The organism is Caballeronia eucalypticola, assembly GCF_047608185.1.
GTDB lineage: Bacteria > Pseudomonadota > Gammaproteobacteria > Burkholderiales > Burkholderiaceae > Caballeronia.
In genome coordinates, this window is sequence record NZ_JBLKRU010000005.1 from 56,010 (window position 1) to 113,680 (window position 57,671).

At 60.2% G+C, this 57,671-nt stretch carries 48 protein-coding genes (2 of these 48 cut by a window edge); 22 read left to right on the forward strand and 26 right to left on the reverse strand.

What is annotated here, in order from left to right:
• Positions 1-31 carry the 5' portion of an MFS transporter gene (locus tag ACMX25_RS08150; RefSeq protein ID WP_414949150.1) on the reverse strand. It extends 1,358 nt beyond the left edge of the window, so only the first 31 of its 1,389 coding nucleotides appear in the window; it begins with the start codon at positions 29-31; its stop codon lies off the left edge, out of view.
• Between the two features lie 127 nt (positions 32-158).
• On the opposite strand from ACMX25_RS08150, the gene ACMX25_RS08155 reads away from it, so the two are divergent.
• A complete protein-coding gene (locus ACMX25_RS08155; protein WP_414949151.1) occupies positions 159-878 on the forward strand; it encodes an ArsR/SmtB family transcription factor in 720 nt (239 codons plus the stop codon).
• A 14-nt stretch (positions 879-892) separates the two neighbouring features.
• On the opposite strand, the gene ACMX25_RS08160 is transcribed toward ACMX25_RS08155, so the two are convergent.
• A complete protein-coding gene (locus ACMX25_RS08160; RefSeq protein ID WP_414949152.1) occupies positions 893-1,156 on the reverse strand; it encodes a PepSY domain-containing protein in 264 nt (87 codons plus the stop codon).
• A gap of 190 nt (positions 1,157-1,346) precedes the next feature.
• Between ACMX25_RS08160 and ACMX25_RS08165 the strand changes: the two genes are divergently transcribed.
• The gene (locus tag ACMX25_RS08165) at positions 1,347-1,841 is read left to right on the forward strand and encodes a DUF6496 domain-containing protein (RefSeq protein ID WP_414949153.1); all 495 of its coding nucleotides are present in this window, start codon (positions 1,347-1,349) and stop codon (positions 1,839-1,841) included.
• A 113-nt stretch (positions 1,842-1,954) separates the two neighbouring features.
• Here the strand turns inward: ACMX25_RS08165 and aptA are convergent, their stop codons facing one another.
• Entirely contained in the window at positions 1,955-3,283 is a 1,329-nt protein-coding gene (gene aptA, locus ACMX25_RS08170; RefSeq protein WP_414949155.1) for an omega-aminotransferase AptA, read from the reverse strand.
• A 160-nt stretch (positions 3,284-3,443) separates the two neighbouring features.
• Here aptA and ACMX25_RS08175 point away from each other — a divergent pair, with 160 nt between their 5' ends.
• Positions 3,444-4,853: an aminotransferase-like domain-containing protein gene (locus ACMX25_RS08175; RefSeq protein ID WP_414949156.1), complete on the forward strand. Its 1,410-nt coding sequence runs from the start codon at positions 3,444-3,446 to the stop codon at positions 4,851-4,853.
• 612 nt (positions 4,854-5,465) lie between these two features.
• On the opposite strand, the gene ACMX25_RS08180 is transcribed toward ACMX25_RS08175, so the two are convergent.
• From ACMX25_RS08180 to ACMX25_RS08195, 4 genes are all read right to left on the reverse strand, one after another.
• Positions 5,466-5,918 carry a hypothetical protein gene (locus ACMX25_RS08180; protein WP_414949157.1) on the reverse strand — a complete coding sequence of 151 codons (453 nt, stop codon included), beginning with the start codon at positions 5,916-5,918 and terminating at the stop codon, positions 5,466-5,468.
• Positions 5,919-5,956: 38 nt separating this feature from the next.
• Complete coding sequence (locus tag ACMX25_RS08185) at positions 5,957-6,118, reverse strand: DUF1328 family protein (protein WP_031363615.1); 162 nt, start codon at positions 6,116-6,118, stop codon at positions 5,957-5,959.
• A 269-nt stretch (positions 6,119-6,387) separates the two neighbouring features.
• Positions 6,388-6,552, reverse strand: a complete 165-nt coding sequence (locus ACMX25_RS08190; protein WP_414949158.1) for a hypothetical protein — start codon at positions 6,550-6,552, stop codon at positions 6,388-6,390.
• A 326-nt stretch (positions 6,553-6,878) separates the two neighbouring features.
• Entirely contained in the window at positions 6,879-7,502 is a 624-nt protein-coding gene (locus ACMX25_RS08195; RefSeq protein WP_414949160.1) for a LysE family translocator, read from the reverse strand.
• Between the two features lie 391 nt (positions 7,503-7,893).
• On the opposite strand from ACMX25_RS08195, the gene ACMX25_RS08200 reads away from it, so the two are divergent.
• Together ACMX25_RS08200 and ACMX25_RS08205 are read left to right on the forward strand one after the other, a co-directional pair.
• Entirely contained in the window at positions 7,894-8,232 is a 339-nt protein-coding gene (locus ACMX25_RS08200; protein WP_414949162.1) for a hypothetical protein, read from the forward strand.
• A gap of 374 nt (positions 8,233-8,606) precedes the next feature.
• Complete coding sequence (locus ACMX25_RS08205) at positions 8,607-9,089, forward strand: HU family DNA-binding protein (protein ID WP_414949164.1); 483 nt, start codon at positions 8,607-8,609, stop codon at positions 9,087-9,089.
• A gap of 196 nt (positions 9,090-9,285) precedes the next feature.
• Here ACMX25_RS08205 and ACMX25_RS08210 read toward each other — a convergent pair whose 3' ends face one another.
• A complete protein-coding gene (locus tag ACMX25_RS08210) occupies positions 9,286-9,684 on the reverse strand; it encodes a hypothetical protein (RefSeq protein WP_414949165.1) in 399 nt (132 codons plus the stop codon).
• A gap of 474 nt (positions 9,685-10,158) precedes the next feature.
• Here ACMX25_RS08210 and ACMX25_RS08215 point away from each other — a divergent pair, with 474 nt between their 5' ends.
• The 7 genes from ACMX25_RS08215 to ACMX25_RS08245 all read left to right on the forward strand — a co-directional run bounded on the left by ACMX25_RS08215 (position 10,159) and on the right by ACMX25_RS08245 (position 19,188).
• Positions 10,159-11,343 (forward strand): HlyD family secretion protein, encoded by a 1,185-nt coding sequence (locus ACMX25_RS08215; protein WP_414949166.1) that lies wholly within the window; start codon positions 10,159-10,161, stop codon positions 11,341-11,343.
• Positions 11,340-12,908 carry a DHA2 family efflux MFS transporter permease subunit gene (locus tag ACMX25_RS08220; protein ID WP_414949167.1) on the forward strand — a complete coding sequence of 523 codons (1,569 nt, stop codon included), beginning with the start codon at positions 11,340-11,342 and terminating at the stop codon, positions 12,906-12,908. The genes ACMX25_RS08215 and ACMX25_RS08220 overlap by 4 nt, the downstream gene beginning before the upstream one ends.
• Before the next feature lies 1 nt (position 12,909).
• Positions 12,910-14,454, forward strand: a complete 1,545-nt coding sequence (locus tag ACMX25_RS08225) for an efflux transporter outer membrane subunit (RefSeq protein WP_414949168.1) — start codon at positions 12,910-12,912, stop codon at positions 14,452-14,454.
• A 337-nt stretch (positions 14,455-14,791) separates the two neighbouring features.
• The gene (locus ACMX25_RS08230; protein WP_299718879.1) at positions 14,792-16,198 is read left to right on the forward strand and encodes a circularly permuted type 2 ATP-grasp protein; all 1,407 of its coding nucleotides are present in this window, start codon (positions 14,792-14,794) and stop codon (positions 16,196-16,198) included.
• 81 nt (positions 16,199-16,279) lie between these two features.
• Complete coding sequence (locus ACMX25_RS08235) at positions 16,280-17,233, forward strand: alpha-E domain-containing protein (protein WP_299718893.1); 954 nt, start codon at positions 16,280-16,282, stop codon at positions 17,231-17,233.
• A gap of 64 nt (positions 17,234-17,297) precedes the next feature.
• Positions 17,298-18,095, forward strand: coding sequence for a transglutaminase family protein (locus ACMX25_RS08240; RefSeq protein ID WP_414949169.1), 798 nt, complete (start codon positions 17,298-17,300; stop codon positions 18,093-18,095).
• Positions 18,096-18,318: 223 nt separating this feature from the next.
• The gene (locus ACMX25_RS08245) at positions 18,319-19,188 is read left to right on the forward strand and encodes a peptidase (protein WP_414949170.1); all 870 of its coding nucleotides are present in this window, start codon (positions 18,319-18,321) and stop codon (positions 19,186-19,188) included.
• Between the two features lie 251 nt (positions 19,189-19,439).
• Here ACMX25_RS08245 and ACMX25_RS08250 read toward each other — a convergent pair whose 3' ends face one another.
• From ACMX25_RS08250 to cobA, 5 genes are all read right to left on the reverse strand, one after another.
• Complete coding sequence (locus ACMX25_RS08250) at positions 19,440-20,612, reverse strand: porin (protein ID WP_414949171.1); 1,173 nt, start codon at positions 20,610-20,612, stop codon at positions 19,440-19,442.
• A gap of 642 nt (positions 20,613-21,254) precedes the next feature.
• On the reverse strand, positions 21,255-22,589 hold the full coding sequence (locus ACMX25_RS08255) for a YihY/virulence factor BrkB family protein (protein ID WP_414949172.1): 1,335 nt from the start codon (positions 22,587-22,589) through the stop codon (positions 21,255-21,257).
• Between the two features lie 340 nt (positions 22,590-22,929).
• Positions 22,930-24,099 (reverse strand): CmpA/NrtA family ABC transporter substrate-binding protein, encoded by a 1,170-nt coding sequence (locus ACMX25_RS08260; protein ID WP_414949174.1) that lies wholly within the window; start codon positions 24,097-24,099, stop codon positions 22,930-22,932.
• A 10-nt stretch (positions 24,100-24,109) separates the two neighbouring features.
• Complete coding sequence (locus tag ACMX25_RS08265; protein WP_414949176.1) at positions 24,110-24,685, reverse strand: ANTAR domain-containing response regulator; 576 nt, start codon at positions 24,683-24,685, stop codon at positions 24,110-24,112.
• A gap of 100 nt (positions 24,686-24,785) precedes the next feature.
• Positions 24,786-25,562: a uroporphyrinogen-III C-methyltransferase gene (cobA, locus tag ACMX25_RS08270; RefSeq protein ID WP_414949178.1), complete on the reverse strand. Its 777-nt coding sequence runs from the start codon at positions 25,560-25,562 to the stop codon at positions 24,786-24,788.
• A 464-nt stretch (positions 25,563-26,026) separates the two neighbouring features.
• Here cobA and ACMX25_RS08275 point away from each other — a divergent pair, with 464 nt between their 5' ends.
• From ACMX25_RS08275 to ACMX25_RS08290, 4 genes are read left to right on the forward strand one after another with little or no spacing between them, the layout of a single operon-like run.
• Positions 26,027-26,242, forward strand: coding sequence for a hypothetical protein (locus ACMX25_RS08275; protein ID WP_414949179.1), 216 nt, complete (start codon positions 26,027-26,029; stop codon positions 26,240-26,242).
• Between the two features lie 13 nt (positions 26,243-26,255).
• A complete protein-coding gene (gene nirB / locus ACMX25_RS08280; protein ID WP_414949180.1) occupies positions 26,256-28,796 on the forward strand; it encodes a nitrite reductase large subunit NirB in 2,541 nt (846 codons plus the stop codon).
• Positions 28,797-28,835: 39 nt separating this feature from the next.
• Entirely contained in the window at positions 28,836-29,183 is a 348-nt protein-coding gene (nirD, locus tag ACMX25_RS08285) for a nitrite reductase small subunit NirD (protein ID WP_414949181.1), read from the forward strand.
• 28 nt (positions 29,184-29,211) lie between these two features.
• Positions 29,212-33,408, forward strand: coding sequence for a sulfite reductase subunit alpha (locus ACMX25_RS08290; protein ID WP_414949182.1), 4,197 nt, complete (start codon positions 29,212-29,214; stop codon positions 33,406-33,408).
• A gap of 25 nt (positions 33,409-33,433) precedes the next feature.
• Here ACMX25_RS08290 and ACMX25_RS08295 read toward each other — a convergent pair whose 3' ends face one another.
• Both ACMX25_RS08295 and ACMX25_RS08300 read right to left on the reverse strand, forming a co-directional pair.
• A complete protein-coding gene (locus ACMX25_RS08295; protein ID WP_414949183.1) occupies positions 33,434-34,813 on the reverse strand; it encodes an MFS transporter in 1,380 nt (459 codons plus the stop codon).
• A gap of 58 nt (positions 34,814-34,871) precedes the next feature.
• Entirely contained in the window at positions 34,872-36,122 is a 1,251-nt protein-coding gene (locus ACMX25_RS08300; protein ID WP_414949185.1) for a metal-dependent hydrolase family protein, read from the reverse strand.
• Positions 36,123-36,669: 547 nt separating this feature from the next.
• Here ACMX25_RS08300 and ACMX25_RS08305 point away from each other — a divergent pair.
• The gene (locus ACMX25_RS08305; protein ID WP_414949384.1) at positions 36,670-37,881 is read left to right on the forward strand and encodes an acyl-CoA dehydrogenase family protein; all 1,212 of its coding nucleotides are present in this window, start codon (positions 36,670-36,672) and stop codon (positions 37,879-37,881) included.
• 11 nt (positions 37,882-37,892) lie between these two features.
• Here the strand turns inward: ACMX25_RS08305 and ACMX25_RS08310 are convergent, their stop codons facing one another.
• The 5 genes from ACMX25_RS08310 to ACMX25_RS08330 all read right to left on the reverse strand — a co-directional run bounded on the left by ACMX25_RS08310 (position 37,893) and on the right by ACMX25_RS08330 (position 45,358).
• Positions 37,893-40,802 (reverse strand): patatin-like phospholipase family protein, encoded by a 2,910-nt coding sequence (locus tag ACMX25_RS08310; RefSeq protein ID WP_414949187.1) that lies wholly within the window; start codon positions 40,800-40,802, stop codon positions 37,893-37,895.
• A 298-nt stretch (positions 40,803-41,100) separates the two neighbouring features.
• Complete coding sequence (locus ACMX25_RS08315; protein ID WP_414949188.1) at positions 41,101-42,066, reverse strand: glycosyltransferase family 2 protein; 966 nt, start codon at positions 42,064-42,066, stop codon at positions 41,101-41,103.
• Between the two features lie 285 nt (positions 42,067-42,351).
• Positions 42,352-43,182: an IclR family transcriptional regulator gene (locus tag ACMX25_RS08320; RefSeq protein WP_414949189.1), complete on the reverse strand. Its 831-nt coding sequence runs from the start codon at positions 43,180-43,182 to the stop codon at positions 42,352-42,354.
• 31 nt (positions 43,183-43,213) lie between these two features.
• Positions 43,214-44,536: an MFS transporter gene (locus ACMX25_RS08325; protein ID WP_414949190.1), complete on the reverse strand. Its 1,323-nt coding sequence runs from the start codon at positions 44,534-44,536 to the stop codon at positions 43,214-43,216.
• A 51-nt stretch (positions 44,537-44,587) separates the two neighbouring features.
• On the reverse strand, positions 44,588-45,358 hold the full coding sequence (locus tag ACMX25_RS08330; RefSeq protein ID WP_414949191.1) for an SDR family oxidoreductase: 771 nt from the start codon (positions 45,356-45,358) through the stop codon (positions 44,588-44,590).
• A gap of 249 nt (positions 45,359-45,607) precedes the next feature.
• On the opposite strand from ACMX25_RS08330, the gene ACMX25_RS08335 reads away from it, so the two are divergent.
• Positions 45,608-45,811, forward strand: a complete 204-nt coding sequence (locus tag ACMX25_RS08335) for a cold-shock protein (RefSeq protein ID WP_299703114.1) — start codon at positions 45,608-45,610, stop codon at positions 45,809-45,811.
• Between the two features lie 108 nt (positions 45,812-45,919).
• Here ACMX25_RS08335 and ACMX25_RS08340 read toward each other — a convergent pair whose 3' ends face one another.
• Positions 45,920-47,383 (reverse strand): amino acid permease, encoded by a 1,464-nt coding sequence (locus ACMX25_RS08340; RefSeq protein ID WP_414949193.1) that lies wholly within the window; start codon positions 47,381-47,383, stop codon positions 45,920-45,922.
• A 328-nt stretch (positions 47,384-47,711) separates the two neighbouring features.
• On the reverse strand, positions 47,712-48,830 hold the full coding sequence (locus ACMX25_RS08345) for a 3-deoxy-7-phosphoheptulonate synthase (protein ID WP_414949194.1): 1,119 nt from the start codon (positions 48,828-48,830) through the stop codon (positions 47,712-47,714).
• Positions 48,831-49,103: 273 nt separating this feature from the next.
• On the opposite strand from ACMX25_RS08345, the gene ACMX25_RS08350 reads away from it, so the two are divergent.
• Positions 49,104-49,832, forward strand: coding sequence for a FadR/GntR family transcriptional regulator (locus ACMX25_RS08350; protein WP_414949195.1), 729 nt, complete (start codon positions 49,104-49,106; stop codon positions 49,830-49,832).
• Between the two features lie 167 nt (positions 49,833-49,999).
• Positions 50,000-51,310 carry an MFS transporter gene (locus ACMX25_RS08355; RefSeq protein ID WP_414949196.1) on the forward strand — a complete coding sequence of 437 codons (1,311 nt, stop codon included), beginning with the start codon at positions 50,000-50,002 and terminating at the stop codon, positions 51,308-51,310.
• 105 nt (positions 51,311-51,415) lie between these two features.
• On the opposite strand, the gene ACMX25_RS08360 is transcribed toward ACMX25_RS08355, so the two are convergent.
• Complete coding sequence (locus ACMX25_RS08360) at positions 51,416-52,297, reverse strand: manganese catalase family protein (RefSeq protein WP_414949197.1); 882 nt, start codon at positions 52,295-52,297, stop codon at positions 51,416-51,418.
• A 377-nt stretch (positions 52,298-52,674) separates the two neighbouring features.
• Here ACMX25_RS08360 and ACMX25_RS08365 point away from each other — a divergent pair, with 377 nt between their 5' ends.
• Both ACMX25_RS08365 and ACMX25_RS08370 read left to right on the forward strand, forming a co-directional pair.
• On the forward strand, positions 52,675-53,094 hold the full coding sequence (locus tag ACMX25_RS08365) for a CopG family transcriptional regulator (protein ID WP_414949199.1): 420 nt from the start codon (positions 52,675-52,677) through the stop codon (positions 53,092-53,094).
• A gap of 56 nt (positions 53,095-53,150) precedes the next feature.
• Positions 53,151-54,152, forward strand: coding sequence for an extracellular catalytic domain type 1 short-chain-length polyhydroxyalkanoate depolymerase (locus tag ACMX25_RS08370; RefSeq protein ID WP_414949200.1), 1,002 nt, complete (start codon positions 53,151-53,153; stop codon positions 54,150-54,152).
• 96 nt (positions 54,153-54,248) lie between these two features.
• Here ACMX25_RS08370 and ACMX25_RS08375 read toward each other — a convergent pair whose 3' ends face one another.
• The 3 genes from ACMX25_RS08375 to ACMX25_RS08385 form a co-directional block, all read right to left on the reverse strand.
• Positions 54,249-55,793, reverse strand: a complete 1,545-nt coding sequence (locus ACMX25_RS08375; RefSeq protein WP_414949385.1) for a methyl-accepting chemotaxis protein — start codon at positions 55,791-55,793, stop codon at positions 54,249-54,251.
• 248 nt (positions 55,794-56,041) lie between these two features.
• Complete coding sequence (locus ACMX25_RS08380; protein WP_414949201.1) at positions 56,042-57,148, reverse strand: porin; 1,107 nt, start codon at positions 57,146-57,148, stop codon at positions 56,042-56,044.
• 309 nt (positions 57,149-57,457) lie between these two features.
• Positions 57,458-57,671 carry the end of an NAD(P)/FAD-dependent oxidoreductase gene (locus ACMX25_RS08385; protein WP_414949203.1) on the reverse strand. 1,025 nt of this gene lie beyond the right edge of the window, so only the last 214 of its 1,239 coding nucleotides appear in the window; the start codon falls outside the window, past its right edge — the gene reads right to left on this strand; the stop codon is at positions 57,458-57,460.

A 57,671-nucleotide genomic window follows, 5' to 3' on the forward strand; every position in this document is an offset into this window, starting at 1 on the left:
CGCGGCGCTGGTGCGTTCGGATGTCGGGCACGTGGATATTTCTCTACGAGACGGGAAATCCAGTGTAAGGACACTGCCATGTCGCATGCTTCGACGCGTATCGAAGCATGCGGACAGGTGAGCGGATTATCATGACGATGTCAAAGCGGAGAGCCTTCATGTTTTCTCATCCTGCGGTCTCGTCGGCCGCTTTCCTGATTGCCGATCCCACGCGCGCCACCATGCTCATGACCCTCGCCGACGGCCGCGCGCGACCCGCGGGCGAGCTGGCCTATGCGGCGGGCGTCACCGCCCAGACGGCAAGCTCACATCTCGCGAAGCTGCTGACGGGCGGGTTGTTGTCGGTGGAAACACAGGGGCGGCATCGGTACTATCGGTTAGCCGGTTCGCACGTTGCGCTGGCGCTTGAAAACCTTGCATCGATCACATCGACCCCGGCGAATGACGTGGTGCGTCGAATGCCGCGCAGCAGGGAAGCCCGGGAATTGCAGTTCGCGCGATGCTGTTACGACCATCTCGCCGGCAGTCTCGGCGTAGCGGTGACGCAGGCGTTGCAGGACCGCGCGCTCGTCGTCGCAACCGATGACAAGCAATTCGATGTAACGCCGGTGGGCGTTGAATGGTTCCGCGCGATGGGCCTTGACGTAGCGGCATTGAAACCGACCCGGCGCGGACTCGCGCGGCAATGCCTGGATTGGACCGAGCGGCGGCATCATCTGGCCGGACCGCTGGGCGTTGAATTGATGAGCCGGCTTTGCGCGATGGGATGGGTCCGGCGTTCGAAGTCCTCGCGCGCCGTTCAGGTCACGCCGAAGGGATGGGCCGGGTTGAAAGAACAACTTGGCGTGGACGAGAGAGCGGTTCAGGCCGGCGCGTGAGCGGCAATTCAGGCTTAATGCTTCAATTCATGCCTTGTCAACGCGCCGGAGCGCGGATCGACGTGGATGTCATAAAACAAGCCCTGTTTGGTGGCTTCGCCTTCCCAGCGTCCATCGTCGGCTTTGAGGCGTACCGCGTCATAGCCCTGCGCCTTGACCTTCGCGATTGCAGCGTCTTTCGATATCCAGTCCGCGCCCGGCTGGTCATGCGCGAATGCCACGCTGCCTGTTGCAAGTGCGAGGACGGTTCCTGCTGCGATACAAGTCTTCTTCAACATTGGCTCTCCTTAACGATTCGAATGGACCAGCGTACCGACAACGGCTGGGTAGATCGGTCGTCAATCTAACATCACGCTTACAAGCAGATCCGCGACGAATCCGCACAGTGGCGCTTGCCCGCCACATTGGCACGGCCATTGCTGCCATGCCATTGCCGGACCAAGCAACCTTCTCTCAAAGGAGAGCACCATGCCTGAGAAGAAAACCATCGAACGCGCCCATGCTGACAAACGTGCGGGGAAGTCGCCCGGCACGCAGGCTGGCGAGTTTGTGAAGGAGCAGATCGATCACGTTCGTGAAGGCAAGCACGGCGCGAAGTCCGCGAAGCAGGCGATCGCGATCGGGTTATCGGAGGCACGCAGATCGGGTGTCGGTATGAAGGCGCCGAAGAAGGGCGCGGCGTCCGCCGCCACTCGCAAGAAAGCGGCGAAGGATACGCAGGCGGGTCAGCACAAGACTCAACGCAGCGCGAGCACGGAATCGAAGTCGAAACGATCCGCGACGTCCACGCGCGTGCTCAAACGTGAGGGCAGCAAGGCCGCTTCGCACAAGTCGCTCTCGAGGCAGGCGCATGCCAGTGCAAGCCGGCGGTCTGCTGCCGATCGATCGGCCGCGGCGAAGAAAGGCTGGCAGACGCGCCGTAAGGCGGCCGCGAAGGCGAGTACGGCTCGGCACGCACGCTAGAACGCCAGAGCGTGCTGGTCTCAGTGCACGTGCAACGCCGCAACGAAGAAAGGCCGTCCCGGATCAACCGGAACGGCCTTGGCGCTTACAGTGTTCGGCTATCGAAACCCGCGTTATTTCACCGTTTCGAGGACCTTGCGAACCGTGCTGAAAATCTGCTCGATCTGGTCGTCTTCAATGATCAGCGGCGGCGAGAACGCGAGGATATCGCCTGTATAGCGCATCAGAACGCCTGCCTCGAAGCATTTCACGAACGCTTCGTAAGCCCGCGCACCCGGCGCGCCATCGCGCGATTCCAGTTCGATGCCCGCCACCATGCCGAGATTGCGCACGTCCTTCACATAAGGCGCGTCGCGCAACGCATGCGCAGCGGCTTCGAACTTCGGCGCCTTCGATGCAGCCCGTTCAAACAGTTGATCGCGTGCATACAGGTCCAGCGTCGCGATTGCGGCTGCGGCTGCCATCGGGTGCGCGGAATACGTATAGCCGTGGAACAGCTCGATACCGTTCACTGCACCCGCATTGACGATCGTGTCGTGCACGTTGCGATGCGCAGCCACTGCGCCCATCGGAATGGCGGCGTTGTTGATGGCCTTGGCCAGCGTCATCAGGTCCGGCGTCACGCCGAAATATTCCGCGGCCGTCGCTTTGCCGAGCCGGCCGAAGCCCGTGATGACTTCATCGAAAATCAGCAGGATGCCGTGCTTCGTGCAGATTTCGCGGAGCTTTTGCAGATACCCCTGCGGCGGCACGAGCACGCCTGTTGAACCCGCCAGCGGTTCCACGATCACGGCCGCGATCGTCGATGCATCGTGCAGCGCGACGATGCGTTCGAGCTCTTCGGCGAGATGTGCGCCCCAGACCGGCTGGCCCTTCGAAAACGCGTTGTGTTCAGGTGCGTGCGTGTGCGGCAGATGATCGACGTTCGGCAGCAGCCCGCCTGAAAACGTCTTCCGGTTCGGTCCAATGCCGCCGACCGAGATGCCGCCGAAACCCACGCCGTGATAACCGCGCTCGCGGCCAATCAGCTTCGTGCGCTGGCCTTCGCCGCGTGCCCGGTGATAGGCGAGGGCGATTTTCAGCGCGGTATCAACGGATTCAGAACCCGAATTTGTGAAGAAGATGCGGTCGAGGCCTTCCGGCATGATCGCGGCGACCTTCGTGGCCGCTTCGAATGCAAGCGGATGGCCCATCTGGAAGGTCGGCGCGAAGTCGAGCGTGGCGGCCTGCTGCTGGATCGCGGCGACGATTTCATCGCGGCAGTGGCCCGCGTTCACGCACCACAAGCCGGCGCAGCCGTCCAGAATCTCGCGGCCGTCGGACGCACGGTAGTACATGCCCTTGGCGCCCTCGATCAGGCGCGGTGCAGCTTTGAACTGCCGGTTGGCGGTGAATGGCATCCAGAACGACGAGAGGTCGTCGATGACGGGGCGCGAAGTCATGGGAAATCTCCTGTTAGAACACGCAATGTAGTCCTCGATAAAAACCTGCGGCATAGACAGTTATCCTGTCGCCACGAGAACTGTGCTGGCAAAATGGTGCAAACTGTATTGGTCGTCTATCCTGGATGACTTGCTCTCACCATCCTCTGCCTGTCACTTCATGATCGAACTTCAACTGGACCGCGACCGCGCGCAAGCCACGCTCGTCGAACAATTGGTGCGGGCGTTTTCCGGCGCCATCGAGCAACAGGCCTTGCGCGCCGGCGCGTTGCTGCCTTCGGTGCGCCAGCTTGCGCAATCGGAAAGGCTGAGCACCTTCACGGTAACGGAGGCGTATGGACGCCTTGTGTCGATGGGCCTCGTGGTCGCGCGGCGCGGCTCGGGGTACCGGGTGGCGGCACGAGCGCCGACGGCCCACAGGCGCGCCGTGGCGTGGCAGCCGCCTAGTCTTACCGCGACCTGGCTCCTGTCCGATGTCTTCGCCGACCATTCCGTGCCGATCAAAGCCGGCTGCGGCTGGCTGCCCAACGAATGGGTCAACGAAAGCGGTTTGCATCACGCGCTGCGCTCGATCAGTCGCGTGCCGGCGGCGCGTATGGCCGACTACGGGCACCCATACGGTTTTGCGCCGCTGCGCGAGCGGATTGCCGAGCAACTGGACCGCTACGGTTTGCCCGCCGACCCGGCCGCGAACGTGTTGCTGACGGCCGGGGCAACGCAGGCGCTCGACCTGATCGTGCGCACGCTGCTGCGTCCCGGCGATACGGTCATCGTCGAAGATCCGGGTTACTGCAATCTGCTGCAGATCCTGCAACTGGGCGGCCTGATCGTGCGGGGCGTGCCGCGCACGCCGGCAGGAATTGATAACGACGTGCTCGAGCAACTGGTGATCGAGCATAGTCCCAAGGCGATCTTTCTCAACACGACGCTGCAGAATCCGACCGGCGCAACCTTCGGCATGGCGGCGGCGTTTCGCTCGCTGCAGATCGCGGAACGCTATGGCTTGTGGGTCGTGGAAGACGACGTCAACCGCGAGCTCGCGCCGCCCGGCGCGCCGCTTCTTGCCGCCATGGAGGGCTTGAACCGCGTGCTGTACGTCGGCGGATTTTCGAAGACGATCACGCCGGGATTGCGCTGCGGTTATGTGGTCGCCGAACGCGACGTGCTGCGTGAACTGGCGCGTACGAAGATGGCGGTGGGGCTGACGTCATCGGCGGCGACGGAACGGATTGTCGAAAAAGTGCTGACCGAAGGGCGTTACGCGCGGCACGTGGAATCGGTGACCGAAAAACTGAAGGACGCGCACGTGCAGGTCGAAGACCGGATGGACGCGCTCGGCGTCGAGTTGTTTCATCGGCCGCGTGCGGGATTGTTCGTGTGGGCGCGCTTACCGGTTGAGCCCGAGCAAGCGAGCGAACTCGCGACGCAGGCGCTGGAAGACGGCATCTGGCTTGCACCCGGTTCGTATTTCCGTCCCAACGATGCTGCGAGCAGCTGGTTTCGCTTCAACGTGCCGTATTCCACCGATGACGCGTTGTGGGGGTTTATCGATAAATGGAAGCGGCGCTAGGAAAGGTTGCGCTCGCACATTGAATCCTCCGGTTTGTTTGCTAATTAGGAACAATCGTGCGGATAGCCTTAGATCATAAGCACAGACTCGCGCTCGCGAACTGAACCGGCGGCACGCAGCCGCCGTCAATTCGCATCACTGCTCGACCGCTGGATTCCAGGCGGAGCCGCGTATGTTGATTCCTTCAAAAAGAGGGCCGATATGGCGAATTTATCCAGCTATCCATCTAAAGCAGTCATCACATCCATTGGATCTCAAGCGCCAGCGGCACGACAGGCGAAGCGTTGCCGGTCATCACGGGAACGGCTGATGCCGGAACCGCGGTGAACGTGTATGACGGCGTCGATGGCTAGACACCACCATCGACTTGCCGGCAGTGATCTCACCGTTTATTACGGACATCCTGGGACGCAACGGTTTAGCGATTGTTCCGGGCAGCACGACTTCTGAGTCTAATCCCAGCACGACGGGAACCGGTAAGCCAGGCGACATGGTCACGCTGTTCGACGGCCAGCAGGTTATCGGCTCCGCCGGGGTGGACGCGCCGGTAAATGGTGGATCACCGCGGACGCGGGCCTGGCCAACGGTTCGCACGACCTGTATGCGATTGCATCAAATGCAGAAGGTTCGCCGCGCTCGCCGTCGAATCATGCGGCTTTCACTGTCGAAAACGTTGCGCATGCAATAAGTATTGAGGACATCAATACAAATGGCTCGCGCGCCGCGTTCAAACTCTCGACTACCGATGTCCTGACTCCCGGGGAACATGACTTGTTTCCCGACAATAAACTCCGGGCGAAACCTGCCGGCCAAACGGACCATGCGACCGTTGCGCCGGAGTCTTGCGTTGCGGGTCTCGTGGAAGGCGAGTGGCGGCAAAAAGTACGTTGAAAACCGGCGGCGCCGTGTACATTCCGATCGAGCACTCAGGCGCGCTCCTTGAACCTTTGCTTCATCAAAGCGTTGATTTTGCGGTACATGAAGGGTGAACTGAACTGCTTGCTCCGCCTGCTTGCGGAGTGACGTAAAACAAAAAAGCGCGAGCATGCTCGCGCTTTTTTGCATTACTTCAGTGGCGTCCTTTGGATATGGACACCGCTGTTTCATCGCCGGAATACGCCCAGCAACAATGTCGCCAGGAATATCACAATAAAGATGAAGAACAGGATCTTCGCGATTTCGGTCGCGCCACTCGCGATTCCGCCGAAGCCAAAAAACGCCGCGATGATCGCGATGATGAAAAAGATGACAGCGTATCGAAGCATGAAGCCCTCCAAAGGGGTCGATTATCGGATTGGTTGCGTGCTGGCTTGACGCCTTCGCCGCCTTGACTGGTTTATATGACCATGTGCCGCTGAATGCAGCTATATCCCGCGACGCCCGAACCTGAAGCAACCCTCGTGCCCAGAAGTCACTGTGTCAGAAAATAGGGCGCAAAAAGATTCGCACGCAAAAAAGCCGCACTGCGTTGCGCGAGTGCGGCTTTGTAAGACGCGCCAGAAGGCGCGGAACAGAGGAGAAATGTTATCGGCGGTTATCGGCGGGTTTTGCCGTTGTCAGGTTCGTCGTCGAGGTCGTCATCGTCGGCGTGGTTTAGCGCATCCGGCAGTTGGTTCTCGAGTTCATCGCGTTCAATTTGATCGGCGAGATCGAGGGACTTGCGTGTTGCGGGACCGGACGGGCGGTTTGCTCCAGACATGGCGTAACTCCTTGGGATTTTCAAAGCCGCGCCAACAAGGGCGCGAGTTGATCGGACAGCAAGCTCGGCCAGCAAGCTTCGTACACGCCTGTCGATTTCTCCAAAACGGAGTGCGCATTTCTTGCCGCTTCCCACGGCCAAAGTTGCAATCAGGCTGCATATTTTGCGCGACGGCAGGCATGGATCAGTATGCGCCGCCTACGAAAAAATAGGCTGGATCTGAACGCCGGACTTCCGAATCAACTTGCCATGAATGTAACGCTCACCCCACTGGTTACATCGCCGCTTCGAACTATCCGTTATGACGTCACCCGAGTCGCCAGTCGTTACGCCAGCGCACGCTCGACAATTGGATACAACGAAAGCACGAGCAGCGTGGCCATGGTCCAGTTGAAAGCACGGAGCCAGCGCGGTTGCGTGAGAATCCGCCGCATGGACGTGCCGAATGCGGCCCACATTGTGATGCAGGGTAATCCGACGACGATGAAAACCATTGCCATCAACACAGCATTCAGCGAAAAGCTCGAATGCAAATGAATCGTGGTCGCGGCGGTCAGCACCATCATCCATGCTTTCGGATTGATCCACTGAAACGCGGCTGCTTCGATAAACCGCATGGGCCGGCCCTCGCCGTCGCGAACCTGCATGGTCGATGAAGTCGCAATTTTCCACGCGAGATACAGCAGGTACGCCACGCTTAAAGTTTCAAGCAGCGTGTAAGCCCAGGCGAAGCGCGCAAATGCCTGCCCCACGCCGAGACCCACCAGCACCATCAGAATGGCGACGCCTACGCTGATGCCGAGCACGTGCGGCACGGTGCGGCGCAATCCGAAGTTCACCCCCGACGCAAGCAGCATGGTGTTGTTCGGACCGGGTGTGATGGTGGTGACGAGCGCGAACAGCACCGCGGCCGGAAGGGCTGTCATAAGGGCGGCTGTGTCGAGATGCATGGTGTTTCCTAGTGTGTCGCGAATGCAGGAATTGAGTCGGATCGAGCGACCGTGAGCGTCAGTGTATGAGATGTGATCTGTACAGTACCGGTACAGATAGTCAGGTCATTTCCTGTACGGTGCGGTTGGCGTTGTTGGCGCGATCTGGCGTAGCGTTTGCAAAAAGCGTCGTGTGAACTGTTCCTTCATTGGTACGGTTTATTACACGTTTCGCGATTTTTGCTCGTGGTGAACCTGTTCAAGCATCCACTTGAATCCGTCACCGTGTGAGCATCGAAGCGTTTTCCGACAGCGCCGTTGTTCCGACAGCGTTCGGCATGCTGATCGTTTTAGTTTGCCGATCGATGAGTCGGATTATTTTCGCGATCCCCAAGATCGGATCGCAAGGGCGGTGCTTGGAAATGAGGATGGACTTCCGCATGCACCGCTGCACGAATTGCTCGATGGCGCCGAACGTGCGCAACAAAATATCGACGGCATGTTGCTGCCTGGATCGATGGGTCTCAACATCGCATCGATGATGCTCGACACCGATGCAATCGTGCTGTCGATGCGGACGGCTACCCGCGCATTTGATGCCGCATGCCGACGTCTTCTATCTGAAACTAACGTATCGACGTCTTTGCTGATTTTGGGTTGGCATCGCGTGAAAGACGGGTACAGGTCGAGCAAGTGTTGCAAAGTTTCAATACCCGGCTATGCCGTCGATTCCGCCCGGCAACCTCAGTGAGCGGTTCGTTGACGGCCCTACCGCGGCGTCAACCAACCTCGCATTTCCATCAAGCACGCTCTCCCGAACCTCTCCAACTCGCCGTCCATCGTCCGCTCGCACCGCATCCGGATGCATTCGCGCGAGCGTGATGTACGAGTCAACGCGCATCGAAGTTCACTAGGCGAAGGCGGCATCGGATCACGATCCATTGATCGCGCGGCTATCCTTGTCGCCTTAAAAAAGACGCTTGTAACGAAAACCCCTTAAAAAAAGGCTCAGAAGCGCAAAAAGACTCGCACGAAGTTCAATGGCGCTTGTAGAATCCGGCGTTGATACGGATGCATTCACGCGGCCGTATTCTAAAAACACTGACCTCAACAGGTAGGAGAAACATGCCGACTTCCGCAAAAACCGCTGCCAAGAAAGCTGCAACCAAAGCTGCTCCCAAGGCTGCAACGAAGACTGCCGCAGCGCCCGTCAAGAAGGTCGCTGCCAAGAAGGCCGCATCGACGCCGGCTACTGTGGCGAAGAAAGCAGCTGTGAAGACGACGGCAACGCTGTCGCCGGTCAAGGACACGTTCACGAAGGCATCGCTCGCCGCGCATCTGTCGGATCGTGCGACTGTTGACCTGAAAGCAGTGAAGGCCGTTCTGTCGGCACTCGAGGACACCATCCTCGGTGCGGTTCACAAGAAGGGCGCAGGCGAGTTCACGCTGTCGGGCCTCTTGAAGATTTCGGCGCAAGTCGTGCCGGCGAAGAAAAGGCGCTTCGGCAAGGACCCGTTCTCGGGTGAAGACCGTTGGTTCGATGCAAAGCCGGCAAGCGTGCGTATCAAGGCACGTGCGTTGAAGAAGTTGAAGGACGCTGCAGCCTAAGCTGACGCAAAAGCATTGAAGGACTATGGCAGCGCAGGAGTAGAGGCGAACCGTAGTCGAAAAAAAATGGCCGGTTTTCGCGAGGGAATCGGCCATTTTTTTGCCTGTTTCTTCAGAGGCGGGATTGAAAGGCTGTGACGTTCGAGCGTGATGGGTGACGCGCAAACAGCGATGCCGTTCGCAATTCGGTACCTGCTCAGACCGAGTCTTCGAGGATCACTGTCGACGTACCGGGTTCGCTTTGGCAGCCCGCTTCGTAGTCGATTTTATGCGCATCGAAGTGATGGATCGCGCGCAGCAAACGAGGCGAGAAGGTCGCGCCGAACTGCGCGACGAGCCTGTCGCGTTGAGCGGAATTGGCGTGAGCAAGCGCGCGCAACTCGCCGATTGGAATACCGACGAACAGGTTCAGGGGAAACGGCGGAGTGGACTCGATGGAAGATTCCGGCGCGCGTATGCGAAGCCCGGGTTGAAGATGCGTCTCGAGTTCCATGGTGAAGATGAAATCGGCGTTATCGGGCGAAGCCGTTTTCGCTTCGGCGAGAAGTCGTGGCACCACGTCTTGAAGCAATGCAATTTCCTGGACGGTCAGCATGATGAGATCCTTCGAAGGAGAAGTGTCGATTCGGTGTCGATCCGGCAAAGGCAAGCAACACCGATGCCGGATAAAAGCGCGAGTAGGAACGCGCTGTCGATGTCACTTTTACGCGGGCATTTACCTGAAACGCGAACCGTGGCAAGGCAGCGAAAGCCAAGCATAAAAGGTGTTGAGGCCGTACGGCTTTTTACGCCACAACAAGAACAGCGCGATCACGACGCTTATGCTGCCCGGCAAGGCGGACGCGCTCGGGCGTCGGCATAACCCTCTGAAAACAAACTGAAAGCAGCTCATCCCTCATGCCGTAATGAAGGCACGTGGTTTGCTGAGGCTGTGCCCTTACGCATGACCCGACGCACGCGTAGAAGCAAGAAGTCCTAGAGCAAGAGATTCCCATTCAGTCGACCTGCGACCTGGAAAGTGGCCCAACGTCTGTGCCATTCCGCGTTTCAATGAGTGAGAGAGGGCCTGATGCCAGATCAAGACGAACGACCTGATCATGACGCAGACAAAGCCGGGGATGATTCATCCCGAGGCGAGCAAAAAAACGCTAGCGATAAAAACGGCAGCGAGGGCAAGACAAACGACAAGTCCGACGATAAGTCCAACGGCCAAAAGAAAGGTCCGGGCAAAACGCCGCTGATCATTTTGGGCGTCGTCGTATTGCTGCTGATCCTGGGCGGATTGATCTGGTGGTTCGCGACCCGGAATCAGGTCAGCACCGACGATGCATACACCGATGGCGATGCGGTCACGATCGCACCGAAGGTCTCGGGTTACGTCGTGGTCATGAACCTGGGCGATAACAAGTTCGTCCACAAGGGCGACCTGCTGATCAAGATCGATCCTCGCGACTATCAGGCTCAACTGGATCAGGCCAACGCCCAACTTGGCCAGGCGCAGGCGCAACTCAATGCGGCTCAGGTGCAACTGGGCATTGCCCGCGTGCAATTTCCCGCGCAGCTGACGCAGGCGAAGGCACAGGAGCAAAGCGCGCAAGCGAACCTGGCGCAGACCCGCGCGGCTTACGAACGGCAGCGCTCGGTCGATGTCCGCGCGACATCGCAGCAGAACATTGACACCGCGACCGCCCAGCAAAAGAGCGCGCTTGCCAGCGTCGCGCAGGCACAGGCGCAAGTGAAGACCGCGAGCCTCGTGCCGCAGCAAATCAGCCAGGCGCAGGCCACGGTGGAGGAACGCCGGCAAGATGTTCGCCAAGCCGAGGCGCAGGTGGAAGCGGCTGCATTGAACCTGTCCTACACGGAACTGCGAGCGCCTGCGGACGGCTGGGTCACCAAGCGCAACGTGCAATACGGCACGTTCCTGCAAGCGGGCACGTCGATATTTTCACTGGTGACCACCACCGTCTGGGTCACGGCCAACTTCAAGGAGTCGCAGCTTGAACGCATGCGTCCCGGTGATTCGGTGGATGTATCTGTCGATGCATATCCGAACCTGAAGCTGCGCGGCCACGTGGACAGTATCCAGCTTGGCAGCGGCTCGCGCTTCTCCGCTTTCCCCGCTGAGAACGCTACCGGCAACTTCGTGAAGATCGTGCAGCGCGTGCCGGTGAAGATTCTTATCGATAGCGGATTGCAGCCCGATCTGCCGCTGCCGCTCGGACTCTCCGTGGTGCCGAAGGTGATGTTCAAATGAGCGATCATGCCGGCTGGAAACCAAAGTCCAATCCCTGGCTGATTGCCGTGGTAGTCACGCTCGCGGCGTTCATGGAAGTGCTCGACACGACGATTGTGAACGTCGCGCTGCCGCACATTTCGGGCGCGATGTCCGCGAGCTACGACGAAGCCACCTGGACGCTGACCGCGTATCTTGTCTCGAACGGCATTGTGCTTCCCATCTCCGCATTTTTTTCGAAACTGCTGGGACGTAAGCGATATTTCCTGATTTGCATCGGCGCGTTCACGGTCTGTTCGCTGTTGTGCGGACTGGCGACCGACCTGTGGCAACTGATCGTGTTCCGGATCTTGCAAGGCTTCTTCGGCGGTGGCTTGCAACCGAACCAGCAGTCCATCATCCTCGATACCTTTCCGCCCGAGCAGCGCGGCCGCGCGTTCTCGATTTCGGCCGTTGCAATCGTGGTGGCGCCGGTGGTCGGCCCGACGCTCGGCGGCTGGATCACCGACAACCTCACGTGGCGCTGGGTGTTCCTGATCAACGTGCCGATCGGCGTGATTACGACCATCGCCGTGATGCAGTTTGTTGAAGACCCGCCGTGGGAGAAGAAAAAGGATCGCAAGGAACTGGGCCTTGATTTTGTCGGCATCGGCTTGATTGCGCTGGGTCTGGGTTGCCTGCAAGTGTTCCTCGATCGCGGCGAGGACGATGACTGGTTCAAGTCCGGCTTCATCACGACCTTCGCGATTCTTTCGTTGATCGGTATCGTGGGCGCGATCTTCTGGCTGCTTTACGCGAAGAAACCGGTGGTCGACCTGCGCGTATTGAAGGACAAGAATTTTGCGCTGGGCTCGGTATGCATGGTGGGCTTTGCCGCCATTCTCTATGGCAGCGCGGTGCTCGTGCCTCAACTTGCCCAGCAGCAACTGGGATATACCGCGACGCTCGCGGGCCTCGTGTTGTCGCCCGGCGCGATGATGATCGTCGCCATCATTCCCGTGGTCAGCAAATTGATGCCGATCATACAAACCCGTTTCCTGGTCGGCTTCGGTTTTTTTCTGATGGCGTGTGCGCTGTTTTATACGCATCACCTGGTGCCGAACATCGACTTCAAGACGCTGACGATCATGCGAAGTTCGCAATCCATCGCCATTGCATTCCTGTTCGTCCCGATCACGACGCTGGCGTATTTGACGCTGAAGGCATCGGAGAACGCGGACGCTTCCGCGCTATTCACGATGTTCCGAAACGTGGCGGGATCGATAGGAATTTCCCTTGCGACCGCCGCGATCGTGGAGCGCACGCAGGCGAACATGGCGCACATGGTTGTGCACATGACGCCGTTGAATCCGAACTACAACGACTCCATACAGCGACTCACGCACACGCTCATGGACATGGGCCAGACCATGCAGCAGGCCATGACTACCGCGACCGGCCTGATGTACAAGCAGTTCATTTCGCAGTCCACGATCCTGGCTTACCTTGACGTATTCGGCGCGGTGGCGATCTTCGCGTTGTGCTTCGTGCCGGTCACGTTTTTCTTTTCTCCGGTGAAAGCATCGGGTGGCGGGGGAGGGCATTGAGATGCGCAAACGCTTGATTCCCTTGCTGCTTTCGATGCTCGCAGGCGCGTGTTCAGTCGGTCCGAACTTCACGCCGCCCGATGCAAAAGCCCCTGACAATTGGCGCGATGTGCAACGCGCGCAAAACCCGCAGACCCCGCCTGATGACATTCGATATCCGCATGCGGGCGCGCCGTCGCTGGCCGACACCAACGCCGATCCCGATCCTCACTGGTGGAGGCAGTTCAACGACGCCACGCTGGACTCGCTGATCGACCGCGCGGCGGCGGGCAACCTGGACTTGCAGAGCGCGGTGCTGCGTATCGAGGCGGCGCGCGAACAGGCGGTCGCATCGGGCGCGCAGGGGTTGCCGCAACTTAGCGCGAACGCGAGCTATAAGCGCGAGCAACTGGGCCTGAAGGGCTTGCTGCAGTCGCAGGGCGTGTATGACAGGGTCAACGCGCTTGGGCCCAACAGTGCGGGCGTGACGAGCGCCCTGAATTCCCTGACGGCGCCGGTGAACCTCTTCCAGGATGGTTTCGATGCCTCATGGGAGCTCGATTTGTTCGGCCGTGTGCGGCGCTCGGTGGAGTCGGCAAACGCGCAGACGGAGTCGGCAATCGAGAATCGCAACGACGCCCTCGTCTCGCTCGAAGCTGAGGTCGCGCAGACTTATTCGCAACTGCGCGGGGCGCAGTTGCTGAAGCAGATCACGTTGGCTGAGATCGGCTCGGAGCAGCGGATACTCGATCTGACGCGTGAGCAGGCGCGTGTCGGGCTGACGAGTCAGAGCGACGTGGAAAGCGCGACTGCGCAAATGGGATCGCTGCAGGCCCAGCTTCCTCAATTCGATGCACAGATTGCGCAGGCAATGAACGGCCTTGCCGTATTGACCGGGAATGCGCCGGGGACGCTGGACGCGGAGTTAGAGACGCAAGGGGCGATACCGCCGGTTCCGCCAAGCGTGCCGATTGGTTTGCCGTCCACGTTGGCGCGGCGGCGTCCGGACATTCGTCGTGCGGAGAGTGACTTGCACGCGGCCACTGCTGAGATTGGCGTGGCGGTGGCGCAGATGTACCCGGATGTATCGTTGACGGGCAATGTGGGCATGCGAGCCAGCGAAGCGAAATATCTTGCACGCTGGTCGAGTCTTTTCTGGACGATTGGCCCCAGTATTTCCCTGCCGATATTCGAAGGCGGCGCGTTGCGGGCGAACGTGCGGATAGCGAAGGCGCAGGCGGGGCAGGCGGCGCTGCAGTATCGATCGACGGTGCTCAAGGCGCTGCAGGACGTCGATAACGCGCTGGTGTCGTACCGGACGGACCAGGACCGCCGCGAGGCGCTGACGCGCACGGTGGAGGCGAACCGGATCAGTTTGGAGCTGGCGACCGATAGTTATCGCAAGGGCCTGGTGACGTTCATTAACGTTCTGGATGCGGAGCGGCAGTTGGCCGAGACGCGGCAGCAACTGGCGCAATCCACAATTAGCGTGACAACGGATCTGATCGCTGTTTATAAGGCGCTAGGCGGCGGATGGCAGGCAGACGCGCAAGCGGCTAGCAGTTAAATAGAAGATCGCCGACGCCCGCAGACCGCAAGCTCACGCATATTCTGAGCGTTGATGGGCTTCGTCCATCAGCGCGAATGCCTCCCTTCGCACCAAATCCGGGCATCGCCCCAACTTCATCTACCACCCCGGCTCACCGCTGCGCACTCATTTGAAGCAAACTTCCACCTAACCCGCCAAAACAATGAGTAAAAACAAGTAGTAGAAAAAATGGCACGCCTGTTGCTTAATTGTAGATACTGAAACTACCGATGCGTCGGACAGGCGTGGCCCGGCTTGAAGAGCCGGCACTTCCACGCACAGGCGGCTAGAAGCCGCGATCAAAAAAGGACGCAAGATGCAGATCTACGACGAAATGCGTCACGAGGAAACCGTGCGGGCGCATTACGCACGCTTCTCCCGGTGGCTTTCCACTCAGAGCCCCGAAACCATCGCTCGCAAGCGCGCGGAAGCCGATCTGCTGTTCAGGCGTGTCGGCATCACGTTCGCCGTGAACGGTGATCTGTCGGGCACCGAGCGCCTGATTCCCTTCGACATGATTCCGCGGATCATCCCCGGCGACGAATGGCGCAAGCTGGAAGCCGGCCTTCGACAGCGTGTCCGTGCGCTGAACATGTTCATCCGCGACGTCTATCACGATCACGACATCGTCCGGGCAGGGAAGATTCCCGCCGAACAGGTGTACACGAACGCGCAATATCGCCCGGAGATGCAAGGCGTGTCCGTGCCGCTCGACGTCTACGCGCACGTGGCTGGCGTGGACGTGGTGCGCGCGGGTGACGCGGGCGAGTTCTACGTGCTCGAAGACAATCTGCGGGTGCCGTCGGGCGTGTCGTACATGCTCGAAAATCGCAAGATGATGATGCGGCTCTTCCCTGAACTGTTCGTGCAGAACCGCATCGCGCCGGTTGCGCACTATCCGGATCTGCTGCTCGAAACCTTGCGCTCGATCGCGCCAGCCGGTGTCGATGACCCCAACGTGGTCGTGCTCACGCCCGGCATGTACAACTCGGCGTACTTCGAGCACTCGTTCCTCGCGCAGCAAATGGGCGTGGAACTGGTGGAGGGCAAGGACCTTTTTGTCGATGAAAACTACGTGTTCATGCGCACGACGCAGGGACCGAAACGTGTCGATGTGATCTACCGGCGCCTCGACGATGACTTCATGGACCCGCTCGCCTTCCGCACGGACTCGGCGCTCGGCGTGCCGGGGCTTTTGACGTCGTATCGCGCGGGCCGCGTGGCCTTGGCCAACGCGATGGGCACCGGCATAGCCGACGATAAATCCATCTATCCGTTCGTCCCGGACATGATCGAGTTCTATCTGGGCGAAACGCCGATCCTGAACAACGTGCCCACGTTCCAGTGCCGCAAGCCCGACGATCTCGCCTACACGCTCGCGCATCTGCCCGAGCTGGTCGTGAAGGAAGTCCACGGCGCGGGCGGTTACGGCATGCTGGTCGGACCGGCATCGACGAAAGCGGAAATCGAGGCGTTCCGCGAACGACTGATTGCGCGGCCGGATGGGTATATCGCCCAGCCAACACTGGCGCTCTCCGCATGCCCGACCTTCGTGGAGTCGGGTATTGCGCCGCGCCATATCGACTTGCGGCCGTTCGTGCTGTCGGGTAAAGAAGTGACGATGGCCGCCGGCGGCCTGACTCGCGTGGCGTTGAAGGAGGGTTCTCTCGTCGTGAATTCGTCGCAGGGCGGCGGCACGAAAGACACCTGGATGGTGGACTAAGCACCCACCAGGATTGTTCGCAAGGGCGCGCTTGCAAGCGCTGCGCCCGCGCGAGCCACACAACAACGGAACGCCATCATGATGCTAAGCCGCACAGCCGATCACCTTTTCTGGATGGCTCGCTACATGGAGCGTGCGGAAAATACTGCCCGCATGCTCGATATCAACCTGAAGGGCATGCTCCTGCCGCAGACGCCGGATCAGGCCGCTCGCGCGCAACGTTCCGTACTGCGCATTTCGGAGCTCGAATCAAAATTCGAGGAGCGTTTCCCGGGTTCGGATTCCCGCGAGGACATGCTGCACTTCATGGTCGCCGATACCGGCAATCCGTCGAGCATCAATTCCTGCCTGCACGCGGCGCGCGAAAACGCGCGTGCCGTGCGCGGGACCCTGACCACGGAAGCGTGGGAGACCATCAATTTCACGTGGCTCGAATTCGGCGAGAAACTCGCCGCTGGCGAGCTGGAAAAAAGCCCGGACATGCTGTTCGAATGGGTCAAGTACCGCTCGAATTTGTGTCGCGGCGTGATGGTCGGCACAGCGCTTCAGGACGACGCTTTCTGGTTCATCCAGCTCGGCATGTACCTGGAACGCGCGGACAACACGGCGCGGATCCTGGACGTGCGTTTCGCCGATGCCGAACCGAACTCGCGCGAAGCCGCGCGTCAGCTGGAGGACTTCTATTACTGGACCTCCATTTTGAGTTCGGTGTCCGCGCTGGAGATTTATCGGAAGGTGTATCGCGACGTTGTGACGCCGTCGCGGGTCGTGGAGTTGCTGATCCTTAACTCGCAGATGCCGCGCTCGCTGCTGGCGTCTCTTGATGGGGTCTGCGCGACGCTCGACAAGCTGCGTACCGACGGCTCGAACGAGTGCGAACGTTTCGCCGGCAAGCTGCGCGCGGACGTGCTGTACATGGATATCCGCCAGATCCTCGAAACCGGCGTGCACGCCTACCTGACGCAATTCCTGAAACGGGTCGACGAGCTCGGTGTTCGCGTGATGCGCACCTTCCTCATGTTGCCTCTCGCCTGAACCGGTTCGTCTTGCTTCGTATTGTTTTGCATTGCTTTGTATTGCATCCGCCCTGGGAACCATCATGCTTCTGACCATTCGTCATCACACAAGCTACCGATACGCGGTGCCGGTGCAGTACTCCATCCAGCAACTGCGCATGACGCCCGCCAATGGGTCGGCGCAAATGGTGCGGCGCTGGAACATCGATACTGTCGGCAAGCTCGACGTCACCCGCGACGCCTACGCCAACACGTTGCACACCCTGGTGCTGACGAAACCGCATATGGAGATCCATCTTTCCGTGACCGGACAGGTGGAAACCACGTTGCTCGACGGCGGCCGTCTCAACGACGGTCCCGGCCGGATTCCTCTGCAACACTACACATGTGCAACCGCGCTGACCGAACCGGATGCTGCGATCCGCGAACTCGCGAACTCGGTGCCGAAACTCGATTCACCGTCGGCGCTGATTGCGCTGGCGGAGAATATCGAAGCAAAAGTGCAGTTCAAGGCGGGTGTCACCGAGGTGACGAGCACCGCGGCCCAGGCGCTGCAACTCGGCAACGGCGTGTGCCAGGATCACGCTCACCTCATGCTGGCGTCCTGCCGCGCGCGGGGCTTGCCGGCGCGCTATGTGAGCGGTTATATCGATCCGGGCGATGTCCCGCACGCCGCGAGCCACGCGTGGGTAGATGTGTGGATCGACGACGGCTGGGTGTCGGTGGACGTCACGCACGCGGCGTTCGCCAGTGGCCGGTACTGCCGCCTCGCGGTCGCACGCGACTATGAAGCGGCCGCGCCCGTGCGCGGTTCGCGCGTGGGCGGCAAGGAAGAGCGCATGAGCGTGGACGTCTCGGTGCAGGCAACGGCCGACCAGTGAGCTGAACAGATCGCAGCAATGCGATGCGCATGACACGTCGCGGCGCGCATTTCTCCTGCGCCGCGGCATTCAAGCCGCGCCCCCCTGTGCCGATATTAACTATCAGAAGGTCAGGCGCCGCGTTGCCGGGCGATGCTGCCTAGTCCAAGAGTCTCCGCAATCGGTCCGGTCCGGACGAATACCCGACTACAATACGAATTTGCTTCTTTCAGGAATTGGACGCATGACTTATTGCGTGGCAATGCGCGTCGACGAGGGACTGGTGTTCCTGTCCGATACCCGCACGAATGCCGGAGTCGATCATGTGAGCGCAGCTCGCAAGATGGCGGTCTTCGAGCAGCCCGGTGACCGCGTCCTCGTGCTCTTGGCCGCGGGCAACCTCGCGCTGACGCAGGCCGTCATGCAACTGCTGTCGGAACCGGCGCCCGAAGACAAAACCACGCTGTACAACGTCCCCACCATGGCGGAAGCGGCGCGGCTGGTGGGCGATGCGGTGCGCGAGATACATCGGCGAGATGCAGCCACGCTCGCGGAATTCAGCGTCGACTTCAATTGCAGCTTTATTCTCGGCGGCCAGATTCGCGGCGCAAATACGCGCCTGTTCATGATCTATTCGGCGGGTAATTTCGTGGAGTCATCGCCGGTCAGCCCGTATTTCCAGATCGGCGAATCGAAGTATGGCAAACCGATCATCGATCGCGTTGTCACGCCATCCACGCCGTTGGACGAAGTGGCGAAATGCGCGCTGGTGTCGATGGATTCCACGCTGCGCTCGAATTTGTCGGTGGGATTGCCGCTTGACCTGCTCGTGTATGAAAAGGACGCGTTGCAGGTCACGCGGTTCTCCACGATCGATAACGACAATCAGTATTTCCAGATGATTCATCGTACGTGGGGTGACCGGTTGCGGCAGATTTTCGGGGAAATTCCGAATCCGACCTGGGCCGATCCCGCCAATGTGCCACTGCGGGCGCGCGAAACGGTATCTAACGTGCCGCGCGTGACGGGCAGCGACCTGCGCGCGGAACCCGATACGTCAGCGCCGCCATTTCAGACGCTGATGCAGCCCGGGAGCGAGCGTTCGCAGCATTGAGTACGTTGTGGAGTGCCTACAGACTTTCAATGCCTCGGCAAGCTAGGTAAGTTGAACAAGCGAACGGCCCAATCGGCATAAGTCGATTGGGCCGTTCGCTTGTTCAGCGTGTGTATGGCGATCACGGCAGCCTGGACGTGCTGTATTCAACGCACATAAAAAAACAGCCACCGGCGAAGCCGATGGCTGTTTTTGAACCGCAGTCTGAATCGGCGCGCTATGCAGTGAAACGCTGCACGCCGTATCGGACTTTAGAACTTGTGACGAATACCAACCAGCACCAGTTCCTGCGTGCTCGTGCCGTTGTAGCCGAACGAACCGATCGATGCTTGCGCTTGTTGATTTACGCGAGTTGTTACGCCGCCATTTGTGGTGAACGTAGCTTGCGAGCCGCTTGCTTTCTGGTAAGCGCCGAGTGCGTAGAAATCCGTGCGCTTGGACAGCGTGTAGTCCGCACCGATGCCGACCTGATTGTAATGAGCACCCGTGTCGCCACTCGCTTTCTCATACGTGTAGCCCAAGCCGATCAGGAAAGCCGGCGTCAGCTGGTAGTTCGCGAACGCGCTGCCAATGTTGTACGTCTCTGTCGATGTGAATGCCGAGAAACCGTCCGGACGGTACTTCACATTGCTGTACGAAGCGCCGAGCGTTACCGGGCCGATAGCGTACTGACCTGCTGCACGGGCGATGGCGATCGAGTGAGCCGAGGCGTAGCCAGCGTTGATTGCGCTGTCGATAATCGAATCTGACGACGGGCTGTTCCAGTTTGTAGCCGAACGGCCTGCGCTCGGGTTGCTCGTGTAGTAGTAACCAGCAGCCAAGCCCAACGGACCGTTGTTATACGCAACTGCACCGCTCCACGTCTGGCCTTGACCCGTCGTGCCAGCGGTGTTGCTGAAACCATACATGCCTTCGAATTGCAGGCCGGCATAGTTCGGCGACACGTACTTCACAGCGTTGTTCACACGCGAGCTGTTGTCGTAGTTGTCGACGTCGCCCGGCGTACCGACGATGGACGCCCAGTAGTTGTCACCCGTGATGCCCTGCACCATGTCAACCAGCGGATCGTATTGACGACCGAGCGTGACCGTGCCGAGCTTGTCCGACGTCAAACCGACAAATGCCTGACGACCGAATTCGCGACCGCCTTGGCCCAGTGCACCCGTGTTCACGTTAAAGCCGTTTTCCAATTGGAAAATTGCCTTCAAACCGCCGCCCAAATCTTCCGAACCCTTCAGGCCCCAACGGTCACCAGACAAGTTACCTGCAGAGAGACCAACCAGATGGTTGTTGCCGCTTGCGTGGTTAACATAGGCGACAGCCTCGTCGATCACGCCATAAAGGGTCACGCTGCTTTGCGCGTGAGCCGCGCCAGCTGTGCCGAGCAGTGCCAGCGAAAGGGAAGTCAGTGCGAAACGTTTCATCAGGTTCTCCACGCTAGGATTAAATTCGTTGTTGCCGGCGCAGAGAATAACGCAGCGTTACAAAACTTAAGAACTGAAAAATTAAAACATGTCTCGAAAAAAAGACACTTTGCGGTCGACCGTGTGATCTCTCGTAAGGCAAGCCTGTCAAGGCTTCAGCCGTTCAATCATCTTGTGAAAGGCCGAACCACAGACGCCGTCAGAAAGTTCCCTTTAATGCAATTGGTTCAGCGCGAAACAGTCGGTTTTTATTAGTTTTCTACTAATTAGTTGTTATAAGCGAGACATGCCGACGGTGCTCGCTAAAGCGATCGCTTACGGCAAGAGGAGCGCTGTATATGGCTCGGCAAGGGTTTGCACGGGGCAGGGGTTTGAAGCGCCTGAGGAGTGTCCGGCTCTGAAAGCCAAGTGCGCGCGTTGTGGATTACCAACACTCTTACCCAATGGCAGGCTCTGAAAGCGTGATGCTTGCGTAGATCGCAACAGAAACGCGGCTCTTCACACGTCGCGAATGGTCCATGCGATTTGACGAAGTTTGAGGCGATCGAGCTTTTGACACGGAAAACTGACGTGTCCTGGATCACGCCGATTTCGTGAATGACGCGGGATCGCTATTGGATCCCGCGATTGACCTTGCCGGCGTTATTCGTCGGTCGCCCTGGGCAGGCTGCGGCTCGTGTCGCGGCCCGTTAGCAGCGCGAGCGCCAAGCCAGCGCCGCCAGCCAGCAGCACGGCATGCCATGGATACTGTTTTACCAAGCCATTGGCCTGCACCGCCTTGCGCCCGCAATCCAGCATGGCCTGCGCCGTCACGCGCGTGGCGGTGGTTTCCGCACGTGCCAGCTTGCGGCTAAGGCTGAGCGCGGTGCTCAGTGCCGACACGCGTTTGCGCGCCTGCTGCGTCAAATGCTGCGAGCGTTCAGCCCGCTGTCCAATAGATGCCCGCGTACGTCCCGGCACGACCGCAAAGGCTTTTGCAGTTCCGGCGCTGCCCGCATCCGCATTTGGATCTGCCAACCCGGCTCCCGGATGCGTCGAGCCTGCCAGCATCGAACCGATCTTTGCACGGCTGCCCGGCGGGACCCGCGAGCTCTGCTGGCCCCACGCGCCACGGGGATCATGCAAACGTGCCCGCGCAGCTGAAAACTCGGCGCCAAGCAGCAGGACGGCCGCCGAGAAGTACAGCCACATCAGCAACACGGCAAGCGAGCCCGCCGCGCCGAACGAATTCGCCGTGCCGGCGTGAGTCAGGTAGAACGCAAACAGCTTTTTGCCGACGGAAAAGAGGATGGCGGCGACCAACCCGCCAACTATTGCGTCGCGCCATTGCACCCGGCCATCGGGAAGGAACTTCAGGAGTGCCCCGAACGCCAGCGAGAGAATCACCAGTCCGACCACCAGTTGCACAATGTCGCCGATGATCACGAAGGGCGAATTACCCCAAAGCCATGTGCCGACGGCCTGGATGGCGGTATCGAGGACCAGGGAGACGATCAGCAAGAACGCCACCCCCAGCACCAGTCCAAACGAGATCAGCCGCACCCGCACCAAAGCGAATACGCTGGATTTCTGCTCGCCGGTCATTGGCCACACGAGATTTAACGCAGTGTTGAGCGACGAAAACGTTGCTGATGCGCCCACCGCCAGCAACACGAACGAGATCACGGCAGCGATACCCGTGCCGCCGCTGCGGTGGGCATTTTCAACAATGCTTTGCACGCTCGCGGCGGCCTGATCGCCCAGCAGTCCATTGACCTGATGGAACAATTGCCCCCGCGCGGCGTCTGCGCCGAACACCCAGCCGGCCACTGCGATAACCATGACCAGCGTTGGCGCCAACGAAAACGCGGAGTAGAACGCGATGCTCGCGGCCATGGCGGCACAGCGATCCTCGCCGAATTTCTTGAGCGCGCCCATCACCCAGGAGGCGTCCTTTTTCACCACAGCCTGAATTTTCTCGGTGGACAACGTGCTCATGGCAACCTCTGCTTCGATGACGGTGACGACGACTTGACGGTTTGTAATCCGTCGAAGCAGGATGCGTTCCACGGCCGGCAAGCTTCTGGTCACATAAAAGCGCGCCGGGGTTATGAAGCATCCGTCATACGGTCCCGGACTGGCAACCTAAACCGGGCTCATAGGCCGTCAGGATGCTTCCGGCATGCACTTTCGCCACGCAGGTGGAAGTTGTTCTAGTAGCTATATGTTCGACGGCAGGGGGTCTTTTGATAAGCGCCGGAATGAAGGTCAAGCTGTCATGAGGTATGCATCGCCGAGCCGTTGAAACCGGCGATAGACAACAAACGCCACCACCGCGTCAGGCACGCATCGCAAAACCGTCGAGATAGGCGGCGGGATCTTGTCCATCCCAGACGCGCCCGTCGAACAGCACGTCCGCGCGAATCTCGTCCGGTACGCGCACGTCCGCCAGTTCCGCCGCCTCGCGATACAACGCCGTCTGGCTGATCGCCGCTGCAATTGCGGCGTCATCGTCCTGATTGCCGTTCAGCAGACCCCATCGGCGATATTGCGTCAGGAACCACAGGCCATCCGACGGACGCGGATAGTTGACGGCGCCTTTATCGAAGAAACTAGCGGGGCGCGGAAGTGGCTGCCCGGGGAATTGCGCTGCATCGTAGTTGCCGTAATCACCGAGCAGGCGTGGCGCGATCAATTCCTGCGGCACGCCTAACAATTCCGGCGCGGCGAGCCACGTCGAGATGTCGGTGCGATGTGCGGGGTCGTCAAGCCATCGGCACGCCTCGAGCATGGTCTGGATCAGCGCGCGTGTCGTGTTCGGATAACGCGCGACAAAATCGCGCCGGCTGGCAAGCACCTTTTCCGGGTGGTCCGGCCAGATCTGGCTCGTGATCGCGACGGTCCTGCCCGCGTGGCGCGACTCGGCAACCGCGTTCCACGGCTCACCCACACAGAATCCGTCGAGCTGGCCCTCGGCCAATGCATCGACCATTTGCGGCGGCGGGATCACGATACTGCGAATGTCGCGCAGCGGATGCACGCCAAGTGCTGCGAGCCAGTAGTACAACCACATCGCGTGCGTGCCGGTCGGAAAGGTCTGTGCGAAGACCGGAGGACGGCCGAGCGACGCGAGCGCCTCCTTCAAATTGCCGCTCTTGCTCAACGCATCGGCAAGTGGATTCGACAGCGTGATGGCCTGACCATTCCGGCTCAGCACCATGAGCACGGCCATGTCGCCCTGCGGTCCTCCAATACCCAGCTGGACGCCGTACACGAGCCCATAAAGCGCGTGCGCCGCATCGATTTCGCCGGACAACAGCTTGTCGCGCACGGCCGCCCATGAAGGCTGACGGCATAGTTCGAGCGTCAGGCCGTGGCTGTGGCCAAACTCGAGGATCTTGGCAACGGCGAGCGGGGCGACATCGCTCAGCGCCACGAACCCGAGGCGGATATGCGTCTTCTCGGGTCGCTCGGACACGTGCTTCAAAGCGGCATTGGGCGTGTTCATGTTGTACGGGCTACCCTAATAAATCGGCCATCGACACCAACTGGCGCGCGACTTCGGCAAGCTTCATTCCCTCGTCCATGGCGCGCTTGCGCAGCATGGCGTATGCCTCCGGCTCGGACATCCTGCGCCGGTCCATCAACAGGCGCTTGGCCCGGTCGATCAGCTTGCGGTCCGCGAGTTCGTTTTCGGCTTCGGCGAGCCGCTTGCGCAATTGTTCCTCGCGGGCGAACCGTGCGAGTGCGACTTCAAGGATGGGTGCAAGCCGCGATGCTTCCAGCCCTTCAACAAGATAAGCGCTCACGCCCGCGCTGACCGCCGCGTGAATCAGTTTCTGGTCACCGTCGTTGCTGAACATGAGGACCGGGCGCGGCGCGGTTTCGTTCATCACGGCGAGTTGCTCGAGCGTATCGCGCGAAGGCGACTCAGTGTCGATGATAACCACATCCGGGCGCTGTTCTTCCACCACCTTGGGCAAGGCCGCCGGGGTTGCCACCTCGGCCAGCATGTCGTAGCCCAGGCGTGCGAGCGCCTGGCGAAGATCGCCGATGGGTTTGTCGGTGTCGGTGACGAGCAGCACGCGAAGCATGGGTCAGGCGCCGGGGTAGCGCGTGCGAGACCGGCCGGCCGCAACGCTGGCCGGCGGCGGGTTGGCCAGCACCATGAAGACCGCGCGCGATGTGTGCGTCTCAGGCCGCATGCTGGACCGCTTCGGTGTGGTTTTCCCATGCGTTGAAGGCCGCGTGCACGTCTGCTGCTGCTTCGCTGATCGCGTTGCCAACAAGGATCACGGCGGGGCTTTGCAGGCCTGCTTTTACGGCGTCAGTCGCCATGCAATCCAGCCGCCCAAGCCAGCGCCGCTCGGATGGTGTTCCTGCCCATTGAACCACTGCGGCAGGGGTGGACGCCGGCATCGCCGAGAGCAGTGCAAGGCACAGGCTGTCGATACGCGTCATGCCCATGTAGATCGCGAGCGTCGTGCCGGTTGCCGCAAGCGCGGCCCAGTTGGGTTCGCCGTGATCCTGCTTGTGCGCCGTCACGAAGGTCACGCCCTGGCAATGCTCCCGATGCGTCAGCGATATCCCGAGACACGCAGCCGCTGCGAAACCGGACGAAATGCCGTTGATGATCTCGACCGGAATCTGCGCGTGCCGCAGTGCTGTGAGCTCTTCGCCTGCGCGTCCGAACAGCAGGGCGTCGCCGCCTTTCACGCGAACCACGTGCAGTCCCTTGAGGGCATAACGTTGCATCAGCCGCTGGATGAACGCTTGCGGTGTCGATTTACAGCCGCCGCGTTTGCCGACCCGGATCACGCGGGCTTGCGGCGCAAGCGACACGATCTCGGGATTGGCGAGATCGTCCAGCAACACGATATCCGCCAGCGCCAGTGCTCTGGCAGCTGCGATCGTGAGCAGGTCCAGATCGCCTGGGCCTGCGCTGAGCAAGGTGACCTTGCCTGTTGTCATCGTGATGTCCTTTGGTGGCTAAACAACCATGCATTCAACGCCGCGCGCCAACGAAAAACGGCATCCGCTCGTGCTCTTGCACGAAGGGACGCCGTTGTCCTGAGTCGCCGATGTCTACCGGCATTCACATCGATAAGACTGTGATATCCAAGCGCCCGACATCGTTGCCGGGCACAGCTAGTCATAGGCAATATCCAGGCCAGAAGAGAATGGTTTTAATGCATGCGTCGAGTGAGCCTTTGATCGGTAAGCTGGCCGCCGCGTGGAGCCACGCTCCCATGCGTATGTTTTGAACGAGACTCCCTTTAGTCCCATGAAGCCGATCAGGAATGCCTTCTTGCCCGCACGCGGACAGTGCTCTATCGCACCGCGAGTGTGCGGCGCTGCATCAAAATGCACCGCATCTATCCGGCTCAAAATGCGTGATCGCTCGCAAACGCCCGCCACATAAAGAAACGTTGAGCATGGCATGGCGCTTGCATTTAGAGCGTCTATGGATCAACGGCGGTCCAGTTTCATTGCAAGGCTTCACAGCGGCCCTTGAAGGGCTTTTTGGACAAAGGCGTCCCCTGGACTCAGTCATCGGCTGGGTTTGCGGGACGCCTTTTTGTTTTGTGGAAAAACAATGGCAGACAAAACAACCCGCATCGATCTCGGGCGTGTGGCGCATTGCAAATTGAGAGAGTCGTGATCATGAAAATTGTCGTCATCGGCCATGGCATGGTCGGCCATAAGCTCCTCGAATGTCTCGCTGAGAATGCAGCGCACGGACTCGATATCACCGTGCTGTGCGAAGAACCGAGGCCGGCTTACGACCGCGTGCATCTGTCGGAATTCTTCGCCGGCAGATCGGCGCAGGACCTGTCGCTGGTCGAGCCGGGATTCTTCGAGCGCGCGAACGTCCGGCTTGAACTGAATGCGAAGGCTGCGTCGATCGATCGCGCGGCGCGGACCGTGACGGTGTCGACCGGCGAGGTACTGGCCTACGACAAGCTCGTGCTCGCTACCGGTTCTTATCCGTTCGTGCCGGCGGTTGCGGGCAACGAGCGCCATGACTGCTTCGTGTACCGAACTATTGAGGATCTCGAAGCAATGAAGGAATGCGGCGCGCGCTCGAAGACGGGTACGGTCGTGGGCGGTGGCCTGTTGGGGCTCGAATGCGCGAAGGCATTGCGCGACATGGGCTTGCAGACGCATGTGGTCGAGTTCGCGCCGCGCCTGATGGCCGTGCAGGTCGACGACAGCGGCGCGCGCGTCTTGCGCAGCAAGATTGAAGAGCTGGGCGTGACGGTTCATACGCAGAAGAATACCGTTGCCATAGTCGATGGCGAGAACGGCACGCATCGCATGGAGTTCGCCGATGCGACCCATCTCGACACCGACATGATCGTGTTCTCCGCCGGCATCCGTCCGCGCGACGAGATTGCGCGGATCAGCGGCCTCGATGTCGGCGCCCGTGGCGGCATCGTGATCGACGATAACTGCCGCACGAGCGACGCCGATATCTTCGCAATCGGTGAATGCGCGCTCTGGAACGGACAGATCTTCGGGCTGGTCGCACCGGGTTATGACATGGCGCGTATTGTCGCCAAGCAGTTGCGAGGCGAGGTGGCCGGTTTCACAGGCGCCGACATGAGCACGAAGTTGAAGCTGATGGGCGTGGACGTGGCGAGCATTGGCGACGCGCACGGCAAGACGCCGGGCAGCCGCGCGTATCAGTTCAGCGATGAACGCAAGCAGGTCTACAAGAAGTTGGTGGTGTCCGAGTGCGGCAAGTATTTGCTCGGCGGCGTGATGGTTGGCGACGCGGCCGAATACGGCACGCTCTTGCAGATGATGCTGAACCGAATTGAGTTGCCGGAGGCGCCGGAGTTCCTGATTCTCCCTTCCTCCGACGGCAAACAAAAGCCCGGTCTTGGCGTTGACGCGCTGCCTGACGCCGCGCAAATCTGCTCGTGCAACAACGTGTCCAAAGGCCAGATATGCGAAGCGGTCTGTGCGGGTGCAACCAGCATTGGCGCGTTGAAGTCATCGACCAAGGCCGGCATCTCGTGCGGCGGCTGCGTCGCGCTCGTCACCCAGGTGATGAAGGCCGAGATGAAAAAGCAGGGGCTCGCGGTCAACAACCACCTGTGCGAGCACTTCCCGTATTCGCGCCAGGAGCTTTATCACATGGTGCGCGTCGAGCGCATCGAGACATTTGGCGCGTTGCTCGCGAAGCATGGCCACGGCCTTGGCTGTGACATCTGCAAGCCGGCTACGGCTGCGATTCTTGCATCGTGCTGGAACGAGTTCGTCCTGAAGAAAGAGCACGCAAGCTTGCAGGATACCAACGACTACTACCTCGCCAACATCCAGCGCGACGGCACGTATTCCGTCGTCCCCCGGATGCCGGGTGGCGAGGTCACGCCCGATGGATTGATCGCGGTCGGCCAGGTCGCCAAGAAGTACGGTTTGTACACCAAGGTCACGGGCGGCGCGCGTGTTGATTTGTTCGGCGCGCGGGTTGAGCAACTGCCGCTGATCTGGGAAGAACTGATCGCGGCGGGTTTCGAATCCGGCCACGCGTACGGCAAGTCGGTGCGCACCGTGAAGTCATGCGTGGGGTCTACGTGGTGCCGCTATGGCGTGGGCGATTCAGTCGGTCTCGCGATCGATATAGAGAATCGCTACAAGGGCTTGCGCACACCGCACAAGATCAAGTTCGGCGTCTCCGGTTGCACACGCGAATGTGCCGAGGCGCAAGGCAAGGACATTGGCGTGATTGCCACGGAGAACGGCTGGAACCTCTACGCATGCGGCAACGGCGGCATGAAACCGCGTCACGCCGAGCTGCTTGCATCGGATCTTGACCGTGCCACGCTGGTCAGTTACATCGACCGTTTCCTGATGTTCTATATCCGGACCGCGGACCGGTTGCAGCGCACGAGCGTGTGGCGCGACAACCTGGAAGGCGGGCTTCAGTACCTGATCGATGTCGTGGTGCACGACAAGCTTCAGCTTGCCGCGGAACTCGAAGCGGAGATGCAGCACGTGGTCGACACCTACGAATGCGAGTGGAAAAAGGCCGTCAACGATCCGGACACGCGCAAGCGCTTCCGTCATTTCGTGAACAGCGACGCGGCCGATGCAAACGTGAGTTTTGTCGAAGAGCGTGGCCAGATTCGACCCGCGACGCTGGCTGAACGGCAACTGAAACGAATCGATATTCCGGTGGTTGTCGAAACGGTTTGAAGCACGCGGGATCTACCGATCCACATCAAGGACATCATCATGAACATCGACCGAATCCCAAGCGCGTGGGTGCCTGTGTGCCCGCTCGATGACATCGTGCCGAACACGGGCGTCTGTGCACTCATCAACGGTGAGCAGATTGCTGTGTTCCATCTTGCCGACGAAACCACGAGCGTGTTTGCCATCGATAACTTCGATCCGGGTTCGCAGGCGTCGGTGCTGTCGCGCGGTTTGATCGGCAATCTGGGCGAGCGCATTGTGGTGGCATCGCCGATCTTCAAGCACCACTACGACCTTCGCACGGGCGAATGCCTCGAGATCCCGGAGAACTCGGTGAACGCCTTCGCCGCGCGCGTGGAAGATGGCCACGTATGGGTCGCGATATGAGCAAGGTACGCGAGTTCGAGAGTCGATCATGATTTCCGGCAGCGTCAAAACTGTATGCCCGTACTGCGGCGTTGGCTGTGGGATGGTCCTGCAAGTCGAGAAGGGAGAAGTGGTCAAGGTGTCCGGCGACAAGGAGCATCCGGCGAACTTTGGACGCCTCTGCACCAAGGGGTCATCGGCGCATGTGGTCTTGCGCAAGTCGGGTCGTCTTGAGTGCGCCTTCATTCGCCACGAACGGGATCAGGACCCGATTCCGTTGCCCATGGCACAAGCCATCACGGACACAGCACAGCGCCTGCGCGGGTTACTCGATGCACACGGTCCGGACGCACTTTCGTTCTATGTGTCGGGGCAGATGTCGATCGAGGCGCAGTACCTCGTCAACAAGCTCGCGAAAGGGTTTGTCGGTACCAACAACATAGAGTCCAATTCGCGGCTCTGCATGGCGAGCGCGGGGAGCGGCTACAAACTGTCGCTGGGCGCTGACGGTCCGCCGGGCTCGTATGAGGACATCGACAAGGCCAGCCTGTTTTTTGTGATCGGCGCGAACATGGCCGACTGTCATCCGATCCTGTTCCTGCGCATGATGGATCGCGTGAAGGCGGGTGCGAAGCTGATCGTGGTGGATCCACGCCGCAATGCCACCGCGGACAAAGCCAACCTCTTCATGCAGATCAAACCGGGTACCGATCTCGCGTTGCTGAATGGCCTGCTGTATCTGCTGCATCGGAACGGGCATACGGATGCCGGTTTCATCGCCGAGTCGACTGAAGGGTGGGACGCGATGCCTGCCTTTCTCGAGGACTATCCGCCAGATAGAGTGGCTGAGATCACCGGCATTCCCGAAGCGGATATTCGCCGGGCTGCGCAATGGACGGGCGAGGCGCCCGAGTGGATGAGCTGCTGGACCATGGGCCTCAACCAGAGCACGCATGGCACCTGGAACACGAACGCGATCTGCAACCTGCATCTCGCCACGGGCAAGATATGCCGGCCGGGCAGCGGGCCATTTTCGCTCACCGGGCAGCCTAATGCGATGGGCGGACGTGAGATGGGATACATGGGCCCCGGGCTGCCCGGCCAGCGTTCGGTGCTGGTGGAAGAGGACCGGGATTTTATCGAAGGCCTGTGGAATATCCCGAAGGGCACGCTGAAGACTTCGCTTGGCCAAGGCACCGTGGACATGTTCTCGCGCATGGCGACGGGCGAGATCAAGGCTTGCTGGATCATCTGCACGAATCCTGTTGCCAGCGTACCGAACCGGCAGACCGTGATGGCGGGCTTGCAGGCCGCGGAGCTGGTGATTGCGCAAGATGCCTTCCTCGATACCGAAACGAATCGCTACGCCGATGTCCTTTTGCCGGGTGCGTTGTGGGCCGAGGCCGAAGGCGTGATGATCAACTCGGAGCGCAACATGACGCTCGCGCAGAAGGCCATCGAGCCACCGGGCACCGCGTTGCCGGACTGGCAGATCATCGCGCGCGTGGCATGTGAAATGGGTTTCGCCGATGCGTTCAGCTATGTGTCGGCGGAAGAGGTCTTCGCTGAAATCACGCGGACATCGAATCGGAAGACTGGCTACGATTTGCGCGGCGCGAGCCATGAACGCCTGCGCCAGACGCCGTTGCAATGGCCCTGCCCGCCAGACGTCGCGGCCGATCGCAATCCGGTGCGCTATATCAACGACGGCGTGAGCCAGACACTCAGGGAATTGCCGGACGGCAGCCGCCCGCACCTGGTCTTTCCCACTTCATCCGGCAAGGCCGTCTTCTTTGCGCGCCCGCATGTGCCGCCGGCTGAAATGCCTGACAGCGAACGGCCTATTGTGCTGAATACGGGCCGCTTGCAGCATCAATGGCACACCATGACCAAGACCGGCAAGGTGCCCATGCTGAACAAGCTGAACCCCGCCCCGTTCGTGGAAATTCATCCCGAAGATGCGGCGGCGCTGGGTATCAGGGCGAAGGACGCGGTTGAGGTTCGATCGCGTCGCGGCCGGGCCGTGCTGCCGGCGGTCGTCACTGATCGCGTTCGTGCCGGTAATTGTTTTGCGCCCATGCATTGGAACGATGTCTTCGGCGAAGATCTCTGCATCAACGCGGTGACGAATGACGCGATCGACCCCATATCGCAGCAGCCTGAATTCAAGTTCTGCGCCGTTGCGCTCAGCCGCGTAGCACTTAAAGCTCACATGGCGAATCCCGCAATGCGCGACGATGCGGGCCGCCCGGAACGCGTCGAGTCCGCTGCCGCCGATCAAGCCCGTCCGAACCAGGAACTGGACATGTCCCGTATTGACGCCCTTGCCACGCTGCTCGGAATTCCGAATACGCCCGCGCCCGAACTGAGCGACTCTGAACGCATCTACGTCGCCGGTTTCATGAGTGGCCTGCGATCGACGGAAGGGCGTTCGAAGGATGGCGTGCCGACGTTGCCGCTTAGCGCGCCCATCGCCCCTGCCACGCGGCTTTGGCTCGACGGTGTCCTTGCGGGGCTGTTCAGCCGTGCGGAATCGGCCGTTCCAACGTTAGCCGCGCCGCTTGCAGAATCGACCGCCGAGTCCTCTGTCCGGATTGCGCGGGCACGGCCAAAGGTCGTGTTGCTGTGGGCTTCCCAGACCGGCAATATCGAATCATTGGTCGAGCGGTATGCGACCCAGTTGATGGAGTCAGGCTTCGAGATACGGACCGCATGCATGGCCGACTATACGGTGTCCGACCTGGAGAAAGCGCAGTACGTTCTGCTGATGACGAGCACCTTCGGCGATGGCGATGCCCCCGATAACGGCGAGAGTTTCTGGGCCGCGATCAGTGCAAATAACGCGCCGCGCCTCGATGGCGTGCGCTACGCCGTGCTGGCTTTTGGCGACCGCAACTACGACGCGTTCTGCGGTCATGGCCGCAAGCTCGATACGCGTTTGCTTGAACGCGGAGCGGAACGTTTGCTTGAGCGGGTCGACTGCGATGCAGAGTTTCAGCCCGCAGCCGATGCGTGGCTCGAGCGGATCGTCGCGCGGATCAAGGAAGAGGATGCGGCGCTCCATGCCATCCCGGCTGACGGCATGATTCCGGCCGTGCTGCCCGGCACCATGCCCTCGAAGACGCATCCCGCGGCGTCGCGGCTGGTGAAGAACCTGCGTCTCAACAAGCAGGGCGCGACGAAGGACACGCGTTATTTCTCGCTGGATACCGCTGGCTCGGGCCTTGACTACGAGGTCGGCGATGCGCTTGGCGTGTGGCCGCGAAACTGTCCTGAACTGGTCGATGAACTTATCGGCCTGAGTGGTCTTAGCGCCGATGCCCCCGTCAATGTGGCGGGCGCGGGTGAGATGCGCCTGGCCGACGCGCTCGGCAAGCATTATGAAATAGCACGCCCCAATCACGACGCATTGGCGTTCATCGCAGCAAGGACGCGCAACGGTGCAGCGGATCAAAATAATGCATTAAGCAGACTGCTTCGCGAGGGCAACAAAGCGGACTTGAAGAAGTGGCTGTGGGGTCAGCAACTGGCTGACGTGCTGCATGAATTTCCGGTTGAGCTGTCAGCTACGGAACTGGTCGGCATGCTCAAACGCATGCAGCCGCGGCTTTATTCGATTGCATCGAGTCCGAAGGCACATCCTGACGAGATCCACCTGACTGTGTCGGCGGTCCGGTATAACAACGGCCGGCGTCAGCGCAAGGGTGTGTCATCGACCTTCCTGGCTGACCGCGCAGGTGACGCCAGCGTGCCGGTGTTCGTCCAGAAATCGGCGCATTTCCGTCTTCCCCATAGTGGCGATGCACCCATGATCATGGTCGGCCCCGGCACCGGCGTGGCCCCGTTCAGAGGCTTCCTGCACGAACGCCTCGCACGAGGCGACACGGGCCGTAACTGGTTGTTCTTTGGCGAGCAGCATGCCGCCACGGATTATTACTACGGCGATGAACTCGACGAGATGCGCAGCAAGGGTTTGTTGAACCGTCTCGACCTCGCTTTCTCGCGGGATCAAGCCGAGAAAATCTATGTGCAGGATCGCATGCGTGAGCACGGCGCGGAACTGTGGTCGTGGCTTGAGGCTGGCGCGCATTTCTATGTTTGCGGCGACGCGGGCCGCATGGCCCGTGACGTTGATGCAGCGCTCAAGTCTGTCGTCGCTCAGCACGCCGGCATGAGTGACGACAAAGCCCGCGAGTATGTCAGCGACATGGTCAGGGACAAGCGTTATGTGCGGGACGTGTACTGATTTCTGCACGCGTCCCGCAATTTCGCTACCCCCTCAATTGCTGCGCCGCAATGTCTTCAAGCGACCGCCCACGCGTCGGCACGCCCATCAGCACTACTGCCGCCGCACCGATCAGCAGCACGCACGTGGTCGCGCCAAACACGCCTGGAAAGCCCAGCAACGGATACACATACCCGACCAGGATCGGAGCAGCGATGGCGCCCAGCCGACCGATTGATGAGGCCATTCCCGCACCGGTCGCGCGGACATCGGTTGGAAAAACTTCGGGCGTGTACGCATAGACACCCGCGTATGTGCCGTTCATGAAGAACGACAACAGCACACCGGACAGCATGATGCCCGCGTCGCTGCGCGTGAGTGCGAGGCCCAATGCCGACACGCCTCCCAGCACCATGTACGACGCGATGGTCGCTTGCCGGCCGATCTTTTCGTTCAACCACGCGCCTGAGAAATAGCCTGGTATCTGAGCGATATAGATCACGAGGGAGTAGGAAAAACTGCGGGTGATCGTCATGCCGTTCTGCACCAGCAGACTCGGAATCCACGTGAAGAAGGCGTAGTAGCTGAAGGTTATCGACAGCCACATGAGCCACGTCATGGTCGTGATGCGCGCAAGCTTGCGAGACCAGAGCGCCTTCACGTTGGCGAGCGCCGATGCGCGCTCAGCCGCGACAGGAACCTCCGCTGCGGCCGCTGCATCGGTCTCGGGCAAAGGTTCCAGTTTCACGCCGGCTGCCGTCAACTCCGCCTCCGCGCGGGCGACGATTGCCTCGGCTTCCGCATGCCGTCCGCGTGCGACCAGCCAGCGCGGCGATTCGGGCAATGCGCGCCGCCACCACAGCAACATCACGATCGGCAGGGCGGTGATCACCATGACCACGCGCCACGCGTTCGGCGCAATCGGAATCACAAAATAGCCGAGCAGGGCGGCCGCCACGAAGCCGAAGGAGAAGAAGCCGGCGAGACTCCCAGTGAACGCGCCGCGATAGCGTCGCGCCACGAACTCCGACAAGAACGGCGCAACGATCGCGCTTTCGGCGCCCGTGCCGAGTCCGGCAACAATGCGCGTCGCGAGAAAGAATGGCCAGTCATGCGCCGTTGCGCTGGCCAGCGATGCAATGCAGTAGATCACGAGCGCGTACATCATCACGCGCTTGCGCCCGATCAGGTCGCCGAGAATGCCTGCAAGCATGGCCCCAAGGAAATAGCCGATAAACGTGCCGCTGCCGAGCACGCCCGTTTGCACGCTCGTCAGGCCCCACTGCGTGCGCAGCACTGGCAGCAGGAACGCGAGCACGGCGGCGTCCATGGCGTCGAAGGTGTAGCCGAGACCGCCCATCAGCAGTAGCCGTCGATGAAAGGATGAAAACGGCATGCGTTCGATACGGGCGGAAATCGTCGACATGGGTAACGCGCCTCGGTGTCAGGAATGAGCGGATTTGGCTTGGGGTTCGGCTTTGGAATTAAGCGTGCTCGAGTTCGTCGAAGTGGATGTGGCCGCCTTTCATCACGAACGGAATATGCTCACCCTGACCTAGCAGGCAGTCGATGGAGCGCAGCGGATTGCCGTCCACCACGAGCACATCGGCGAACGCGCCCGCCACGAGGCGGCCGAGTTTGCCGGTCATGCCGAGCACGTCGGCGCCTACTACCGTGGCGCTTGCTATGGCTTCAGCCGGCGATAAAACTTCGGCACGCAGCCGGAATTCATCGCTTTGCAGACGCTGCGCTTCTCCCAGCAGATCCGTGCCGAAGCCCATGCGTACGCCCGCGCGTTTCATGATCTCGAGAGACTTGAGGCCGGCCTCATGCACGTCGGCCACCTTTGCAAGGCTCGCTTCGGGCAGGCCGTATTTCGCGCCCTCGCTCGCGAGCGCTTCGTAGGTCACCAGCGTGGGAACCACGAAGGCATCGTGTTCCGCAACCACGCGCGCAGTGGCGTCGTCGATGAGATTGCCGTGCTCGATCGTGCGCACGCCGCAGCGCACCGCGCGGGCGACGGCTCCCGGCGTATAGGCGTGAGCCAGCACGTAGGTCTGGCGGCCGCGCGCCTCGGCAACGATCGCGCGGATCTCGTCCTCGGAGTATCCCCATGCACCGACGGGGTCGGTCGGTGAGGCAACACCGCCGGATGCCATGATCTTGATCTGGTCCGCGCCCATCTGGAGTTCTTCGCGAACGGCACGTCGCACTTCGTCCACGCCGTCCGCCACCCGTGTGAGCGCACCGACGCGTACGCAACATCCGCACGGCGCGTCCGGCGGCATGTAGTCGGTACGCGCGCGCATGTCGCCGTGACCGCCGGTCTGGCTCAGCGCGCGTCCCGAGACGAACATGCGCGGGCCCTCGGCCAGTCCGGATTCCACGGCTTGCTTGAACGGGTAACCGGCACCCCCTGCGTCCCGGATGGTGGTGAACCCTCGCCGCAGCATCGCGCGCATCAAGGGCACGGCGCGCAACGTGACGAGCACGTTGGGCAGGGTCATGACGCGCGGCAGGTTGAATTCGACCGCGATGACATGCACGTGGAGGTCGATCAGGCCAGGCATCAACGTCTTGCCTTTCAAATCGATCACGCGGGCACTGGCGGCTTTGATCGGACGATCTGACACTTCCTTGATTCGCCCGTCTTCGACCAGGACCTCGTGGCCGGGAATTAATTCTGGTTGCAACGGGTCCAGCAGCGCGCCATTACGAAACAACACCGACGTCATCGCGACTCTCCTGAGAAGGTGGAATCCGGGGCGCGGACTGCAGAGTCAACGCGCCATCTTGCATGACTACACGAGCAGCAAACTATACGCCGCGCGCGGGCGAGCGCGCTAGCGTGTCATTAATCGCATAAGGAAAAGCGGTGAGGTAAGCGGTATGGCGCGGTACGCGTCATGCCAGGCGAAGCATGGAGACGGCAGCGTTGAATATCTGTTTCGTGAGACGGAGTAGACCTAGTTATGAGTAATGCGAAATAACTCGTCAGCGTGGTTCATATGCGCGTGCAATGTGCGGTCCCGTTTTTGCGCCCTTTCAGTGCTTCGGCTGGCGCCGCACGGTTGGCGGACCGCAGCATTATTTTGGCGGCATTGAACGCCATCGCCGTGGCTGGCGAACGAGCATGCGAACAGGGCTATGATTGTTCCCAAACTGCCGGTTCGGCGCCTCGCTATCATCACGGCGCCAAGTAACGCCTTGGTAGGAATGATCAACCTGAAGACGGCGCCCGCGCATTGCGCGGCGAAAAAAAGGAGACCCTGCATGAGCAGCATGGAAGTTGTACAGACAGAGCGCGCGAGCGAAATTGCCAAACGGGTGGAAGAGTTTGTGCGCACGGTAGTGGTTCCATACGAACGCGATCCGCGTTGCGGCAGTCACGGGCCGAGCGAGGAACTGGTGCGTGAACTTCGCGGCAAGGCGCGCGCCGCGGGCGTTCTCACGCCACATATCCTGGCGGGTGGCGACCATCTCACGCAGCTTGAAACTGCGACCATCCTGAAGCGTTCAGGCTTGTCGCCTCTTGGCCCGGTCGCCGTCAATACCGCCGCGCCGGACGAAGGCAACATGTACCTGATTGGCAAGATCGGCACTGACGCGCAGAAGGAGCGATTCCTCGCGCCGCTCGTAGCGGGCGATGCGCGCTCAGCTTTCTTCATGACCGAACCTGCATCCGATGGCGGCGCGGGCTCCGATCCTTCCATGCTCCAGACCACGGCGAGGCGTGATGGCGATCACTGGGTCATCGACGGTACGAAGGCCTTTATTACCGGCGCTGAAGGGGCATCGGTCGGCATTGTGATGGCGCGCAGCAACACGGGTGAAGAAGGAGACCCGACGGACCACAGCAACGCCAAGGTCAGGGCGACCATGTTTCTTGTCGACTTGCCGCATCCCGCCATTCATCTTGAGCGCATTCTCGACACCATCGACAGTTCAATGCCCGGCGGCCATGCAGTCGTACGTATTAGCGGATTGCGCGTGCCCGAGAGTCAGGTGCTGGGCGAGGCGCACGAAGGCTTCAAATATGCCCAGATCCGGTTGTCGCCCGCGCGGCTGTCGCATTGCATGAGGTGGCACGGCGCGACCACGCGAGCGCACGAGATCGCGACACGGTACGCCTGCACCCGCCGGGCATTCGGGAAGTTGCTCGTCGATCACGAAGGTGTCGGGTTCATGCTCGCGGAAAACGTGATTGATTTGCAGCAGGCGGAACTCATGATCGATTGGTGCGCGGCCGTACTCGATAGCGGCTCGCTGGGCACATCGGAAAGTTCGATGACAAAAGTTGCCGTGGCCGACGCGCTGTTCCGCGTGGCCGACCGCTGTGTGCAGGTCATGGGCGGCACGGGGGTATCGCGCGATACGGTGGTCGAGCAAGTGTTCCGTGAGATCCGCGCGTTTCGTATCTACGATGGCCCCACGGAAGTCCACAAGTGGTCGATCGCCAAGAAGATCAAACGCGACACGCTTGCAGGGCTCTGAAGCCCGCCAGGTCAGCCGAACAACGCGCGCGCTTGCGAATACCCGAGCGCGCGATGCGACTCCCACTGGACGTCGTCGAAGAACTGGTTGGCAGTTGTTTCATTCGGGAAATCAGCACTGGTGTTTTTGTACTGACGTACGTCGTGAGGCGCCGCCGTGGTCAAGCGGGGTTTGATCGCGAGAATCTGGCCGCTGCGTCCGTCCGGAAACGCAACCATCAGGCGGATCGCGAGGTACTCGGGACCTTTCGCAAAAGCATCGAAGGATTTGGCAATCACGCTTGGGTTCAACCGCAAGCCATCGGGCGACGTGATCTTGCACGGCGACTCGAAAATTTCGATGCCGAAGTCCACGCGAACGCGCCGCATCAGGTTGGCGAGGTCATCGAACGTATAGAGCGGATCACAACCGTTGTCGAAGATGACAATGAACGCCAACTGGCGACGCAGTAATTCGTACGCGCCGGTGTTTTCGAAGTGTCCGCCGTCTGTCAGATACCAGCGCCGCCCTCGCGGCCCGTCGAACTGCCCGAGTAGTTCACTCGTCAGGCAGAACTGCGTGCCGAACACCTTCTCACGAAAAATGCGCTTGGGGTCTTTGTCGTCCGGAAGCGGGACGCGTGTACGCCGGCTGTTCTTTGCGCCATGGCGAAACGGCGCGGAATACGTGTCCCACCAGTAACCAAGGCGAATATTGGCAATGCCCAGCAACAGCGAATAACCCGGACGCGTCAGTTGCCCGAGTCCGGTGCTCACCGCCGCGCCCGAGATCGCGATCCAGTCACCTAGCGTCAGTGATTCGAGCCAGATGTCCTGCGTTGTCTGGCCGGACAAGGTATGCGAAGCAGGCGTTGAGATGTCGTTCGCTGAACGCCAGTCGCATTTCAGCACGCCCAGCTTCGCGCCCACGGTCATGCCGGCAGGGCCGATGCTCATGATCATGCCGCGCGCACCGCGCTGCACCAGCGACGAATTCCAGTCGATCGTCTTGTTGATCGTCGTGTTGATCAGGTGGACCGGTGCGCAACTTTGTTCGTGGTAATACTGGCTCATCGCGATGCTGTCGCCGGGCACAAGTGATGTGACGTCGCGGCGGTTCGCCTGATCGAGACGGACGCGATTCGTCGCGCCAATGAACGCACGCGTCAGGCGCGTGCTATAGAAGCGCTGGTAGGTCGAGAGGTTGAGAAACTGGATGCAAAGGCCATCGATGATCGCAAGCATCAGGATGACTAAGCAGGTAAGGCCGAGGAACAGCAGGCCGCTGCGATTAGCATCCCGCCAGACGGCCGGGAAGGCATCGAGGAGGGCGGTCTTGCGCGCATAGTGTCTTAACGCGACATCGGCGGCGCGGGCGGCGATCGACCAGAACGTCAGCGTGATCAGCGCGGCGAAAAAGGCGGCAACCGAGGCGAGTACGATCTTCGGCACTTTCATGATCTGATTCTTGACCGTGCTCCCCTCGGACAAAAGAAACTTCGCCGCTGCCCAGATCGCCGCGCCCGAACCCGCCAACACGCCGAGCGACGCGGGTACAGACGACGATTCGGCGGCGGCAGAGGCGGTGGTCGCGGTGGTCATTGCCGCCCCGCTCGACACCGCGAGCACACACGTGTGCGAAGCGCCGCCTGCCAGGTAGGGCGCACACGCGTAGCCTATTTGACCGAGCGCATCAATCGCTGCTATGGCGGCAGCCCAGATCATGACCTGGACAGGGCCGGAGAACAAGCGATGCCGGCCGATGCGAAGCGGCGTGGTGTACGCATTCGTCAGTGCGTTGCGCAAGCGGTCGGCGAACGCGCGGCTATCGAGGTGGGATGCCGGTTTAGCTCTCGGACCAACTCGCCATGCGATGCCCGACTTGCCCGGCGAGGCATTACGGTTCACGAAGCTCCATGCAATAACGAAAGCAAGGACGGCAAGAGTTTCGGTCAGGATGACGAACCATGAGCCCGTTCCCACAAACGAGTAGTTGAGCAAGGACGACGAGGCAGCCGCGGAATGAACCGGAAGAATGGTCCCGGGCCGATTGATTTCCACGCTGATCAACGCGATCAAGGTCACGAGGATAAGCGACGCAGCAGGCAATACTTTGTAGGCCGAGCGTGTTCCCTGGGCAAGATTTTGCGTGAGCCAGTAAGCACGGCTCAACGGCGAAATGAGCAAGATTAAAATGGCTATTGCCAGCAGGCCCGGGACGGACTTGAGCAATGGATGCCAGCGGTCGGCGAAGCGGGCGAAATGAAAAATCGTGGTGTTCGCGAGGCTGATCCACAGCAACACAGTCAGCAGCGAAACGCCAATCACGTATTGCAACGCGAACCAGTTGCGCAGCGAGAACGCGATGGATTGCAGGACGTCGTTCATGCCGTTCGGCACGAGGTAGTTGCAGTTATCGCGGAGATAGGAAATTGGCGTGACCGAAGCGGGCGTGGCCGCGCAGGTCTTCGGGCCGAGTGCCGTGTCAGCGCTCTGCGCGCGTGTTTTGAATTCGGCCGCGGGTGTTTGCGCGCTGCCGGTACGCAACGAATCGGGGAGAAAGAGGCTGCCATAGAACGCGCCAATATAACTGCCGCCCGACACGGTCGATACATAACCGAAGTGCTTCAGCACCTGCTGATCCGCCATGGCCTGAAGCACGCCGAGCGAGAATACGGCGCTGCGAATTCCGCCGCCTGAGATGGCGAGGCCGGGTATGCCGGCGGCATCGAGCGTGTTGTCTGGCTGGTCGCCCGGGAACGGATCGAGCCCGACCGCTCGGCGATGGCGCCGCGCTTGCTCGATCTCAACGCCAATGAAATCCGGCGGTAATGTGGAGGAAGAATGGTCTTCGCCGCCGGCCGCAGCGGGTGTCGATGGAAACCGTTCTCCGCGCGTGGAAAGCAGGCGGAGGCCGAACAAACAGGCGATGAGCTTCAGCATGGCGGATTTTCCCGAAAAACTTTCGTGACTCGGACGCTCTAATGCTTTGACGTGATTTCGATGTTCGTACGGCGCAAACGGATAAGCAGTCGCTAAAGGCCGCAATTGTCAGATGAATACATAGACTTTTTCGACTATTGGGGCGCTTGTCGAATGTACTGCAAAGTGTTTTACGTGGGGAGGGTTTTACGATGGCGCGGGAGCGCGTTAATCGAATAGAAGGGCGTGATGGCGAAGCGAGGCACGTGTGGTTTCAAGCCCGAACTCGCACCGGGCTTGGGCTTGAAACCGCTTTATTTCAGCCGTTCTGAGTACTGCTTTTGTAGCTTCCGGCGCTGGCGAATCCCTTGAGGATCAGCATCAGGTGGAAATACAGCCGTTTGCTAAGCCCATAGTTGTACGCGTACAGATGCCCGAGCGCGATGCTCAATGCCTGCACGGGTTGATGATTGCGTGCATACACGGAGACCACGATTGGCACGATCCGTTTAAGCGCCAGTTCACGCGCTGACTCGAGGCTGCGGTCAAGCTTCAGCGATTTAAGAAAGTCATAAGCCAGGACGGCCGCGGCAGTGGTCGAGCGCGCCGTGGTCTTGGACATCGAAACCTCGGTCTTCCGATAAAACGATACATATTCCTTGAGGTAATACACCTTCAGGGCCGCGATACAAATCTGCGCGCCGAATACGAATTCGCAGCCAATGCCGTATTGCTTTCTATAGCTGATTTTCTTGACCAGATCCGCGTTGGCGAGCCAGCCGTTGTTCGGCATCATCTGGATCAGGCCGGTGCGTCCGGGATTCTCCTGCATTCCGACCACCGCTTCGGTGCGGTGGTAATCGGTATTGAGCTGCCGGCTGGCGTCCAGATCGACGCGGCCGGTATCGTCCATTTGATATTGGTCGCCGAATGCGATTTCCAGGTCCGGGTAAAGATTCCACACGGACAGCAGGCGTTCTATGCAGTCTGGCTTGAGAGCATCGTCATCGTGAATCAGGAGGATTTTATCGCCGGTAGCACGGTCGAAAAGGCTGGCAATATTATCCGCCTGCCCGAGGGGCGGCTCATTCTTGACGTACGAAATGCGCGTTTCGTGCATATACGTGGTGTCGATCATATTGCGCGTGCGGCTGTCGCTGGAATCATCGCCAATGACTATTTCAATGTCCTCATGGGTTTGAGCAAGACACGAATTCAGCGATTCCATCAGCAGGTCGGGGCGGTTGCACGTTGGCAGGCAAATAGAGATTTTGGTCTGTCGCATGATGTCTTCACCGTGGGCTGAATGGTTGGATCGACCGGGCGCATCCGGGCTAAACCAGGAATAGCGGCGTCGGATAACTGAAAGACTGCGCAAGGACGGGAGGCGTTGCTGGTTTTATACGGTTGCGCATTTATTTCGTCAACGCGATTAAATGGCGCTAAAACCAACGTTGATTTATTTTCTATTTTTTACTCGGCAAACGCTTAATTGCCGGATTGATTTCGCAATGCGCAAGCGGGCGCTCGAATGATGACATTCGAGCGCCCACGCCAAAGCAGGTACGGCTTATTCGCCTTCCAGGTTGTAACCGCTGAACCCCATGAGCGCGGACAAGCGCGCGGTCATTTCGCCGACCATCTTGCAGACTTCGTCGAACTCGGGATTGACCTTTTTATCGATACGTTCGAGATACGGCACGTTGACCGCCGCCACGGCGTCGCCACTGCTCCCGATCACCGGGAACGCTACGTTGGTCACGCCGCGCATTTGCCGGCTGGGCACGATCTCATGCCCGGTCGCGCGAATCTCGTCGAGCAACGCCAGCAGCGCCGCCGGTTCCACGTCGTTCTCGCCCTCCACGCGTGTGTGCGCAGCCAGCATTCGCTCCCGTTCGGCGGGATCGCGGAACGCGAGCAGCACGTGGCCTGACGAGGTATCGGTCAGGCCCATCACCGCGCCGACTTTCAGCCCGAAGGACCATCGCTCGGGACTATCGACTTGCGCAATCACCGCGACGCGGCCGCTGTGATAAATCGATAAATGACACGACTGCCGCGTGACGTTGGCAAGATCGCGCAACAGCGGCAGCGCCATGGCGGTCAGCGATCGAATGGGCTGCTGCCGGTGCGCCATTTCGAACAGCTTGAGCGTCAGCGTATAGCGGTCGTTATGATCGCCTTGCACATAACCGCGGCGCTCAAGCGTGACGACCATGCGAAAGATTTCGCTCACGGTGCGGCCGAGTTTCACCGACAGTTCGTTGAGCGTATAACCCTCGGCCGTGTCCACGAGCACGTCGAGAATATCGAGGCCTTTTTCAAGGGCGGGCGCGGCGTAACGCGGACTTTCGGCGTTCTCGTCGGACGCGTTCCGGGAAGGTTTTAGCACTGTATTCATGGCAATGTCTTGAGCGAAAGAGAGCGCATCGTCAAAGCGCTTGATCGCGGTTGGCAATGCGAGCGGGCAAGCCGAACAGGATCAGCAAGGCAGCGAGGATCAGGACCGCCGCAATCGCGTACAGGCCGCCTGACGGCACACCGGTCATATCCACCACCTTGCCGACCAGATACGGGCTGATGATGCCGCCCAGATTGCCGATGGAATTGATCAGCGCAATCCCGCCGGCCGCTGCGGTGCCGCTCAGGAACGCAGGCGGCAAGGTCCAGAACACCGGCAGGCAGCCGATGGCACCCACCGCGGCAATCACGAGCGAGATCATGGCAAGCGTGGTGTCGTGCGCGAAATACGCGCTCAGCATATAACCGATGCCGCCCACGCCGACCGCCAGCCCAAGGTGCCAACGGCGCTCGCCGTGCCGGTCCGAACTCTTGCCGAGCGCCACCATGCCGATGCCCGCCGCCGCATACGGAATGGCAGTGAGGAGGCCGATGGTCATCGGACTGGTGATGCCGGTGTTCTTGATCAGTTGCGGCATCCAGAACGTCAGCCCATAGAGTCCCATCAGCATGAAAAGATAGATCAGCGAGAGCAGCAGCGTGCCGGGCTGGCGCATTGCGTCGATGAATTTGTGCGACGTGCCGTGGTCCTCGCGATCCAGGTTGGCTTGCAACACAGCCTTCTCTTCAGCGTTCAGCCACTTCGCGCTGGCAATGCGGTCATCGAGAATGGCCAGCACCAGCAAGCCGAGCAGGGCGGTCGGCAAGCCTTCCAGCAGGAACAGCCACTGCCAGCCGGCCAAGCCGGCCAGACCGGCAAAGCGCGTCATGATGAAGCCCGACAACGGGCCGCCGATCACGCCTGAGATAGAGATGGACGTCATGAACAGCGCATTGATGCGCGCGCGCCGCTTGGCGGGGAACCAGTAAGTGAAGTACAGGATGATGCCCGGCAGGAACCCCGCTTCTGTCGCGCCAATCACGAAGCGCAGCACGTAGAACCATGTTTCCGATGTGACGAACATCATCGCAGCCGAGGCGATTCCCCAAGAGATCATGATGCGCGCTATCCAGATACGCGCGCCCACGCGGCTCAGGATCAGGTTGCTGGGAATCTCGAAGATGAAATAGCCCACGAAGAAGATGCTGGCGCCAAACCCATACGCCGCGTTCGAGAGACCCAGGTCGCCCTGCATCTGCAGCTTGGCGAAGCTGATGTTGACGCGATCGAAGTAGGCGAAGATACAGCACACGATCAGCAACGGCACGATCCGCCACACAGCCTTGCGATACGCATTTTCTTCAAGCGCAGCGGCGGCTTCCGGGCTCGCCGCCAGCGGTATCGATCCTGACATCTGGGTCCCCTCTGGGTTTTTTGTTTTAGTAAGCTATACGAATCAATAGGCTCAGTTCGACCAACCGCCGTCGATCATGTGAATCGCGCCGGTGGTGAACCCGGATTCATCGGAGGCGAGGTAGGTCACGAGCGCCGCGACTTCTTCTGCACGCCCGACCCGTCCAATCGGCTGACGCGCGACGAACGCGGCACGAACCTGCGCTTCGTCCAGATGCGATGCCGCCGCCTGACTCGCGATCCGGCCACGCAGCGACGGTGACTCGATCGTGCCGGGGCAAATCGCATTGCATCGAATTGCCTGGCCAACGAAATCAGCAGCCACGGACTTCGTCAAACCGATCACGGCCGCTTTCGACGCGCCATAAACGAAGCGGTTCGGCACGCCTTTCACGCTCGACGCCGCCGAGGCCATGTTGATGATCGACGCGCCCTTGCCTGCATCGATCATGGCGGGGAGGAATGCGCGAATGGTCCGGTACATGGCCTTGACGTTCAGGTCGAAGCTGAAGTCCCAATCCTTGTCCGTGCACTTGAGGATGTTGCCGTCGTGGACGTAGCCGGCGCAGTTGAACAGCACGTCGAGCGGGCCGGTGGTCGCGGCGAACGCGTCGACATCGGTGGAATCCAGCACGTTCAGGCGTGCAGTGCGCAGGGTCGAGCCAGCGCCTGCGTCGCGGGCGAGCTCGGCGAGGGCGCCTTCGTCGATATCGGTTGCCCAGACGTGAGCGCCTTCGGCCGCGAGCATGAGCGCGGAAGCCCGTCCAATGCCTTTGCCGGCCGCCGTCACCACGATGTTTTTGCCTTCGACACGCTTGACCATTGATGCTCCTTTTTCGGTGGTGGGTCCCGTCGATGCGGTTCCCCGTAGGGTTTGATGTCCAATTTTCACATATGAAAAGAATTTTTATAAGTGAAGGTAAACGCGGAGAGGTGCTGGGACGGGCTGCGGGAGGTTTTTTGCTCCACACTAATGGACGAGGACGAAGATTCAGCCGATGCGGGCAAAAAGCGGCGTCAATGAAACTGCCGCGCGTGATACCGTTCCCCTTTTTCCAGCCAGGAGACGGCCATGCCGTTCGGACGAGTAAAGTGGTTCAGCGATGCAAAGGGTTTTGGTTTCATCACCCCGGACGACGGCAGCGAAGAGTTGTTCGCCCATTTCTCGGAGATCAAGACTGAAGGATTCAAGTCCTTGCTCGAGAACCAGAAGGTGAGCTTCGACGTGGGTCAAGGCCCCAAGGGCAAGCAGGCATCGAATATCCATCCTGCTTGAATCGCGGGTGAGAGCGGCTGGCCTGCGTCGTGCGAAGCGTGGGACCCGTGAGACTCGTGGGACTCAGCAACTACCGCTGCACGACGCAGCCTTGGGCGACTTACGTGGTCACTCCACGTGCCGCTCCGGATGCCGCAGCCGCGAGTGATTGCGTCCAAACGAGACGTAGATCACGAGTCCGATCACTAGCCAGACCACGAGCCGCATCCATGTGACGAGTGGCAGGCCGGTCATCAGCAGCACACAAAACAGGATGCCGAGAATGGGCACCACCGGCACGCCCGGCACGCGGAACGGCCGGTTCGCGCCTGAATCGCTGCGCCGCAGATAGATCACCGCGCCGCACACCAGCACAAAGGCGAACAACGTGCCAATACTCACCATCTCGCCCAGTACGTTAATCGGCGTAAAGGCCGCGACGATAGCGACTACCGTACCGATCATGATCTGGCTGAGGTGAGGGGTCTGCAGACGCGGATGAACCCGCGCGAACAATCCCGGCAGCAAGCCATCCTGCGACATCGTGAAGAAAATGCGGCTCTGTCCGTACAGCAGCACCAGGATCACGGTCGTCAAACCGGTCAGCGCGCCGATCTTGATGAGGATGGAGAACCAGGTGAGGCCAATCACGTCCACGCCCTTCGCGATCGGATCGGGCACGTTCAATTCGCCATAAGGCACGAGTCCGGTGAGCACCCCCGCCACCGCGATGTAAAGGACCGTGCAGATCACAAGTGAACCGAGAATCCCAACCGGCATGTCGCGTTGCGGTTTTTTGGCTTCCTGAGCGCAAGTCGATACCGCATCGAATCCGATGAACGCAAAGAACACGACTGCGGAGCCGCGCAGGATTCCGCTCATGCCGAAGTTGCCGAACTCGCCGGTGTTCGCCGGGATGAACGGGTGCCAGTTCCCGGGATGCACGAAGAACACACCCAGCGCAAGAAACGCCACCACGACAAACAGCTTGATCGCAACCATGACGTTGTTGAGCCGGGCTGACTCCTTGGTCCCCATCACCAGCATGAGCGTCAGGATCGCGATGATGAAGACGGCCGGCAGATTGACGACGCCCGCCACCGATGTCCCGTCGGCAAGCTTCACCATGGTGCCGGGTGCAGCCGCCATTTGCGGTGGCAGAGTAATGCCTACGTTATGAAGCAAGCTGACGATATAACCCGACCAACCGACAGCAACAGTGGCCGCGCCCATGGCGTATTCGAGTATCAGGTCCCAGCCGATGATCCACGCGAACACCTCGCCGAGCGTGGCATACGTATAGGTATAACTGCTGCCGCAGACAGGGAGCATGGCCGCGAGTTCGGAGTAACACAGGCCGACAAACGCGCAAGCGATACCGCCCAATATGAACGACAAGATGATGGCCGGTCCCGCGAACTGCGCAGCGGCTGTGCCTGTCAGCACGAAGATGCCGGCGCCGATGATGGCGCCAATGCCCATTGCCGTGATGCTGAGTGCGCCTAGTGTCTTCGCTAGCGGGCGCTCTCCGCCCTCAGCACTCTTGACTATGTCGGCAACGGATTTGCGCGCCATGTAACTCGTATCAGCCATGATGTCTCGCCTCGGTCGTACGTTGGTGGACACGAATTGAACGGGACGCAATGCCCGGATCAACTTGCGGATCACTACGAAAAACGCTTGATGCAAGACGGCTCACGGCGACCCACTACATGGAGTGAATCACGCTGACGCTTTAAGTCTATGCCTAATGAAATTTAATGGGAAGCGAAGCAATAACCCTATCTTGCGTCGTTATGGGTGCAACACAGGCATGGCATGCGCAGTGCTACGGGGAGAGTTCGTCATCGCGTAAGCACGCGATGTGTTTGCGGCAATGCAACGTTATACGAGACTCGCCGAGCCTCGTATTGAATCGATATCAGTGCTTGCGGCGCTCACGTACTGCAGCAGCAAGTGTCTGCAATACGGGTTCGGTTTGCGTCCAGGCGAGGCACGCATCGGTGATGGAGACGCCACGGCGCAGCGGTACACCGGGCTTCAGATCTTGCCGGCCTTCTTCCAGATGACTTTCGATCATCACGCCAATAATGCGCCGGTCGCCGCCGTTCAGTTGACGCGCGATGTCCTGACCCACGTCGATCTGGCGCAGATGCGACTTGCCCGAATTCGCATGCGAACAATCGATCATCACCTGCTCGCGAAGTCCCACTTCCTTGAGCGCGGCGCATGCAGCAGCTACGCCTTCGCTATCGTAGTTCGGTCCTTTCTTGCCGCCTCGCAGGATCACATGTGCGTCCGCGTTGCCACGGGTTTCGAAGATGGCGGCCATGCCCATCTTGGTCATGCCCATGAACGCGTGGCTTGCTTGCGCCGCGACAATTGCGTCTGCCGCGATCTGCACGCCGCCGTCGGTGCCGTTCTTGAAACCGATGGGGCAGCTCAGGCCAGAAGCGAGTTGCCGATGGCTCTGGCTCTCCGTCGTCCGCGCGCCAATGGCGCCCCAGGCGATCAGGTCCGCAATGTACTGCGGGCTGAGCAGGTCGAGAAACTCGGTGCCCGTCGGCAAGCCGATGCTGCTGATATCGAGCAGCAACTGGCGTGCGCGGCGCAGGCCTTCATTGATGCGAAACGTGCCGTCCAGAAGCGGGTCGTTGATGTAACCCTTCCAGCCGACAGTGGTGCGTGGTTTTTCAAAGTACACGCGCATCACGATCAACAGGTCGTCGCGCAGCTCGTCGGCGGCGGCCTTCAGGAGATGAGCGTATTCGAGTGCCTGGTCGTGGTCGTGAATCGAGCACGGTCCGACGACGATCACCAGCCGGTCATCGCGGCCTTGAAGGACGTCGGCTATCTCAACGCGGCTTTTTTCAACCAGCGTCTGCACCGCGAGCGGCACAGGCAGGTCATCTTGCAGCAGCGCGGGAGAAATCAGCGGGCGGACGGCGCCAATGCGGACATCGTCGATGCGGGTCGTATCTTGCGTCGAGTCGGCACGGCCGGCCTCCTGATCGTGAAACGGGTTGTCGAGGCGGCTCATGGGATGGGTTCTCCGGAAACAGGGTGACAGCCCGGGATTATCGCATTTGAGCCGGGCGGCGCCGGTGGGCACGTCGGGCAAAGCGGCAAACTTGGTGAGCCAGATCGTCAGCAACCCGGAGGTCTGTTTCGCCAAGCGGCCACACAAGCGCGTTTACCCTCAATTTAGTCATACTATTTGGAATTTCTGACTACCCTACTTATGCTGTGCTTAGGTCGGCTAGTTGCTCAGTTGCTCAGTTGCTCAGAACCGAGGCTCATCTTTTCATCGCATATGGACTATCGACACATCCAGCAAGGCAAAAGCATGCACGGGCGCATCGTGCAGGATCTCGGCATGGATATCGTCGGCGGCAAGGTTGCGCCCGGCGAACGGCTGCCTGCCGAGGTGCTGCTGTGCGAAACCTATGGCGTCAGCCGGCCGGTCTTGAGGGAGGCGACGCGTGTGCTGGTGGCGAAGGGGCTGGTGGTGTCGAAGCCGCGGGTGGGCAGTGTAGTCAGGCCGCGCGCTGACTGGCATATGCTCGACCCTGACGTGCTCCACTGGACGCTCAACAGCGTGCCAGAGGGTGAGTTCTTCCGTTCGCTGCTTACTGTGCGGCGCATTATCGAACCGGCCGCTGCGGCGCTCGCGGCCACGAGCGGCAGCAGCGAGGATCTCGCCCGGATCGAGGCCGCTTACACACGCATGGAAGGGGCAGCCACCGCGCCCGATTTGCTCGAGCCCGACCTGGAGTTCCATCGCGCGATCATGGCAGCCACGCACAACGACATGCTGGCGTACATCGGCAATATGTTGTCGCTCGCATTGTCCGAATCCATTCGCCTGACCAGCCGTCATCCCGATACGCACGCGCTCTCCTTGCCGCGGCACAAGGCGATTCTTACGGCCATTCAAAGCCGCGATCCGCTGGGCGCGCGGCAGGCGAGTCTGGTGCAGCTCGAAAGCGCGCGAGTGGATGCGGACAGCGTGCTTGAAGAAGGCAGTGCGCGCCGCGCTTAGCCGCCGTCTCATGCCCAATTATTGGGAATATAGCCAGACTATTGAACGGTCGAGCCGGGTTTACTCCGCTGCCTTACAGAGTCGTTGCGAAATATAGTGTGACTATTTGTTGCCCCGCAAAGAGTGTCCGTTCGAGGGCGCCCAGCGGCATGAACGAGGAGACAGATGTGGCCGACAAGCTCGTAGCCCCCGCCGGAGTTGCAACCGGTGCCGGCATGAATTTTCGCTGGACCGTGCTGATATGGCTGGTGGCGGGCGGCATCATCAACTACATCGATCGCGCCAGTCTCTCCATTGCGGCGCCGGAAATGATTCGCGAACTCGGGTTGTCGCGAACGCAGATCGGCCTGCTCGGCACGGTGTTCGCGTGGACCTATGCGGTGATGCAGTTGCCCGCGGGCTGGGTGATCGACCGCTTCGGCGCGAAGAAGGCCTACGCGGTGGCGATGATCTGGTGGAGCGTTGCGACCTACATGACCGGGGTGGTCGGATCGGTCAGCGCGCTGCTCGTGATGCGCGCGTTACTCGCAGTCGGTGAGGCACCGTGCTGGCCTACCTCGGCGAAGATCACAGCCGCGTGGTTCCCGATGAAGGAACGAGGATTTGCCACGGGCATCTGGGATTCGTCATCGAAATGGGGACCCGCGCTTGCACCCGCTGTGCTCGTTGCGTTGATGGTCGCGTTTGGATGGCGCTCGCTGTTTCATGTGGCGGGTTTTGTTGGCATCGCGTTCGCCATTGTGTTTCTTTTTCTCTATCGAAACCCTGAGCAGAGCAAGCGGCTTTCGAAGCAGGAGTTTGCTTATATCGAAGCGGGCGGCGGCGGCCGTGAGCGGTCGATCAGCAACTCGACCCACGAGTGGCGCGGACTGTTCACGCACCGCAGCGTGTGGGGCATGATCCTCGGATACTTCTGCGCGATCTGGCTGTGGAACCTGTTCCTCGTGTTCCTGCCGCTGTATTTGCTCGATCGCTTTCACATATCGTTCGTACAGTTGGGTATTTACGCGAGCATCCCATGGATCGGCGGAGCGGTTGGCGAGATTATCGTGGGGTATCTGACCAAGAAGATGGTTGATCGCGGCATGGCGACGCCTATCGATGCCAAGCGCATGTGGATCGTGATCTGTGCGATCGGTGCAGCGGTCTCGGCGGTGGCCATTCCTTTTGTCGATTCGTTGGGCGTCACCATTACGTTGATGACGCTGGGCCTTGCATTCCTTGCGGCGATTATTGGCGCCGCGTGGGCACTGGCATCCGACGTTGCGCCGAAGTCGATGGTCGCCTCCGTCAGCGCGATCCAGAATTTCGGCGGGTATTTCGGCGGTGCGTTCTCGCCGGTGGTGGCGGGGTTTATCGTCGATAAAACCGGCTCGTATTCGATCGCGTTGATTTCGGGTGGATTGATAGCGGGATGTTCCGCGCTGTTTTACTGGTTCATGGTGCGGCGAGTGGTGCCGGAGCGGGAAGCGGTGTGAGATCGAAACGACTGCGTTAACCCCAAATCAACTTCAGACCGAGCGAACCGCATGGCCCGATTTTCCCAGGCCATGCGGTCCAATACTTCTACATACGCGACTAATTCAAACCCCGGTCGCTTGCCCCGATCCAAGATCGGCGCCGGTCATCGGATCCGAACTCTTGTCCGATGCCGTGCGTGCGGCCATGGCCTGCAACACATCCACTTCTTCCGCCGATACCCCCACGGTCGCGAGTCCATCACCGCCATCCACGGCCGGTTGCGGATCTTCCACGAACTTCCAGTCGCCGCCCTCATTCCACGGGCCGCGCACCGCCGGCTCGCTGCCTTGCGACATGTTGTAGTAGACGCTTGTAAATTCCGGCACGCCTGGCAACTTGCCTTGCGGGAAATTTGGCTGGATCGAATGCAGCGCTTTCTCGAACGACTTCTGGTGCGCAATTTCGCGCGTCATGAGGAAGCCAAGCGCTTCCTGGATGCCGGCGTCATCGGTGACATTGATCAGGCGCTCATACACGATCTTGGCACGCGCCTCGGCTGCAATATTCGAGCGCAGATCTGCAGTCGGCTCACCAATGGTGTCGATGTACGCCGCCGACCAAGGCACGCCCGCCGAATTCGTGAGGGCAGGACCGCCGCCGTATAAAAGGGCAGTGGTGTGCGAGTCGTTGCCGCCGGAAGTCATCGATCGGTACAACTCAGCTTCCTGCTCAACGGCTTCGGCTAGTTGGCCCTTCGCGCCCTTGTTCAGCATCGCGACAATTGAACCGATGATCTCCAGATGGCTCAGCTCCTCCGTGGCGATATCGAACAGCATGTCCTTGCGGCCCGGATCGTCCTCTCCTACGGCCTGGGTGAAGTAACGGCAGGCCGCGGCAAGTTCGCCCTGCGGGCCGCCGAACTGCTCGAGCAGAAGGTTGGCGAGACCCGGGTTGGGAGCCGCAACGCGGACAGTGTATTGCAGGCGTTTGTTATGAATAAACATACGTAGTACTCCTAGGATCATTAACCGCTCGGCTTTCCCAAAAGCACTCGAGAGGCGTGCAGAAGCACGCGACGTCGTCGCGATGAAAAAACAGAACGAAGGTAGCGGATTGCTCCGGACGGCAACGCGATGGCAAACCGTGTCGCACCCAACCCTGGGCGTCCGGGTCTCAGAGCGGCGAAATGCTCTGGCGTACAGGCGGCAACTTCGCCGCGAAGAAAAAAAGAACCACGACAACCACTTCAGCATGGGCCGTTCCCGAGGGCCCGCACTCCCGTTTTCATCGCTGGCTGACTATCGTAAATTGGCAAAAATCCTTGACGCACTGCGAAAACCAGCCTATAAACATCCCATTGGATGGTAACCGGATGGTTTGAATGATTCAAAAAGTTGAAGTGCTCAGGCCGAAGGGTGGTGAGACAGAGAAGATCACGATAAACCTCGGTCCAGTGGACTTGGGACAGATCGACCTGCTGGTGGAAGAGGGTTTTTACTCGAACCGCACGGACCTGATTCGCACGGCCATCAGGAATCAACTGGCCACGCACTCGCAGGTCGTGAACGAAACGGTGACGCGGCGCGCACTGGTGTTGGGCATGCAGCACTTTTCGAAGCGCGATCTTGAAGCGGCGCGCGAGGCGGGTGAAAAGTTCGACATTCAGGTGCTGGGACTCGCAAGTATTGCTGCCGACGTGTCGGTTGAACTGGCGCTCGAAACGATCGCATCGATCGTCGTGCTCGGCGCTTTTCATGCATCGCCCGCAGTAAAAGCGGCGCTGGCAGGCCGGATTAAATAGTGATACCGCTTGTGATGCTGGCGGATGAGCAATAGCAGCAACCAATGGGAAAGATAATGAAACTCAATGAAGGATTCCTGCATTCGATGCAGGATGCAATGAAGCTGCTGCGCGCACGCGGCCCAAAGGAAGCGACGGCGGCGCTGCAGCGTGCGCTTGGCGCACACGCTCAGCCAATGCATCAAGCGAATACAGACGCGCCGGCCGTCGCGGATCCAGGCACGCTCACGACGCATACGTTCACGAGTGCCGCCGGTCATCGGAACTACAAGGTCTATGTGCCGAAGCACCACGGCAGCCAGCCGTTGCCGCTGGTGGTCATGCTGCATGGCTGCACGCAGGATGCCGATGACTTCGCCGCGGGCACGCAGATGAACGCGGTGGCGGAGCGGGATGGATGCATCGTGGTGTATCCGGTGCAGCCGCAAGGTGCGAACGCATCGAAGTGCTGGAACTGGTTCAAGCCTGGCGATCAGCAGCGCGACAGCGGCGAGCCGGCGCTGATTGCGGGCATCACGCGAGAAGTAATGTCGAAGCACGCAGTTGATCCGGCGCGCGTATTCGTCGCCGGTTTATCGGCGGGCGGGGCAATGGCCGCCATCATGGTCCAGGCGTATCCGGATCTTTATGCCGCTGCATGCGTGCATTCAGGGCTGGCCGTGGGGGCCGCGCACGATTTGCAATCGGCGCTGGCGGCCATGCGAGGGGGGAAGTCGCCGGGTGTTCGTCGTGCAGCGGCTCCGAAGCGGCCGCTGATCGTGTTTCACGGCGATGCTGACACAACCGTACATCCATCGAACACGGCTGAGTTGTTGCGCGGTTTCGGCGCTCAGGCCGTTATATTCGACGAGACTTCTCGTGGAGAAGCGGGCAAGCGTAAAAGCACGGTGGAAAGGCTGAAATCGGCGGACGGCGTTGATGCGGAGTTGTGGTTGATTCATGGTGCTCCGCACGCCTGGGCGGGCGGTAGCGCGAATGGTTCGTACACCGACGCAATGGGTCCCGATGCCAGCACGATCATGATGCGATTTTTCCTTGAGCATCCGCTGCAGGGCTGACCGGAAAATATCGGCGACAACATACTTGCTGCGTGTTTAAAAACGAAAGGGCCATTTGCATGGCCCTTTTGTTCATCGTGCGTCTATGTCATCCTCTCAAGCCGGCAGCGAAAAGCTCCCAATCGCTTCACGCAGCACGTCGACCTGATCCTTCAGCGAATGCGCCGCCGCTGCCGCTTCTTCTACCAGCGCCGCGTTCTGCTGCGTCACCTGATCCATTTCACCCACTGCGCGATTGACCTGCTCGATACCCGCGCTCTGCTCATTCGACGCATGACTGATTTCATCGAGAATCTCGTTCACGCGGCGCACCGAACTCACGATTTCACCCATCGTCGCGCCGGCGTTCGACACCAGCGACGCGCCTTCTTTCACCGTCTCCGTCGATGTCCCGATCAGCGCCTTGATTTCCTTCGCCGCCGTCGCCGAGCGTTGTGCAAGACTGCGCACTTCCGCCGCCACTACCGCAAACCCACGCCCTTGCTCGCCGGCTCGCGCTGCTTCCACAGCCGCGTTCAGCGCCAGGATGTTGGTCTGGAACGCAATGCCATCGATCACGCCAATGATGTCGCCAATCTGCTTCGAGCTTTCCGTAATGCGCGTCATGGTATGAATAACCTCCTCGACCACGCCGCTGCCGCGCTGGGCCACGTCGGCTGCTTCCCCGGCCAGCTTGGCGGCTTGCGTCGCGCTGTCGGCGTTCTGCTTCACGTTAGCCGTCATCTCGTCCATGCTCGACGCAGTCTGTACCAGTGCAGCGGCTTGTTGTTCAGTGCGCTGCGACAGGTCGGTATTTCCCGCTGCAATCTCCGACGCCCCCACGTTAATGTTCTCGGTCCCGGTGCGAACACGCGTGACGGTTTCCACCAGGCCGCTTTGCATCTCGCTCAGCGCGAACATCAGGCTATGCGAATCACCGTCTGCAAGCGGCACATGCGTGGTCAGGTCACCGCGTGCAATGCGCTGTGCGGCGATCACGGCAATCGACGGATCGCCGCCGAGCTCACGCTTGATGCTGCGTAACACCAGCAGCATGACCAGCGAAGCGAGCACGCCGAGCACCGCGGTGATCCCGAACCAGCGCCATGCGCTCGCGTAGAAAGCAGCGTTGATGTCGTCCGTATACATGCCGGTCACGATGAACCAGTCCCACGGCACGAAGTGCTTCGAGAAACTCATTTTCGGCACGGGGACGTCGCTGCCGGGCTTCGACCACAGATAAGTGATGAAACCGCCTTCGGGCGACGAGCTGCCGGCGTTGACAATATTGACGAAGAGCTTGTTCCCCGCCGGGTCGGTGAAGCCGCCCAGGCTTTGCCCGTTCATCGCCGGCTTGATCGGATGCATGATCATCTTCGGCTGCGAGTCGTTGACTGAAATGTAGCCGTCGGTGCCGTAGCGCATCGAAGCAAGCACTTCAAGCGCGCGCTTTTTCGCTTCGTCTTCGGAGATGGTCTTGTTCGCGGCGAGACTCTGGAAATGCGCCGTGGCGGTCATGCCTTCGGCAACCAGCGCTTTCAGTTGCTCGCGGCGATCGTCCATTGTCGATGAACGGCTTTGCCACGCCCCTATGAAGCCGATCGCGACCAGTCCGAGCCATAGCACGGCGATCATCGATCCGAGCTTCTGATTCAATGTCATTTTCTTCATGTTTCTGCCGTCGCCTAGTGTTGAACCGTATAAGTGAATGTGCGGCGTCGGGCGTTGCCGAACGCTATGCGTAGCTTCTTTACGGCAAAGCGGTGGCGGAATGTAGGGGTGGGATAACCCCTAGCAAAGAAATGAGCGCATCGTTCTATTCATCTGAAGATAAAGATGTGTCCGGTTGGACGGCTCCTGGCGCAACCGGACTTGTCGCTTTAGATACAGGCAGTGATCAGATCATCGAATTAAAAAGTGCTGCGGATACCAACCCGCCCAACCGCCTGCTTCTGGTTGCTTGAAGGATTGAAGCCTGCAATCTGGGCGGCTTCTGCGTCGCCGGCGGCTTTCTGGAATACGCCCAGCACATACACCGATGTCCGCTTCGACAACGCATATTCGGCCGTCAGGTTGAACTGGTTGTATTTGGGCTGCGCGCCGGTCGCATGGTCGCGGCCGGTGGTGTAGGTGTAACCCGCGCCGATTGTCACTGCCGGCGTCGGATTAAACAGCGTCGACAACTCGTAGTTCTGGAACGTCGCGTCATGTCCCGCGCTGCCTTGCTGGAATATCGTATTCGTGAAGTCCGCCAACACGCGCAGCGACGCGAGCACTTGATACGAAGCCCCTACGCCCAGTACTTTTTGCGCGCGAGCGGCAGTCAGGAAGTCGCCATAGACCGCATTCGTGAAGCCCGGATAGTTCTGGTAACCCTGCGTCGACACACCTGGATTGTTAATGCGCAGATACGCCACGCCTGCGTTGATCGGCCCTGCAGCGTAAGTCGCACCCGCGCTGAACGTGGCGTTGTTCGAGAACTGCCCGGCGATGCCGCCTAGCGAATACAGGCCGCCGAAGGTAAATCCGGCAAAGGCGGGGCTGCGATATTTGATCGCATTCGCGATGGGGAAGCCGTTGTCGGTGTTGTCCATGTCGTTCGGATGGGCGAAATAATAGCCGCCGACATTGCCGTTAAGCGTATAAGGCTCGACGAAATCCACAACGGAGTCCCATTGACGACCGAGCGTCAACGTACCCGCCTGAACGCTCTGAAGGCCCACATAAGCGTTGCGGGAGAACGCGAGTCCGCTGCCGAGGTTTCCCGCGTTGATATTGAAACCGCTCTCGAGGCGAAAGAGGGTTGAGAGACCGCCGCCCAGGTCTTCGGTGCCACGCACGCCCCAGCGGCTGCCTGCGGTCACGCCGGATGCAAGCTGGAACAAGTGGTTCCCCTGCACGTTGCTGACCACATCGACACCGTCTTCCACAATTCCATATAACGTGACCGAACTCTGTGCATGCGCGAGGGAAGTGGTGGCCATGATCGGGATAATCGCTGCAAGTTTTTTTAACATATGTACGCTCGGTTTTAGACGCCTGGGGGATGGATTGATTTCGAGGACATACACTTAGTACAACAAAGGTCGGATAGCGAGCGATTAAGGTGTCAAATTTCGTCGATTGGGTAATCGACGTGGCATCTGTTACGGATCAGTCACGATCGCGGGAAGTTAGTTCGGATAACTATGTATTTGGATGCAAGAAAATTCCAATTGCCTGATCGAGGTCTTCTGGGGAGTGTTCCTTTGTGAGCCCACCGCCCGCGTCGATCGACGCGGGCGCCTCGTCAACGTGACGAACGCAAGGAGCTCATGCTTGAGGTTTCATCGGCCGGCGAGCCATTCGCGGCCCTTCAACATGCCATTCCAGTACAGCCACGGAAGGACCATTGTCTTGAGATGCCACGCGAGGGCGCGCGGCACGGTAGGGTCGAGCGGGATGGTCGGCAGCAGCTTGCCGCCGTAGCCGAACTCCGCTAGCACGACCTTGCCTTTCTCAACCGTCAGCGGGCAGGCGCCGTAGCCGTCGTAGCGTGCG

Excerpts from the sequence above, each read along its gene's own strand:
- ACMX25_RS08350 (WP_414949195.1), top strand. The coding sequence starts at position 49,104 with ATGGACTATCGACACATCCAGCAAGGCAAAAGCATGCACGGGCGCATC.
- ACMX25_RS08240 (WP_414949169.1), top strand. The coding sequence starts at position 17,298 with ATGCTTCTGACCATTCGTCATCACACAAGCTACCGATACGCGGTGCCG.
- nirB (WP_414949180.1), top strand. The coding sequence starts at position 26,256 with ATGAAAATTGTCGTCATCGGCCATGGCATGGTCGGCCATAAGCTCCTC.
- ACMX25_RS08375 (WP_414949385.1), bottom strand. The coding sequence starts at position 55,793 with ATGACATTGAATCAGAAGCTCGGATCGATGATCGCCGTGCTATGGCTC.
- ACMX25_RS08175 (WP_414949156.1), top strand. The coding sequence starts at position 3,444 with ATGATCGAACTTCAACTGGACCGCGACCGCGCGCAAGCCACGCTCGTC.
- ACMX25_RS08315 (WP_414949188.1), bottom strand. The coding sequence starts at position 42,066 with ATGCGACAGACCAAAATCTCTATTTGCCTGCCAACGTGCAACCGCCCC.
- ACMX25_RS08335 (WP_299703114.1), top strand. The coding sequence starts at position 45,608 with ATGCCGTTCGGACGAGTAAAGTGGTTCAGCGATGCAAAGGGTTTTGGT.
- ACMX25_RS08360 (WP_414949197.1), bottom strand. The coding sequence starts at position 52,297 with ATGTTTATTCATAACAAACGCCTGCAATACACTGTCCGCGTTGCGGCT.
- ACMX25_RS08345 (WP_414949194.1), bottom strand. The coding sequence starts at position 48,830 with ATGAGCCGCCTCGACAACCCGTTTCACGATCAGGAGGCCGGCCGTGCC.
- ACMX25_RS08300 (WP_414949185.1), bottom strand. The coding sequence starts at position 36,122 with ATGACGTCGGTGTTGTTTCGTAATGGCGCGCTGCTGGACCCGTTGCAA.
- cobA (WP_414949178.1), bottom strand. The coding sequence starts at position 25,562 with ATGACAACAGGCAAGGTCACCTTGCTCAGCGCAGGCCCAGGCGATCTG.
- aptA (WP_414949155.1), bottom strand. The coding sequence starts at position 3,283 with ATGACTTCGCGCCCCGTCATCGACGACCTCTCGTCGTTCTGGATGCCA.
- ACMX25_RS08370 (WP_414949200.1), top strand. The coding sequence starts at position 53,151 with ATGAAACTCAATGAAGGATTCCTGCATTCGATGCAGGATGCAATGAAG.
- ACMX25_RS08180 (WP_414949157.1), bottom strand. The coding sequence starts at position 5,918 with ATGCAAAAAAGCGCGAGCATGCTCGCGCTTTTTTGTTTTACGTCACTC.
- ACMX25_RS08235 (WP_299718893.1), top strand. The coding sequence starts at position 16,280 with ATGCTAAGCCGCACAGCCGATCACCTTTTCTGGATGGCTCGCTACATG.
- ACMX25_RS08230 (WP_299718879.1), top strand. The coding sequence starts at position 14,792 with ATGCAGATCTACGACGAAATGCGTCACGAGGAAACCGTGCGGGCGCAT.
- ACMX25_RS08305 (WP_414949384.1), top strand. The coding sequence starts at position 36,670 with ATGGAAGTTGTACAGACAGAGCGCGCGAGCGAAATTGCCAAACGGGTG.
- ACMX25_RS08255 (WP_414949172.1), bottom strand. The coding sequence starts at position 22,589 with ATGAGCACGTTGTCCACCGAGAAAATTCAGGCTGTGGTGAAAAAGGAC.
- ACMX25_RS08260 (WP_414949174.1), bottom strand. The coding sequence starts at position 24,099 with ATGAACACGCCCAATGCCGCTTTGAAGCACGTGTCCGAGCGACCCGAG.
- ACMX25_RS08195 (WP_414949160.1), bottom strand. The coding sequence starts at position 7,502 with ATGCATCTCGACACAGCCGCCCTTATGACAGCCCTTCCGGCCGCGGTG.
- ACMX25_RS08165 (WP_414949153.1), top strand. The coding sequence starts at position 1,347 with ATGCCTGAGAAGAAAACCATCGAACGCGCCCATGCTGACAAACGTGCG.
- ACMX25_RS08185 (WP_031363615.1), bottom strand. The coding sequence starts at position 6,118 with ATGCTTCGATACGCTGTCATCTTTTTCATCATCGCGATCATCGCGGCG.
- ACMX25_RS08325 (WP_414949190.1), bottom strand. The coding sequence starts at position 44,536 with ATGTCAGGATCGATACCGCTGGCGGCGAGCCCGGAAGCCGCCGCTGCG.
- ACMX25_RS08160 (WP_414949152.1), bottom strand. The coding sequence starts at position 1,156 with ATGTTGAAGAAGACTTGTATCGCAGCAGGAACCGTCCTCGCACTTGCA.
- ACMX25_RS08365 (WP_414949199.1), top strand. The coding sequence starts at position 52,675 with ATGATTCAAAAAGTTGAAGTGCTCAGGCCGAAGGGTGGTGAGACAGAG.
- ACMX25_RS08265 (WP_414949176.1), bottom strand. The coding sequence starts at position 24,685 with ATGCTTCGCGTGCTGCTCGTCACCGACACCGACAAACCCATCGGCGAT.
- ACMX25_RS08205 (WP_414949164.1), top strand. The coding sequence starts at position 8,607 with ATGCCGACTTCCGCAAAAACCGCTGCCAAGAAAGCTGCAACCAAAGCT.
- ACMX25_RS08275 (WP_414949179.1), top strand. The coding sequence starts at position 26,027 with ATGGCATGGCGCTTGCATTTAGAGCGTCTATGGATCAACGGCGGTCCA.
- ACMX25_RS08295 (WP_414949183.1), bottom strand. The coding sequence starts at position 34,813 with ATGTCGACGATTTCCGCCCGTATCGAACGCATGCCGTTTTCATCCTTT.
- ACMX25_RS08380 (WP_414949201.1), bottom strand. The coding sequence starts at position 57,148 with ATGTTAAAAAAACTTGCAGCGATTATCCCGATCATGGCCACCACTTCC.
- ACMX25_RS08215 (WP_414949166.1), top strand. The coding sequence starts at position 10,159 with ATGCCAGATCAAGACGAACGACCTGATCATGACGCAGACAAAGCCGGG.
- ACMX25_RS08155 (WP_414949151.1), top strand. The coding sequence starts at position 159 with ATGTTTTCTCATCCTGCGGTCTCGTCGGCCGCTTTCCTGATTGCCGAT.
- ACMX25_RS08250 (WP_414949171.1), bottom strand. The coding sequence starts at position 20,612 with ATGAAACGTTTCGCACTGACTTCCCTTTCGCTGGCACTGCTCGGCACA.
- ACMX25_RS08290 (WP_414949182.1), top strand. The coding sequence starts at position 29,212 with ATGATTTCCGGCAGCGTCAAAACTGTATGCCCGTACTGCGGCGTTGGC.
- ACMX25_RS08330 (WP_414949191.1), bottom strand. The coding sequence starts at position 45,358 with ATGGTCAAGCGTGTCGAAGGCAAAAACATCGTGGTGACGGCGGCCGGC.
- ACMX25_RS08245 (WP_414949170.1), top strand. The coding sequence starts at position 18,319 with ATGACTTATTGCGTGGCAATGCGCGTCGACGAGGGACTGGTGTTCCTG.
- ACMX25_RS08340 (WP_414949193.1), bottom strand. The coding sequence starts at position 47,383 with ATGGCTGATACGAGTTACATGGCGCGCAAATCCGTTGCCGACATAGTC.
- ACMX25_RS08190 (WP_414949158.1), bottom strand. The coding sequence starts at position 6,552 with ATGTCTGGAGCAAACCGCCCGTCCGGTCCCGCAACACGCAAGTCCCTC.
- ACMX25_RS08320 (WP_414949189.1), bottom strand. The coding sequence starts at position 43,182 with ATGAATACAGTGCTAAAACCTTCCCGGAACGCGTCCGACGAGAACGCC.
- ACMX25_RS08225 (WP_414949168.1), top strand. The coding sequence starts at position 12,910 with ATGCGCAAACGCTTGATTCCCTTGCTGCTTTCGATGCTCGCAGGCGCG.
- ACMX25_RS08210 (WP_414949165.1), bottom strand. The coding sequence starts at position 9,684 with ATGCTGACCGTCCAGGAAATTGCATTGCTTCAAGACGTGGTGCCACGA.
- ACMX25_RS08220 (WP_414949167.1), top strand. The coding sequence starts at position 11,340 with ATGAGCGATCATGCCGGCTGGAAACCAAAGTCCAATCCCTGGCTGATT.
- ACMX25_RS08310 (WP_414949187.1), bottom strand. The coding sequence starts at position 40,802 with ATGCTGAAGCTCATCGCCTGTTTGTTCGGCCTCCGCCTGCTTTCCACG.
- nirD (WP_414949181.1), top strand. The coding sequence starts at position 28,836 with ATGAACATCGACCGAATCCCAAGCGCGTGGGTGCCTGTGTGCCCGCTC.